At 63.9% G+C, this 55741-nt stretch carries 55 protein-coding genes (1 of these 55 cut by a window edge); 24 read left to right on the top strand and 31 right to left on the bottom strand.

The window, feature by feature from the left end; translation table 11 throughout:
• Together dnaG and A3AU_RS0122040 are read right to left on the bottom strand one after the other, a co-directional pair.
• Positions 1-1514: the 5' portion of a DNA primase gene (gene dnaG, locus A3AU_RS0122045; protein ID WP_027054801.1), read on the bottom strand. The gene continues 421 nt to the left of window position 1, outside the view; only the first 1514 of its 1935 coding nucleotides appear in the window; its start codon is at positions 1512-1514; its stop codon lies off the left edge, out of view.
• Positions 1515-1661: 147 nt separating this feature from the next.
• On the bottom strand, positions 1662-2042 hold the full coding sequence (locus tag A3AU_RS0122040) for an RcnB family protein (RefSeq protein WP_027054800.1): 381 nt from the start codon (positions 2040-2042) through the stop codon (positions 1662-1664).
• 389 nt (positions 2043-2431) lie between these two features.
• On the opposite strand from A3AU_RS0122040, the gene A3AU_RS0122035 reads away from it, so the two are divergent.
• From A3AU_RS0122035 to A3AU_RS0122025, 3 genes are all read left to right on the top strand, one after another.
• Complete coding sequence (locus A3AU_RS0122035; RefSeq protein ID WP_027054799.1) at positions 2432-4096, top strand: Na/Pi cotransporter family protein; 1665 nt, start codon at positions 2432-2434, stop codon at positions 4094-4096.
• 134 nt (positions 4097-4230) lie between these two features.
• Positions 4231-4449: a DUF2061 domain-containing protein gene (locus A3AU_RS0122030; protein ID WP_027054798.1), complete on the top strand. Its 219-nt coding sequence runs from the start codon at positions 4231-4233 to the stop codon at positions 4447-4449.
• A 75-nt stretch (positions 4450-4524) separates the two neighbouring features.
• Positions 4525-5709 carry an MFS transporter gene (locus A3AU_RS0122025; protein WP_027054797.1) on the top strand — a complete coding sequence of 395 codons (1185 nt, stop codon included), beginning with the start codon at positions 4525-4527 and terminating at the stop codon, positions 5707-5709.
• 20 nt (positions 5710-5729) lie between these two features.
• On the opposite strand, the gene A3AU_RS0122020 is transcribed toward A3AU_RS0122025, so the two are convergent.
• The gene (locus A3AU_RS0122020; protein WP_027054796.1) at positions 5730-7976 is read right to left on the bottom strand and encodes a heavy metal translocating P-type ATPase; all 2247 of its coding nucleotides are present in this window, start codon (positions 7974-7976) and stop codon (positions 5730-5732) included.
• Between the two features lie 112 nt (positions 7977-8088).
• Between A3AU_RS0122020 and A3AU_RS0122015 the strand changes: the two genes are divergently transcribed.
• On the top strand, positions 8089-8505 hold the full coding sequence (locus tag A3AU_RS0122015; protein WP_027054795.1) for a MerR family transcriptional regulator: 417 nt from the start codon (positions 8089-8091) through the stop codon (positions 8503-8505).
• A 12-nt stretch (positions 8506-8517) separates the two neighbouring features.
• Here A3AU_RS0122015 and A3AU_RS0122010 read toward each other — a convergent pair whose 3' ends face one another.
• Together A3AU_RS0122010 and A3AU_RS0122005 are read right to left on the bottom strand one after the other, a co-directional pair.
• Positions 8518-9075: a GNAT family N-acetyltransferase gene (locus tag A3AU_RS0122010; protein ID WP_027054794.1), complete on the bottom strand. Its 558-nt coding sequence runs from the start codon at positions 9073-9075 to the stop codon at positions 8518-8520.
• A 31-nt stretch (positions 9076-9106) separates the two neighbouring features.
• Positions 9107-9817 carry a DNA helicase gene (locus A3AU_RS0122005; protein ID WP_027054793.1) on the bottom strand — a complete coding sequence of 237 codons (711 nt, stop codon included), beginning with the start codon at positions 9815-9817 and terminating at the stop codon, positions 9107-9109.
• A gap of 413 nt (positions 9818-10230) precedes the next feature.
• Between A3AU_RS0122005 and A3AU_RS0122000 the strand changes: the two genes are divergently transcribed.
• Positions 10231-11229: a hypothetical protein gene (locus tag A3AU_RS0122000; RefSeq protein WP_027054792.1), complete on the top strand. Its 999-nt coding sequence runs from the start codon at positions 10231-10233 to the stop codon at positions 11227-11229.
• Between the two features lie 195 nt (positions 11230-11424).
• Here A3AU_RS0122000 and A3AU_RS0121995 read toward each other — a convergent pair whose 3' ends face one another.
• Positions 11425-11874 carry a GatB/YqeY domain-containing protein gene (locus A3AU_RS0121995; RefSeq protein WP_027054791.1) on the bottom strand — a complete coding sequence of 150 codons (450 nt, stop codon included), beginning with the start codon at positions 11872-11874 and terminating at the stop codon, positions 11425-11427.
• Between the two features lie 277 nt (positions 11875-12151).
• On the opposite strand from A3AU_RS0121995, the gene carA reads away from it, so the two are divergent.
• Together carA and A3AU_RS0121975 are read left to right on the top strand one after the other, a co-directional pair.
• Positions 12152-13357: a glutamine-hydrolyzing carbamoyl-phosphate synthase small subunit gene (gene carA, locus A3AU_RS0121985; protein WP_027054790.1), complete on the top strand. Its 1206-nt coding sequence runs from the start codon at positions 12152-12154 to the stop codon at positions 13355-13357.
• Positions 13358-13688: 331 nt separating this feature from the next.
• Positions 13689-14072 (top strand): helix-turn-helix domain-containing protein, encoded by a 384-nt coding sequence (locus A3AU_RS0121975; protein ID WP_027054789.1) that lies wholly within the window; start codon positions 13689-13691, stop codon positions 14070-14072.
• 9 nt (positions 14073-14081) lie between these two features.
• Here A3AU_RS0121975 and A3AU_RS0121970 read toward each other — a convergent pair whose 3' ends face one another.
• From A3AU_RS0121970 to ypfJ, 3 genes are all read right to left on the bottom strand, one after another.
• Positions 14082-15002, bottom strand: coding sequence for an aldo/keto reductase (locus A3AU_RS0121970; protein WP_027054788.1), 921 nt, complete (start codon positions 15000-15002; stop codon positions 14082-14084).
• Complete coding sequence (locus A3AU_RS0121965) at positions 14999-16264, bottom strand: TCR/Tet family MFS transporter (RefSeq protein ID WP_027054787.1); 1266 nt, start codon at positions 16262-16264, stop codon at positions 14999-15001. Before A3AU_RS0121965 ends, A3AU_RS0121970 begins: the two co-directional genes overlap by 4 nt.
• Positions 16265-16417: 153 nt before the next feature.
• A complete protein-coding gene (gene ypfJ / locus A3AU_RS0121960) occupies positions 16418-17338 on the bottom strand; it encodes a KPN_02809 family neutral zinc metallopeptidase (protein WP_027054786.1) in 921 nt (306 codons plus the stop codon).
• Positions 17339-17521: 183 nt separating this feature from the next.
• Here ypfJ and A3AU_RS0121955 point away from each other — a divergent pair, with 183 nt between their 5' ends.
• Complete coding sequence (locus tag A3AU_RS0121955; RefSeq protein WP_245235546.1) at positions 17522-19606, top strand: hypothetical protein; 2085 nt, start codon at positions 17522-17524, stop codon at positions 19604-19606.
• Positions 19607-19657: 51 nt separating this feature from the next.
• Here the strand turns inward: A3AU_RS0121955 and A3AU_RS0121950 are convergent, their stop codons facing one another.
• Positions 19658-19846 carry a hypothetical protein gene (locus tag A3AU_RS0121950; RefSeq protein WP_027054784.1) on the bottom strand — a complete coding sequence of 63 codons (189 nt, stop codon included), beginning with the start codon at positions 19844-19846 and terminating at the stop codon, positions 19658-19660.
• An 87-nt stretch (positions 19847-19933) separates the two neighbouring features.
• Positions 19934-20386 carry a manganese-binding transcriptional regulator MntR gene (mntR, locus tag A3AU_RS0121945; protein ID WP_027054783.1) on the bottom strand — a complete coding sequence of 151 codons (453 nt, stop codon included), beginning with the start codon at positions 20384-20386 and terminating at the stop codon, positions 19934-19936.
• 235 nt (positions 20387-20621) lie between these two features.
• Here mntR and A3AU_RS0121940 point away from each other — a divergent pair, with 235 nt between their 5' ends.
• The 3 genes from A3AU_RS0121940 (at position 20622) to A3AU_RS0121925 (ending at position 24325) form a co-directional block, all read left to right on the top strand.
• Positions 20622-21986, top strand: a complete 1365-nt coding sequence (locus A3AU_RS0121940) for an Nramp family divalent metal transporter (protein ID WP_027054782.1) — start codon at positions 20622-20624, stop codon at positions 21984-21986.
• A 740-nt stretch (positions 21987-22726) separates the two neighbouring features.
• Positions 22727-23557 (top strand): protein-L-isoaspartate O-methyltransferase family protein, encoded by an 831-nt coding sequence (locus A3AU_RS0121930; RefSeq protein ID WP_027054780.1) that lies wholly within the window; start codon positions 22727-22729, stop codon positions 23555-23557.
• 117 nt (positions 23558-23674) lie between these two features.
• On the top strand, positions 23675-24325 hold the full coding sequence (locus tag A3AU_RS0121925) for a dihydrofolate reductase family protein (protein WP_027054779.1): 651 nt from the start codon (positions 23675-23677) through the stop codon (positions 24323-24325).
• Positions 24326-24385: 60 nt separating this feature from the next.
• On the opposite strand, the gene A3AU_RS0121920 is transcribed toward A3AU_RS0121925, so the two are convergent.
• Positions 24386-25264, bottom strand: coding sequence for a LysR substrate-binding domain-containing protein (locus A3AU_RS0121920; RefSeq protein WP_032917893.1), 879 nt, complete (start codon positions 25262-25264; stop codon positions 24386-24388).
• A gap of 87 nt (positions 25265-25351) precedes the next feature.
• Between A3AU_RS0121920 and A3AU_RS0121915 the strand changes: the two genes are divergently transcribed.
• A complete protein-coding gene (locus tag A3AU_RS0121915) occupies positions 25352-25951 on the top strand; it encodes a LysE family translocator (RefSeq protein WP_027054777.1) in 600 nt (199 codons plus the stop codon).
• A 60-nt stretch (positions 25952-26011) separates the two neighbouring features.
• Here the strand turns inward: A3AU_RS0121915 and A3AU_RS0121910 are convergent, their stop codons facing one another.
• A complete protein-coding gene (locus A3AU_RS0121910; RefSeq protein WP_027054776.1) occupies positions 26012-26806 on the bottom strand; it encodes an SDR family NAD(P)-dependent oxidoreductase in 795 nt (264 codons plus the stop codon).
• Positions 26807-26989: 183 nt separating this feature from the next.
• On the opposite strand from A3AU_RS0121910, the gene A3AU_RS0121905 reads away from it, so the two are divergent.
• Positions 26990-27454, top strand: coding sequence for a MarR family winged helix-turn-helix transcriptional regulator (locus tag A3AU_RS0121905; RefSeq protein ID WP_027054775.1), 465 nt, complete (start codon positions 26990-26992; stop codon positions 27452-27454).
• Between the two features lie 33 nt (positions 27455-27487).
• On the opposite strand, the gene A3AU_RS0121900 is transcribed toward A3AU_RS0121905, so the two are convergent.
• Positions 27488-28666, bottom strand: a complete 1179-nt coding sequence (locus A3AU_RS0121900) for an MFS transporter (RefSeq protein ID WP_027054774.1) — start codon at positions 28664-28666, stop codon at positions 27488-27490.
• A 207-nt stretch (positions 28667-28873) separates the two neighbouring features.
• Between A3AU_RS0121900 and A3AU_RS0121895 the strand changes: the two genes are divergently transcribed.
• The 4 genes from A3AU_RS0121895 to carB all read left to right on the top strand — a co-directional run bounded on the left by A3AU_RS0121895 (position 28874) and on the right by carB (position 34827).
• Positions 28874-29224 carry an ArsR/SmtB family transcription factor gene (locus tag A3AU_RS0121895; RefSeq protein ID WP_027054773.1) on the top strand — a complete coding sequence of 117 codons (351 nt, stop codon included), beginning with the start codon at positions 28874-28876 and terminating at the stop codon, positions 29222-29224.
• A gap of 117 nt (positions 29225-29341) precedes the next feature.
• Positions 29342-30100, top strand: coding sequence for a metallophosphoesterase family protein (locus tag A3AU_RS0121890; RefSeq protein WP_027054772.1), 759 nt, complete (start codon positions 29342-29344; stop codon positions 30098-30100).
• Positions 30101-30249: 149 nt separating this feature from the next.
• Positions 30250-31104 carry an SH3 domain-containing protein gene (locus tag A3AU_RS0121885; RefSeq protein WP_245235545.1) on the top strand — a complete coding sequence of 285 codons (855 nt, stop codon included), beginning with the start codon at positions 30250-30252 and terminating at the stop codon, positions 31102-31104.
• A gap of 219 nt (positions 31105-31323) precedes the next feature.
• Entirely contained in the window at positions 31324-34827 is a 3504-nt protein-coding gene (gene carB, locus A3AU_RS0121880; RefSeq protein WP_027054770.1) for a carbamoyl-phosphate synthase large subunit, read from the top strand.
• Between the two features lie 114 nt (positions 34828-34941).
• On the opposite strand, the gene A3AU_RS0121875 is transcribed toward carB, so the two are convergent.
• The 8 genes from A3AU_RS0121875 to A3AU_RS0121840 all read right to left on the bottom strand — a co-directional run bounded on the left by A3AU_RS0121875 (position 34942) and on the right by A3AU_RS0121840 (position 40569).
• Positions 34942-35910, bottom strand: coding sequence for a DUF6414 family protein (locus A3AU_RS0121875; RefSeq protein ID WP_154674634.1), 969 nt, complete (start codon positions 35908-35910; stop codon positions 34942-34944).
• 138 nt (positions 35911-36048) lie between these two features.
• Entirely contained in the window at positions 36049-36294 is a 246-nt protein-coding gene (locus A3AU_RS1000000140990) for a transposase (RefSeq protein ID WP_027054768.1), read from the bottom strand.
• 85 nt (positions 36295-36379) lie between these two features.
• Positions 36380-36772, bottom strand: coding sequence for a RidA family protein (locus A3AU_RS0121865; protein ID WP_027054767.1), 393 nt, complete (start codon positions 36770-36772; stop codon positions 36380-36382).
• Positions 36773-36875: 103 nt separating this feature from the next.
• Entirely contained in the window at positions 36876-37268 is a 393-nt protein-coding gene (locus A3AU_RS0121860) for a Rid family hydrolase (RefSeq protein ID WP_027054766.1), read from the bottom strand.
• A gap of 238 nt (positions 37269-37506) precedes the next feature.
• Entirely contained in the window at positions 37507-37971 is a 465-nt protein-coding gene (locus A3AU_RS0121855) for a cupin domain-containing protein (RefSeq protein ID WP_027054765.1), read from the bottom strand.
• A 258-nt stretch (positions 37972-38229) separates the two neighbouring features.
• Positions 38230-38973, bottom strand: a complete 744-nt coding sequence (locus tag A3AU_RS0121850) for a DUF899 family protein (RefSeq protein WP_027054764.1) — start codon at positions 38971-38973, stop codon at positions 38230-38232.
• A gap of 133 nt (positions 38974-39106) precedes the next feature.
• Positions 39107-39595, bottom strand: coding sequence for a GNAT family N-acetyltransferase (locus A3AU_RS0121845; RefSeq protein WP_027054763.1), 489 nt, complete (start codon positions 39593-39595; stop codon positions 39107-39109).
• A 5-nt stretch (positions 39596-39600) separates the two neighbouring features.
• A complete protein-coding gene (locus tag A3AU_RS0121840) occupies positions 39601-40569 on the bottom strand; it encodes a lytic transglycosylase domain-containing protein (protein WP_027054762.1) in 969 nt (322 codons plus the stop codon).
• A 180-nt stretch (positions 40570-40749) separates the two neighbouring features.
• Here A3AU_RS0121840 and A3AU_RS0121835 point away from each other — a divergent pair, with 180 nt between their 5' ends.
• Positions 40750-41319 (top strand): methylated-DNA--[protein]-cysteine S-methyltransferase, encoded by a 570-nt coding sequence (locus tag A3AU_RS0121835; protein WP_027054761.1) that lies wholly within the window; start codon positions 40750-40752, stop codon positions 41317-41319.
• Positions 41320-41348: 29 nt separating this feature from the next.
• Here A3AU_RS0121835 and A3AU_RS0121830 read toward each other — a convergent pair whose 3' ends face one another.
• The 3 genes from A3AU_RS0121830 to A3AU_RS0121820 are packed head-to-tail and all read right to left on the bottom strand — an operon-like array spanning position 41349 to position 43154.
• Entirely contained in the window at positions 41349-41834 is a 486-nt protein-coding gene (locus A3AU_RS0121830; RefSeq protein ID WP_032917891.1) for a nuclear transport factor 2 family protein, read from the bottom strand.
• Between the two features lie 26 nt (positions 41835-41860).
• On the bottom strand, positions 41861-42250 hold the full coding sequence (locus tag A3AU_RS0121825; protein WP_027054759.1) for a nuclear transport factor 2 family protein: 390 nt from the start codon (positions 42248-42250) through the stop codon (positions 41861-41863).
• A 1-nt stretch (position 42251) separates the two neighbouring features.
• A complete protein-coding gene (locus A3AU_RS0121820; RefSeq protein ID WP_027054758.1) occupies positions 42252-43154 on the bottom strand; it encodes an MBL fold metallo-hydrolase in 903 nt (300 codons plus the stop codon).
• A 168-nt stretch (positions 43155-43322) separates the two neighbouring features.
• Between A3AU_RS0121820 and A3AU_RS0121815 the strand changes: the two genes are divergently transcribed.
• Positions 43323-44213, top strand: a complete 891-nt coding sequence (locus A3AU_RS0121815; protein WP_027054757.1) for a LysR family transcriptional regulator — start codon at positions 43323-43325, stop codon at positions 44211-44213.
• Between the two features lie 176 nt (positions 44214-44389).
• Here the strand turns inward: A3AU_RS0121815 and A3AU_RS0121810 are convergent, their stop codons facing one another.
• Positions 44390-44719 carry a hypothetical protein gene (locus tag A3AU_RS0121810; protein WP_027054756.1) on the bottom strand — a complete coding sequence of 110 codons (330 nt, stop codon included), beginning with the start codon at positions 44717-44719 and terminating at the stop codon, positions 44390-44392.
• Between the two features lie 274 nt (positions 44720-44993).
• Here A3AU_RS0121810 and A3AU_RS0121805 point away from each other — a divergent pair, with 274 nt between their 5' ends.
• Entirely contained in the window at positions 44994-45206 is a 213-nt protein-coding gene (locus A3AU_RS0121805) for a cold-shock protein (RefSeq protein WP_010910991.1), read from the top strand.
• A 236-nt stretch (positions 45207-45442) separates the two neighbouring features.
• Here A3AU_RS0121805 and A3AU_RS0121800 read toward each other — a convergent pair whose 3' ends face one another.
• The 3 genes from A3AU_RS0121800 to A3AU_RS0121790 all read right to left on the bottom strand — a co-directional run bounded on the left by A3AU_RS0121800 (position 45443) and on the right by A3AU_RS0121790 (position 47914).
• Complete coding sequence (locus A3AU_RS0121800; RefSeq protein WP_027054755.1) at positions 45443-46051, bottom strand: glutathione S-transferase family protein; 609 nt, start codon at positions 46049-46051, stop codon at positions 45443-45445.
• A 130-nt stretch (positions 46052-46181) separates the two neighbouring features.
• Complete coding sequence (locus tag A3AU_RS0121795; RefSeq protein WP_027054754.1) at positions 46182-47030, bottom strand: EAL domain-containing protein; 849 nt, start codon at positions 47028-47030, stop codon at positions 46182-46184.
• Positions 47027-47914 carry an EAL domain-containing protein gene (locus A3AU_RS0121790; protein ID WP_027054753.1) on the bottom strand — a complete coding sequence of 296 codons (888 nt, stop codon included), beginning with the start codon at positions 47912-47914 and terminating at the stop codon, positions 47027-47029. Before A3AU_RS0121790 ends, A3AU_RS0121795 begins: the two co-directional genes overlap by 4 nt.
• A gap of 219 nt (positions 47915-48133) precedes the next feature.
• On the opposite strand from A3AU_RS0121790, the gene A3AU_RS0121785 reads away from it, so the two are divergent.
• Complete coding sequence (locus A3AU_RS0121785) at positions 48134-49336, top strand: pyridoxal phosphate-dependent aminotransferase (RefSeq protein WP_027054752.1); 1203 nt, start codon at positions 48134-48136, stop codon at positions 49334-49336.
• Between the two features lie 75 nt (positions 49337-49411).
• On the opposite strand, the gene A3AU_RS0121780 is transcribed toward A3AU_RS0121785, so the two are convergent.
• Both A3AU_RS0121780 and A3AU_RS0121775 read right to left on the bottom strand, forming a co-directional pair.
• Entirely contained in the window at positions 49412-50929 is a 1518-nt protein-coding gene (locus A3AU_RS0121780; protein WP_027054751.1) for an MFS transporter, read from the bottom strand.
• Positions 50930-51037: 108 nt separating this feature from the next.
• Positions 51038-51433, bottom strand: coding sequence for a (R)-mandelonitrile lyase (locus A3AU_RS0121775; protein WP_027054750.1), 396 nt, complete (start codon positions 51431-51433; stop codon positions 51038-51040).
• A gap of 235 nt (positions 51434-51668) precedes the next feature.
• Between A3AU_RS0121775 and A3AU_RS0121770 the strand changes: the two genes are divergently transcribed.
• The 3 genes from A3AU_RS0121770 to A3AU_RS1000000138185 form a co-directional block, all read left to right on the top strand.
• Positions 51669-53198, top strand: coding sequence for a putative bifunctional diguanylate cyclase/phosphodiesterase (locus A3AU_RS0121770; protein ID WP_027054749.1), 1530 nt, complete (start codon positions 51669-51671; stop codon positions 53196-53198).
• A gap of 199 nt (positions 53199-53397) precedes the next feature.
• A complete protein-coding gene (locus A3AU_RS0121765; RefSeq protein ID WP_027054748.1) occupies positions 53398-55449 on the top strand; it encodes an elongation factor G in 2052 nt (683 codons plus the stop codon).
• Positions 55450-55562: 113 nt separating this feature from the next.
• A partial coding sequence (locus A3AU_RS1000000138185; protein ID WP_245235549.1) for a transposase family protein occupies positions 55563-55741 on the top strand: 179 nt, incomplete at its 3' end.

The raw sequence follows: 55741 nt of genomic DNA, 5'->3' as shown, positions 1-55741 counted from the left end.
ACATGGGCGAAATTCTCGTCGATCAGCGGCGGATGGTTGACCAGGGCCACGATGATCGTCGCCTCGCGCACCGACATGCCTTCGCCGCCGCGCTTGACCAGCGCCGATTGGCCGAGGCTTTCGGTGATCGCCATGCGGCCGCCACCAGGCTTGGCGAACTGTCCGCCGGGCGCGGCTGCCTTGCCCTGCCCCGGTTTCCAGTCCTGGCGCCCTTGCCGCGTATCGCGCTGTGAGCCGAAGAAGCTCTTCTCCCGCTCACGCATTTCCTGCTGGTAGTGATAGCGCGTGCTTTCGTCGCGGATGCGACTGGTCAATTCCCGCAGCGTCTTTCCCAGTTCCGCCCGCCGCTCCGGCGTGTCGAAGACACCGCCTGCCGTCTCGCGCATCCACAAGAGGTCGACCAGCGGCCGCGCATCGGCAAGCACCGCGCGAAATGCGTCCGGCCCCTCGGCTTTGACCAGGTCGTCGGGATCCTTGCCTTCCGGCAGCAACGCGAAGCGCGCCGAGCGCCCGGCCTGCACCGAGGGCAGCGCTAGATCCGCGGCACGCCATGCCGCCTTCAGTCCAGCCTTGTCGCCGTCGAAGCACAGCATCGGCTCCGGCGCCATGCGCCACAGCAATTCGAGCTGGTTCTCCGTGAGCGCCGTGCCCAGCGGCGCCACGGCATTCTCGAAGCCGGCCTGCGCCAGCGCGATCACATCCATATAGCCTTCCACGGCAATCACCGTGCCGCCTTTTGCCAAGGCCTTGCGTGCTCGGGCGAAATTGTAGAGCACGTTGCCCTTGTGGAAGAGCTCCGTGTCGGGCGAATTCATGTATTTGGCCAGCGCATCGGGCGCCAGCGCCCGACCGCCAAAGGCGATGATCTTGCCGCGCGAATCCGGGATCGGGAACATGATGCGGTCACGGAACCAGTCATAGGAAACCGGAATATCGTCGCCATGGCGCACCAGCCCGCAGGCCTCGATATCGGCTTTCGGCACGCCTTTCGCGGCGAGATGCTCCTTCAGCGCATTGCGGCTGTCTGGCGCGAAGCCAAGCCGGAACGACTGCTGCGTCGCCGGCGTCAGCCCGCGATCCCTCAGATACGCGCGGGCTTTGGCTCCCTCAGGCCCCTGCAGCCGCTCCTGGAAGAAGGTTGTCGCCATCTCCATGACGTCGGTCAGGCTGGCACGTTCCTTCTCGCGCCGCTCTTCCTGAACGTCGCGGACCGGCATCGGCACACCGGCCATGTCGGCGATCTTCTCGACTGCTTCGGGGAAACTCAGTCCTTCGAGCTCGGTGAGGAACTTGAAATGGTCGCCCGATACCGAGCAGCCGAAACAATGGTAGCGGCCTTTCTTGTCCTCGCAGTGGAAGGACGGGCTTTTCTCGCCATGGAACGGGCAGCAGGCCCAGTAGTCGCCACGCGACGCATTGGTCTTCTTGCGATCCCACGCGACGCGCTGGCCGATGACCTGTGAAATCCGCACGCGGTCGCGTATCTCGTCGAGAAAGGCGGGCGGAAAGCGCATTGAGGGAACTCGTTTCCCCACCATATAATCACGCAAGCGAAATCCGACGACCCCCAATACAGGCCATACCCGGTTTCCACAGGGCAAAAAAGGAAAGGCGGCCATTGCGGGCCGCCCTTCCCTTCAACCCGACGCTATGGCGGGGGCTTACTGCGCGGCAATCGCGCCAAAGATGATGCCGGAGAGGATGCTGACCAGCACATAGTCGTTGCCGACGCGGATCCATTCCTGACCGCGGCCGGGACGGTGCAGGCCGTAGCGGCCATAGTCGCGGATCGGCTGGTGCTGCCGCCAGCCCGAATACTTCTGGCCATTGCGCCAGTGGTTGCGCTTCACGATGACCTTCTTCTGAATGACCCGCTTTTTGATGACACGCTTCTTGACGTCCCGGTTGGTGGGCTTCTGCCAGTCGACCTTGGTGTAATTCGACTGCGGCGCGACCGGCGCATTCATCGGCGCGGCCTGGCCGGTCAGCGACGTGGCGGCCAGCATCGAGACAGCGAGGACAGAAAGAACAATGCGTTTCATGAAAAGTCTCCTTGGTTATCGATGCCCCGAGGAATAGCCGCCGACGGATGAACTGAAACTGAACACCAGCATTACAATTGTGTAATGAAATCCTGTGTTTAATTTCAATATTTGAACATCCTTGCAAAGATGCTGCATCAGCCCGTGGCAAGGCCGGCCGTTCTTTTGGCCGGCCAAGGCCCGGCTGTGCAACCATCTGCGCATCCGTCCATTTTCCGACATGGCCTGTCGCGCCGCGACAGCCCCACGAAATCGACAAAATTTTATTATCCGGCTAAAATATTCCGGTTATATTCCACGGCTGTCATGATCATGATTCGTACCCTTGCCCTCTCCCCGGACCGCCGCGCTGCCCGCGTCGCGCGCGCCATTCGCATGCAGGCGCCTCAATGAGCGGTTCCGTCGTCCTTCTGCATCTGGCCGGCGCCGTCGCGCTGATGCTGTTCGCCACCCGCATGGTGAAGACCGGCGTCGAGCGCGCCTATGGCGACGTGCTGCGCCACCGGTTGCGCGCCACCATGCGCAATCCGATCATGGCGGTGCTGGCCGGCACCGGCCTTGCTATCGCGCTGCAAAGCTCGACCGCGGTGACGCTGCTGGTCGGCTCCTTCGCCGGGTCCGGCATCGTCTCCGGTGCGGCCGGCCAGTTGGCCGTGCGCGGCGCCGAGATCGGCTCGGCGCTGGTGGTCAAGCTCTTGACCTTCGATCTCACGCTGCTGGTGCCGCTCTGCCTGATCACCGGCACGGTGATGTTCATGGCCACCGAGAGGCGCGACTGGCGCCAGACCGGCCGCATCCTGGTCGGCATCGGCCTTTTGATCCTGTCGCTGGAAATGATCGGCCACGCCTCCGAGCCGCTGCGCAACAGCCAGCTCCTGCCGGTCATCCTCAACTACTTCTCCGGCGATTCGATCACCGCCTATCTCCTGGCGGCGTTGATCACATGGCTGTTCCAGTCGAGCATCGCGGCGGTCCTTCTGATGGCGACGCTTGCCGGCCGTGGCCTGATCACGCCCGAGCTCGGCGTCGTCCTCATCCTCGGCGTCAATCTTGGCTCCTCGATCATCGCGCCCATGCTGACCCGTTCGTCGCCGCCACAAGTGCGCGTCGTGCCCATCGGCAATCTGTTGATGCGCGGGCTTGGCTCGCTGCTCATGCTTGTCCTGGTGATGATCTTCAGGCCGCACTTCGCCTTCCTCGGCGCAACGGCGGCCGACCAGATCGTCAACGCGCACATCCTGTTCAATGTATTGGTCCTGCTTGCCGGTCTGCCGCTGGCCGGTTTCGTCTATCGCGCCTCGGAAAAGATCGTGGCGCTCGGCACCAAGCCGGCACCGGCCGCCTCGCTCGACGTCATCGAATTGTCGGCGCTCAACGAGAGCGCGCTCGACGTGCCGAGCCAGGCGCTGGCCAACGCCACGCGCGAGGTGGTGCGGGTGTGCGAGACGGTCGAGATCATGCTGAAGCGCATCATCGAGCTTTATGAGAGCGCCGATGCCGACAAGATCAAGGCGTTGGCCGCGCTCGACGACCGCGTCGACCGCAAGCATGCGGCGATAAAGCTCTACCTCGCCAAGGTCACCAAGAACCCGTTGACCGAGGACGAGGCGCTGCGCTGCCAGGAGTTGATCGGCGCCTGCGTCAAGCTCGAACAGGTCGGCGACATCATCGTGCGCAACATGCTGGTGCATGTGAAGAAGAAGTTCGATCGCGGGCTGGAATTCACCGACGAAGGCTGGAGCGAATTGTGCGCCTTCCACGGCTCGGTTCTGGCCAATGCAAGGCTTGCCTTCAACGTGCTGGTGTCGCGCGATCCCGAAACCGCCCGCCAGTTGGTGCTGGAAAAGGACCAGTTGCGCGACCGCGAGAAGGAAACCAGCGCCAGCCACTTCCTGCGGCTGCGTGAAGGCACCGCCAAAAGCGTTGAAACCAGCTCGATCCACCTCGACACCATCCGCGACCTGAAGCAGATCAATTCGCTCTTGGCATCGATGGCCTATCCGGTGCTGGAAGAGCGCGGCCTGCTGACCGGATCGCGGCTGAAGGCGAGCTGAGCATCAGAAGAATTCGCCGCGCCGCCATCGGTCCGTAAGCACGTTTGCGTCATCCGGGCACGAACCACAAAAATTAGTCTTTGCTCATCCTGCCGTCGGTCGGCTAAGCATCCGGCTCCACCGGAGGGAAATCGATGGACACCCATTCGCGCAGTTTCGCCAAGGCACTGTCCTGGCGTATGACCGGCACCATCGACACGCTGATCATTTCCCTGGTCGTGACGGGAAGCGTCAAGCTCGCCGCCACCATCGGCGTGACCGAGGTCTTCACCAAGTCGCTGCTTTATTATTTCCACGAGCGGGCGTGGCTCAAGATTCCCTATGGCCGCAAGACGCCGGTCAAGAAAAGCTAAAGCGGCGACAAAAATTTCTGGATTGCCGGCGGCGCCCATCCGTGGTTTGAGGCCGTTCCAGCCAAGGCTTTCCCCATGTCGCTTCCGCTCTTCGCCCTGTTCATCGCCGCCTTCGCCTTCGGCACCACCGAATTCGTCATTGCCGGCGTTCTACCGGAGGTGGCGCAAGGGCTCGGCGTCTCGGTTCCATCGGCCGGCTATCTCGTCTCCGGCTATGCCTGCGGCATCGCCATTGGCGGCCCGTTGCTGGCCCTCGCCACCAAGCGCTTGCCGCGCAAGACCTTGCTGCTCGGGCTGGCCGTCGCCTTCACCATTGGCCAGGCGGCCTGTGCGCTGGCGCCCGATTTCACCGCCATGCTGCTCTTACGCATTGCCGTCGCGGTCGCGCACGGCGCCTATTTCGGCGTCGCCATGGTGGTCGCCGTTGGCCTCGTTCCCGAGGACAAGCGCGGCATGGCGGTCGCGGTCATCCTTTCCGGCCTCACCGTCTCCAACGTCATCGGCGTGCCGGCCGGCACCGCCATCGGCAACATCTGGGGTTGGCGCGCCACCTTCTGGGTGATGTGCGCGCTGGGCGTGGCGGCGACTTCTGCGATGGCCGTACTTCTGCCGCGCACGACAGGATATCAGGCCAAGCCCGCCGGCTTTGCCCGGGAGGTCCGCGTGCTGGCGCGCCAGCAGGTCTGGACCTCGCTGATCCTGATGCTGATGCTGATGCTCGGCCAGTTCTGCCTGTTCACCTACATCACGCCGACCCTGATGGAAGTCACCGGCCTCGACGAGAGCCTGGTGCCCTGGGTGCTGCTGCTCAACGGTGTCGGCGCCACGCTGGGCGTCTTCATTGGCGGCAAGCTGTCCGACTGGAAGCTGATGCCGTCGTTGATCACCATGCTGGCCTTGCAGGCGGTGACGCTGGCGGTCATCTACGCCGTCAGCCCCTACCCCGTGCCGATGGTCGTGGCGATCGTCATCTGGGGCGGTCTCAGCTTCGCCATCGGCACCCCGATCCAGACCCGCATCCTGGCCTGGACGGCCGACGCCTCCAACCTCGCCTCTTCGCTAATCCCGTCCGGCTTCAATGTCGGCATCGCGCTTGCAGCATCACTGGGTGCCGCCATGCTCAATGCCGGCTATGGCTATCGCAGCCTGCCGGTGGTCGGCGCCTTCGCTATGCTGGTGGCGGTGCTCGTCGCTGTCATCTCCCAGGTCTGGGAAGGGCGCAGCAACGCCACGCCGCCGCTGACGGCGCCCGCCGAGTAGACTACGATCCGGAGAAGCCCTCACCCACGCCAGCGCAAGAGGCGCATGGCGTTGGCGGTGACGAGCACGGTGGCGCCGGTGTCGGCCAGGATCGCCGGCCACAGGCCGGTGATGCCGGCAATGGTCGTCACCAGGAACACCGCCTTCAGCCCCAGTGCCACGGTGATGTTCTGGCCGATATTGGCCATCACCGCCCGCGACAGCAGCACCATGCGGGCAACGTCCGTGACGCGGCCATGCAGGATCGCGGCGTCGGCTGTTTCCAGCGCCACGTCGGTGCCACCACCCATGGCGATGCCGATGTCGGCTGCGGCGAGCGCCGGCGCGTCGTTGATGCCGTCGCCGACCTTGGCCACCGTCAGCCCCTCGCGCTGCAATTCGCCGACGATGCGCTGCTTGTCCTGCGGCAGCAATTGCGCCCGCGCCTCGATGCCGAGCGACGTGGCGATGGCCTCGGCGGTGCGGCTGTTGTCGCCTGTCAGCATCACCGCGCGGATGCCTTCCGCCTTCAGCGCCGCGATGCCTGCCGCCGCATCCGGCCTTGGTTCGTCGCGCATGGCGATCAACCCGGCGATCACGCCATCGGCCACCAGCACCGAGACGGTCTTGCCCTGGCCGTTGAGGCTGTCGATGGCAAGGCGCTGGGCTTGCGTCATGCCAGCCCGCTCGCCGGCCGCGGGGCCGGAGCCGAGGAAGACGGCGACGCCGCCGACGCTGCCCTCGACACCCTTGCCCGAGATCGCCTTGGCCGCCAGCGCCGGCGGCACCGGCGCCTTGTCGGCCTTGGCCCTGTCCAGGATTGCCACCGCCAGCGGATGGCTGGAGCCCTGTTCGAGCGCCGCCGCCAGCGCCAGCACGGTGCGCTCATCGCGGCCATAGGCGACGATGTCGGTCACCACCGGCTTGCCTGCGGTCAGCGTGCCGGTCTTGTCGAAGGCGACCGCGGTGATCCGGCGGAAACCTTCCAGCACCGCGCCGCCCTTCATCAACAGCCCGCGCCGCGCACCGGCCGCCAGGCCGGCGGCGATCGCGGCGGGCGTCGAAATGACCAGCGCGCAGGGGCAACCGATCAGCAGGATCGCCAGGCCCTTGTAGATCCATTCGTTCCAGTCGCCGCCGGCGGCCAGCGGCGGCAGCAGCGCCACCAGCGCACCGACCACCAGCACGCCGGGCGTATAGTATCGTGAGAAGCGGTCGATGAAGCGCTCGGTCGGCGCCTTGGCTTCCTGCGCCTCCTCCACCAGCCGCACGACGCGGGCGATGGTGTTGTCGGAAGCGGCCGCCGTCACCCGCACTTTCAGCACGCCATCGTTGTTGATCGTACCGGCAAAGATTGTGTCGGCGATACCCTTGCGCTTCGGCGTGCTTTCGCCGGTTACCGGCGCCTCGTCGATATCGCTCGACCCCTCTGTTATCTCGCCATCGGCCGGGATGCGGTCGCCAGGCCGCACCACGATGATGTCGCCAACGGCAAGCTGGTCGGCGGGAACTTCAATCGTGCCGCCTCCCCGCTCGACCAGCGCCGTCTTCGGCACCAGGTCGGCCAGTCCCTGGATGCTGGCCCGCGCGCGGCCAGCGGCAACACCTTCCAGAAGTTCGCCGATCAGGAACAGCACCACCACGGCCGCGGCTTCCTCCGTGGCGTTGATCATCACGGCGCCGACAGCGGCGATGGTCATCAGCATCTCGATCGAGAATGGCGTGCCGGCGAACGCCGCCATCAGCGCGCGCCGCGCGATCGGCACCAGGCCGACCAGCAACGCCGACAGGAAGACCCAGCGCTCGGCCGCCGGAACCAGATGGCCGATGCCGTAGGCGGCCACAAGGGCGGCCGCGCAAGCCAGCGTCAGCGCCGCGCGACGGGAGCGCCACCACGGCTGCCCCGGCTCGGCATCGCCGTGGAGATGGGTGGACGCAGCTGCCTGCCCGGCGACTTCTCCGCCGGCATGGTCATGGTCGTGGCCCGAATGGTCTTGGTCTTCGTGGTCGTGGCCTTCATGGTCATGATCGGCATGGTCATGTGGTGCCGGCTCGTCGGTCCTGGTTCCCGCCTTGACGATGCCATAGCCCAGCCGCGCCACCTGCCGCAGCACTTTGTCGTCATTGAGCGGCCCGCCATGGCTGACGGTCATCGAGGCGCCGGTCACCGAAACCGAGACGTCGGCGACGCCGTCGAGGCGGCGCACCGCCGTATCGATCTTGGCCGCGCAGGAGGCGCAATCCATGCCGCCGATCTTGAACCGCGTCTGCTTCAAAGGAGCCGTCATTCCATCACCTGCCTGTTTCTTCATCCGCGCGGCGTGCCGCCGCATGGGTCTTGAACCTTGATGTCAGCCACTGTAATTGCTCTAGTCACTAGAGCTTCAAGAGGCAAAATGCATGTTTTCGATCGGTGATCTCTCCCGCCGCACCGGGGTCAAGGTGCCGACCATCCGTTATTATGAGCAGATGGGACTGGTCGCGGCACCCGAGCGCTCGGAAGGCAACCAGCGCCGCTACTCAAGGCAGGAGCTGGAACGGCTGGCCTTCATCCGCCACGCCCGCGACCTCGGCTTCGCCGTCGAGGACATCCGCGCCCTGATCGAACTCAGCTTCCATCCCGAGCAGCCTTGCGGCCATGCCGACAAGATCGCGCAGGAGCAGCTGATTTCGGTGCGCGAAAAGATCGCCCAGCTGAAGCGGCTGGAAACCGAACTGGAGCGCATCGCCTCCTGCTGCGACGGCAAGACGGTCGGCGACTGCTACGTCATCCGCGCCCTGTCCGACCACGCACTGTGCGCCGACGAGCATGGGTGAGGATGGGGCGCTTCAAAGCTCGATCCGGAACCGTAAACTCTCCACCCCGCCATAGGCGGCGTCCTCGAAGAAGCGCTCGACCAGTCTGCCGCCATTGGCCAGGATCACCTTGTGCGAGGCCGGATTGCCCGGCTTGGCGGTGATCTCGACATAGGGCAGGCCGACCGCCCTCGCCTCGTCGAGCATCAGCCGCAGCGCCTGCGTGGCATAGCCTCGCCGCCGCTTCCATGGCACCACCGCATAACCGATATGGCCAAGCACATGCGACGGCAGTTCCGCCGTGCCGTTCTGCCAGCGAAAGCCGATCGAGCCGGATGCCTCACCATCCCAGATCCAGCGGCGGAACCCCGGCAGGCGCGGCACCAGCGTGCCGTCGGGCAAGGTGATCGGATCCCCCTTGGCCTCGGGGTCGTCGAGGCTGGCCAGGAAGGCCAGGGGATCCTGCTCAATCGCCGCGAGTTGCTCGCGCGTCGCGTCCATGAGCCGGACATTGTCCGACGACCAGCCGCGCTCGAGCGCGGCTTTGTAGGACGGCAGATATTCAAGTGCGGGTTTGACGATCTCGACCATGTTTCAGGCATAGCCGTGGCAGGGAGCAGGCTCAAGCCGCCTCGAAGCGGATCTCGCCCCTGTTGAGGAAACACGTCTTGCTGAACAGCGACAGATCCAGCGGGTTGGGCAACCTGATGTCGCTGATATCCGGGACCGGCTTCTTCGCCGGGTCGTAGGACCGATCGATCTGCGAGATGAAGACCAGGACCACGCCGGTGTCGCGCGCGAAAGCCTTCAGCGTGCGGACCTGGTCCATCAGGCTAGGGTTCTCCCGCTTCTGGTCGAGCAGTTGCAGATAGTCGATGACCGCCAGCGTGCCGCGCGGCGCCGATCCCAACCGGGCAACGATGTGGTCGGCGCTGATGCCATCGGACGTGTCGAACTCGAACAGCCGGTCGAACCGGGCCGGCTCGACGCCGATGGCGCGAAACCGATCCAGCACATCCCGTGGCGTATATTCCAGCGTGAAGAACACGCTGCGATGGCCTGACTTCATCGCTTCGACCGCGAGTTCGAGGCTCATCAAGGTCTTGCCGTGACCCGGCCGCGCACCGAGCAGAACGAGGTCACCCGGCACTAGCCTCGCGAACAATCGGCTGGCGGGCGCCGTCTCGGACAGCTTGGCGGCAAGCAGGCTCCAGCCGGCAAAACCCTGCCGGGCCGCGATACGGTCAAGCGCCTGGTGAAGCGGGATTTTTGCCTCGCGCGACAACAGCCTGGCTTGACGTTTCAGATGATAGACCGGCGCGGACAGCTTCATCGCAAAACCTCCTGGTGCGAGCCGTTTTGCAACCCCTCCTTATGCCTGGCGCTCGAACAGTCGGTTCGGTGATTGGAGTGCGCCCCGCATGAACGAATGCTTTCCCGGCGGAGGGAGGAGGCGTGGGCCACGCCAGAATCAGATCATAGCGCAATCCCGAGGACTCGAAAATCCGCGGATCGAAAATGGCGCATGTTCGCAAACGCGAGAACGGCTGCCGCAAGCCTCGAGCCAGCGTCCTAGCTCCAGCGCCCAGCCTATGGACATTGCGCCCGTGAGGCGCGGCCTCGCGCACACTTGCCGGCGCGCTAAACAAGATGTGTCTCGCCGATAGGCGCGCGGCATTTTATGATCAGTCCCGATGACAGCAGCGCGAGGATTCGCAAGATGGCTTCGGCAGGAGAATTGAACCGGTGCGGTTGAGATCTGTCCCCTTGGGTATTGTCGTTACCCTCAGCCTTCTCGTCATCGTCATTGCCCTGACCGCGGCGGGCCGGTCCATTGCCGCGCCGTCGGCCATTCCGGCCTGGCTGCAGGCGCATGTCGGCGACAGTGACGGCCAGATCTCCCAGGTGGTGCTGGAGCGGGCCCGCGCGCTCTACCTGAAAAAGGTCGCGCAGGGCGCGGTCAGCAACCCCTGTTATTTCGCCATGGACGCCACCCGTCCTGGCGACCTCGGCAATGGCGTGCTGGGCCGCCGGTATTATGTCGTCTGCGAGGCCAGCCAGTCGTTTCGCGCCATCTCGTCGGGTCATGGCGGTGGCAAGAACCTGAAAGGCACCGCCGATTTTTCAAACGGCAGGCGGTGCGCCAAGAACTTCGGCAATGCCATGGATTCGGAATTGACCGCCGGCGGCGCCTATATGACTGGCGAAGCCAAGACCTCGTTCAAGGGCTTCTATCGGACCGCCGCCAAACAGGACGCGGCCTTCGTGCGAACCTTCATCCAGTTCGACGGCGAGGGCGAAGCCGCCAATGCCAGGCAACGCGTGATCGGCGGCCACGCGGCGCAGGTGCTGCGCACCATGTGCATGCGCAAAAGCCCGACCAATTCCTACGCCGACCATGATGGCATGGTGCCGTTCGGCAAGCTGGTGGAATATGCCGGCGGCCGCAGCAATGGCTGCACCAGCTGGTCGCCGACCGATGCGCAGCAGCTCATCTCCATGGTCAAGGGCAACCCGACCACCCTCTACATCTACCCGGAATCACGCGACATCGCCGCCGTCGCGCAGGCGGCAAAAAACCATTCGCCGTCCGGCGAGGCACCCTATTGGAATGCGTCCTGCCTTAAGGAAATCGGCGCGCCGAAATTCTGGCCGCAAAAAGTCCTCGAGCCAATCATCGCCCAGTACAAGAAGGATCATCCGGCACCGCCCGCGCAGCCGCTGCCGATCTGCAACGGGCCGTGAGGCGGCCCGACCACTGGTCGATCCATGGAATCTAGCGCCGGCTTAGCGCAGGAACTCGAAGCAAGGCTGCCATGCGTTGCGCATCGCCGGTATCGTCGTCGCAGGGATAGGCGAAAGCCGGCTGGATCAAGGCGGCGACAAGTGACGGTGGCAATCTCCGGCCGGCGGCAGGCAGCCCGGCGATAGGCACTGTGCCTACTGCAGCAGACCCTTGACGATGCCGCTCGCCTTGCCGAAATCCATCTGGCCGGCATATTTCTGCTTCAGCGCGGCGATCACCTTGCCCATGTCTTTCTGGCTGGCGGCACCCGTCGCCGCGATCGCTTCGCGCGCCGCGGCCGTAACCGCCGCATCGTCGAGTTGCGTCGGCAGGAAGCCGCGGATGATCTCCATCTCGCCGCGCTCCTGCGCCGCCAGTTCCGGCCGCTTGCCGTCTTCGAAGGCCTTGGCCGATTCCTCGCGCTGCTTCACCATCTTGGCCAGGATCTGCAGGATCTCCTCGTCGCTGGCCGGCTCCTTACCCGCGCCGCGATTGGCGATGTCGCGATCATGAATGGCGGCCTGGATCAGCCGCAATGTGGGCAGCCGGTGCTTGTCCTGCGCCTTCATCGCGCTCTTCAGGGATTCGGCGATTTTCGCGCGCATCATGCTTTCTCCTTCGATCGGCGCGGACAATAGCGCCGGCGCCAAGCCAACGCAAACCCTGATATGGCGGGGCAAGCCCATGATATTGCTTGATGAAATAAATCGCGGCCGCGTTTCGCATGATCATTGACCGCCCTGCCCCCTTCCCCTATGTACTGGGCCTTGCATGAACTGAAGCTTGACTGCGTGGAAGCCGCGAATGCGCCGCTTCGCGCCGTTTGCCGCGCAGATCGCCCGCCGGGTCGGTTGCTACGCGCGGCCCGATAGGAGTGCCGCCATGGCCGAGATGACCGCCCCTTGGGCAACCGAAAAGCCAACCGCCCTGCTGGTACTGGCCGACGGGACTGTCATAGAAGGTCGCGGCCTCGGCGCCACCGGCTCAGCCGTCGCCGAAGTCTGCTTCAACACCGCGCTCACCGGCTACCAGGAAATCCTCACCGATCCCTCCTATGCCGGCCAGATCGTCACCTTCACCTTCCCGCATATCGGCAATATCGGCACCAATGGCGAGGACATCGAGGACCTCAATCCCGCCGCGCGCGCCGGTGCCGTCGGCGCCGTGTTCAAGGCCGATGTGACCAACCCGTCCAACTACCGCGCCGCCGGCGACCTCGACCAGTGGCTGAAGAAGCGCGGCATCGTTGCGCTCTCCGGCATCGACACCCGGGCGCTCACCGCGCTGATCCGCGAAAAAGGCATGCCCAACGCCGTCATCGCCCATGCACCGGACGGCGTCTTCGACCTCGACGATTTGAAGAGCCGCGCCGCTGCGTGGTCGGGCCTGATCGGGCTCGACCTTGCCAAGGAAGTCACCTCGGGCCAGTCCTCGGTCTGGCGCGAAACGCCGTGGGTCTGGAACGAAGGCTTTGGCGAACAGGCCGAGCCTTCCATGCACGTCGTCGCCATCGACTACGGCGTCAAGCGCAACATTTTGCGCCTGCTTGCCGGTCTCGGCGCCAAGGTGACGGTGGTTCCGGCCAACACCGGCTCGGAAGAAATCCTCGCCATGCAGCCGGACGGCATCTTCCTGTCCAATGGCCCCGGCGACCCGGAGGCCACCGGCGACTATGCCGTACCGGTCATCCAGGATCTGCTGAAGACCGACATCCCGGTGTTCGGCATCTGCCTCGGCCACCAGATGCTGGCGCTGGCGCTGGGCGGCAGGACCGCCAAGATGCACCAGGGCCATCACGGCGCCAACCATCCGGTCAAGGACCACACCACCGGCAAGGTCGAGATCGTCTCGATGAACCACGGCTTTGCCGTCGATGCCGACTCGCTGCCCGAAGGCGTCGAGGAAACCCACGTCTCGCTGTTCGACGGCTCGAACTGCGGCATCGCGCTCACCGGCCGTCCGGTGTTCTCGGTCCAGCATCACCCTGAGGCCTCGCCCGGCCCGCAGGATTCGCACTATCTGTTCCGCCGCTTCGTCAACCTGATTCGTGAAAAGCGCGGCGAGGAATTGCTGGCCGAGCGGGCCTGATCCTACAAAATGGACGACCGGCGATAATATCGCTTAACTCGAAGCGATAAATTTGCGATATTGCCCTTCGTGAAGACAATCATCCTTTCGGTATCGGCGGCTCGCGATCTCGACAACCTGCCCGCTGATATCCGCGAGCAGGTCTCCGAAGGTTTGATCGCTTACGCTGTCACCGGCCTGGAGATGTAAAGCGTCTTTCCGGCAGGGACGGCTACAGGCTGCGGATCGGCCGCTACCGCGTCATATTCGATGAAGATCGCGCCACCATCCTTGCGATCTACATCGGCAAGCGTGAGACGACGACTTACAGTCGGCCATAGGACAGAGCATCATGAACGCCCCTCAAATCATAAAGACCTCAACCGGCGAAGAACTGGTCGTCATCCCAAAGGCTGACTACGAGGCATTGCTGCATGCGGCCGAAGAAGCCCTCGAAGACGCGGCGGATGTTGCGATTTACGACGAGCGCAAGGCCGAATTCAAAGCCGAAAAGGCCCTGCCCGCTGACGTAACCATGGATATTTTGCAGGGTTCCAGCCGGCTCAAGGCGCTGCGCAACTGGCGCAAGCTGACACAAGCAGAATTGGCCGGTGCCATTGGGGTAAGCCAGGGCTTCCTGTCGGACCTCGAATCCAATCGCCGCAAGCCATCGGCACAGACCAGCGCGATGCTAGCAAAGGCGTTGGATGTCCCCGCCGAGTGGATTGAATCCTAAGCCCCACCCTCACGCCACCGGCCGGCCTTCGCTGGCCTCCAATATGGCGAACCATTGCTGGCGGTCGAGGCTGATCTCCAGCGCCTTGACCATGGCTGCCAGCCGTTCCGGCTTCATCGACCCGAGCACCGGCACCAGTCGGGCCGGATGGCGCAGCAGCCAGGCGATGGCGACGGTGGCGAGATCGCCGGCACCGATTTCGGCGGCGACAGCCGCCAGCGCTGCCCGCACCCGCGCTTCCCGCGCCTCCATGCCCGTGAACAGCGAGCCGCCGCCGAGCGGCGACCAGATCATCGGCGCATAGCCAAGGCGCTGCGCATGATCGAGGCTGCCGTCGGTCAGAACGGATGTCTTGAGCACCGACATCTCGATCTGGTTGGTGGCAAGCGCAAACGGCATGCGCGAGGCGAGCAGATCGAATTGCGACGGGGTGAAATTGGAACCGCCGACAGCCCTGACCTTGCCCGCCTTGACCAGCCCAGCCAATGCCGCCGCCGTCTCGTCGGCATCCATCAGCGGGTCCGGCCGGTGCAGCAGAAACACGTCGAGATAGTCGGTGCCGAGATTGCCAAGCGAACGGTCGACCGAAGCGGCTATGTGGGCGGCGCTGGTGTCGTAGTGCTTCAGCCGGTTTTGCGGCCGGTTGGCCGAGGCCAGCAGGATGTCGCATTTCGAGATCAGCTCGATCTCCTCGCGCTTGCCCGCCCAGCGCGACAGCCCGGCGCCGAACGCCGCCTCCACTTCGTAATTCCCATAGATGTCGGCATGGTCGAAACTGGTCAGGCCTAGATCGACGGCGCTGCCGATCAGCCGGGCGACCTGATCGGCATCCGGGCGCGCACCGCCGTCGAGCAGGCGCCACGCGCCGAAGACCAGCCGCGACAGAGACACCCCGTCCCGGGTCAGTGCGATCCGGCTGTCATGGCTCATATCCGCGCTCCATCTCCCGCAACGTCGGTGCCGACATTCCTGGCCATGGCCGGTCTCGCCACCTTGGTGACGAAGACGATGACCGCCAGCACCAGGAAGCATGCGCCGACCAGATAGGGCGCGCCGCCGAAGGTCACCGGCGCGCTTGGCCCGGTGAACCAGGAAAAGATCGCCGTATAAAGCAGCGGCGTGATGATCGAGGTGATCGAGAAGATCGAGGTCATCGCGCCCTGCAGCTCGCCTTGCGCCGACGGCGGAACCTTGGCGGCGGCGAGGCTCCTCAGCGGCGGATCGGCCAGCGCTTCCAGGCAACCGACGACGATCACCGCATAGATCATCCATCCCTGCGAGGCGAAGGCGTAGCCGAAGGCGCTGGCCGCCGTGAAGGTCAGGCCGATAACCGCCGTCCGCCACTCGCCGAGCCTGGGGATGACGCGCGGCAGCACCGTGCCCATGACGATCGCGCCGCACAGGCCGAAGGCGCCGAGCGAGAAACCGATCTGCTGCTCGCTCCAGCCATAGCGGTAGTTGGAGACGAACGACCACACCGCCGGATACATCATATGGCCGAGCGTCATCAGGAAGAAAACCAGCCCGATCCAGCCAATGCCCTGGTACTGGCGCATTTGCAAAAGCGTGCCGACGGGGTTGGCGCGTTTCCACTCGAACCGGCGGCGATGCTTTTCATCGAGCGTTTCGGGCAGGAAAAACATCGCAATCAGGAAATTGACGAAGGCGAGCCCGGCGGCGAAAAAGAACGGCACGCGCGGTCCGAACGTGCCGAGCAAGCCGCCCAGCACCGGCCCGATGACGAAGCCGACGCCGAAGGCTATGCCGAGCAGGCCGAAATTCTTGGCCCGGTTCTCGTCGTTGGAGATGTCGGCGATGAAGGCCGATGTCGTCGAATAGCTGGCGCCCGAAATGCCGGCCAGCACCCGCCCGATGAACAGCATCGGATAGGACCAGGCAATGGCGCAGATCAGGTTGTCGATGGAGAAGGTCAGCACCGAGGCGAGCAGGATCGGTCGCCGCCCGAAGCGGTCGCTCAGGCCGCCCATGATCGGCGCGAAGAAGAACCGCATGGCCGCATAGACGAAGAACAGCCAGCCGCCCTCGATGGCCGCACCGCTGATGCCGACGCCGGTCAATTCCCTGAGATAGGCCGGCAGCACCGGCATGATCATGCCGAAGCCGATGATATCGAGCAGCAGTGTGGTGAAAACCAGCGCGAGGCCCCGCCTGGCGGTTTTGGGGTCGATCATGATGGTCAGGCTCCTCAGGCTGCCCGGGCGCAGGCGGACGCACCTTATAGGCCAGCGCGCCAAAAGGAACAATGCAAGAACAGCCAGGAATCGTCGATCCTGACTCTCCCTGACGGTGTCTTCACCGTCGGGGCAATGCCGTGAAACAAGTGCTTACAGCGGGCCGCTCATCGTGTTGCAATCCGACAGCTTGCCGCTCTTGTAGCCGCGCGCCAGCCAGGTCTGCCGCTGCTGCGAGGTGCCGTGGTTGAAGCTTTCCGGCACGACATAGCCCTGCGTCTTCTTCTGCAGAGTGTCGTCGCCGATCTGCTTGGCGGCGTTCAGCGCGCTTTCGATGTCGCCCTGTTCCAATATGCCCTTCTGCGCGGTGTAATGCGCCCACACGCCGGCAAAGCAGTCCGCCTGCAGCTCGATGCGCACCGACAGCTGGTTGGCGTCGGCTTCGCTCATGCCTTGCCGCATCTGGTTGAACTTGCCCATGATGCCGGTAAGGTTCTGTACGTGGTGGCCGACTTCATGCGCGATGACATAGGCGCGGGCGAATTCACCGGAAGCGCCGAACTGCTGGTCGAGCTGCTGGAAGAAGGTCATGTCGAGATAGACCTTGTGGTCGCCAGGGCAATAGAACGGCCCGGCCGCGGCGGAAGCAAAGCCGCAAGCCGAACGGACCTGGCCGGAAAACAGCACCAGCTTCGGGTCTTCATAGGTCAGCCCTTGCGACTTGAAGATGCCGGTCCAGGTGTCCTCGGTCTCGGCGAGCACTGTCGCGACGAACTGCTTCATCTCGTCATTGGCGGGCGCCGTGCCGCTGTCCTGGCCGCCGCCGTTGTCGGTGATCTGGCCACCGCCGCCCGGCAGCAGGCCGCCATCGCCGCCGCCCAGGATCGCCGAGGGATCGAAGCCGAAATACCAGCCGGCGATCACCACCAGGATGACCAGGAGGATGCTGCCGCCGCCGGTACGGCCGCCGATCGGGAGTTGGAAGCCGCCGCCGCCGCCACCGATACCGCCACCACCGCCGTCGCTGCGGTCGTCCTCGATATTGTCACTCTGACGACGGCCTCTCCAGAGCATGGCAACTCCCCGTGACAAACTTCCTCGTTGCTCCGGCAAGCCGGCTCAACCCAACAAACAATTATCGCAATGGTTGCGCCAAGTCACAGCATTTTTCGCGGCCGCCACGGTTGCGAAGTGGCAGCTTTCCGATCCTCGGGAAGGCCTGTAGCATCAGGCATAGCGGAAGAATGCGAGGGGCGCTTGCGGATCATCGGCCAATTCCTGCTTTTGCTGATGGCGTTGACTTGCCTCGGCATCTGGCCGGCTGGCGCCGTGACGCTCGATTCCAGCGTCGCCGTCACCGACCCTGCTACCTTGCAGGCATTGGAGCGCGGCGGCCTGTCGATCAGCCGGCTGCTCGGACCCGCACTCGGCCTCACCCGCGACGTCGACAATCGCGGCCTGTTTTCCGTGCCGGCGCTGGCCACGGTGCGCGACACGGTCAAGCAGGAGATATCGGACGAGCCGAAGACCAGCCCGGACCCCTATGTCGCCGCCATGGCCAAATCCAGTGACACCAGCCAGAAATTCAACCCGAAATACATCGATGACGACGGCTCGACGCTCGACCTGACCGGCGTCGTCAACCGCATGGATCGCGGCTATCTCGGCCACACCGAATGCGGCGAGATCAGGCTGATCTATCGTTTCCACTATTCGGTTGCCGAAAAGCCGGCCAAGGGCAAGCCAATCGGGGGGAAGACTGGGCAGCGCATCTCTTCGCGCCTGCCGCTGACCATGAGCCTGGTGTTCAATGCCAAGCCTGGACGGGCGCAGGCGCGCGCCGCGAAGGATTTGCCCAGCGCCACCGACGTGTCATGCGCCGAGGTCGCCAAGCGCTGGCTTGCCGCCGGCCAAAAGGACCTGCCGCCCGAGCAGTTGGCCGCCTGGCTGCGGTCCGACGAAGGGCCGCTGTCGGGCGCCATGCTCAATTCCTCGCAGATCATGCGGCTCGAGCTCAACATGCAGGTGCTCAGGCTGTCGGCCTCGACGCGGCGCGATTTCGGCGGCCATGCCGAATATCTTCTGAAGATCTTCAAATGGGATCCGGGGACCTCGGGTTTTTATGAATCCAGGATGGAGAACCAGATCGACCGCGCCACCGTGCTGGCCGACAAGCCTTCCTTCGCCAAATGGCTGCTCACCGACCGCAACATCTACGATCTGGACCACGGCCGGCTGGTCATCGACGAAAAATTCCTGGCCAAGAGCGCCGTTTCCGTCGCGCCCGGCGGCTTGAGCCGTTCGCAGAACAACATCGTCTACGGGCTGGTCGACGATGCCGACATCGACAAGGCGCTGAAGGATTACGTCGCCAGGGGCAACACGCTCGCCACCATCAAGTCGGTGGCCGGCTTCGATTTGCGGCTGAACGAGATGAGCTGCACAGGCTGCCATCAGACGCATGGCATTGCCGGCTTCCACTACACCGGTGCCGACCCGGCCAGCGAGCCGCGCCGCAACGCCGTCTTCGTGCCGGGCTCGGCGGTGTTCTTTGCCGACCTGCCGCGCCGCCGCGCCATCGTCGAAGAATTCGCCGCCGGCGACCATCCCGATTTCACCAGAGGTTTCGCCGCCCGCCCGGACCGGAAATACGCCGAGGCACTGAAAGGCACCGACCTTTACAATGGCTGGGGATCGATCTGTTATCGTGGTGATGACGCAAGCTTCAAGGACTGGACCTGCGGCGTCGGCCTGCGCTGCGCCGGCGTCCACGAAAGCGCCATCCATCCGGGGTTTGGCACCTGCGTCAGCGAGAAGGGCACCGATGTCGGCGATCCCGTCGAGTTCGGCGAGATCAAAATGTCGACATGGGGCAACGACCAGTATTGCCGCCTGTCGCCGGCCACCGCCAAGGCCTGCGCCATAGACCCGGCGCGTGACAAGAAGCCGGTGGTCAAGATCGCTGGTTACGGCGCGGCGCGCCAGCGCTACGACAACCCCGAACAGAAGACCGGCGGCTTTCCCGGCGGCATGCTGCGCAAGGCGACCTGCGACAAGCTTCCCGACGAAGCGACCTGCGGCCGGCTAGCCAAGACCGGTTTCAACGACTGCATCGCGTCCGGCAAGGACCACAAATTCTGCACAAGGGAATTCACCAAGACCGCCGGCCTGCGCGCCTGCGACAAGGCGCATCCCTGCCGCGAGGATTATATCTGCACCGCCGGCTACGATGATCTGCCCGAAGCCAAACCTGGCGAAGGCACCTGCATTCCGCCCTATTTTATCTTCCAGTTCCGCGTCGACGGCCACCCCAGAAGCTGGGTCCAGGATGTCCGCGAGTGAGTGCTGATTGATGCATCCGGGCGCATTCCGGCAGCAGCCCTCGGCTCGGCCCTAATCTTTCTGCTTGGCGCCCGCGCTCTTGCCGTCGGAGCTTTTCGAGCGCTCCTCGAACCGCGCGGCACCCTTCTTCAGGGGATGACCGGTCTCTGCCTCGGTCTTGCGCTCGTCCTTCGCCGCGGCTTGCCGCAATCCCTTGGCTGCCTGCTTGCCTTTCGCGGTCGGTGCCTGTTCGACGCCCATTGCTTCCTCCCTTGGCGCTAAATCAGCGCGATGTCAGGAGCAACGTGCTTGGGGTCGAGCGGTTCCGGCCGTCTTTGCGGAAGCGCCTCAGCGCGGCGCGGTCATCGCCTTGCGGAACGCGTCCAGCGTCTCGGCGCTGACATGGTGCTCTATGCCTTCGGCATCGATGCGCGCCGTTTCGGCGCTGACGCCGAGCGAGCGCAGAAAAGCTTCCACCGTCTGGTGGCGGATTCGGCTTTCCTCCGCCACCTTGCGGCCGGCTTCGGTCAGGAACACGCCGCGATAGGGCTTTCTCGAGACCAGCCCGTCGGCGCACAGGCGCGTCAGCATCTTGGCCACTGTCGGCTGGGCGACGCCGAGGCGGGCCGCGATGTCGACCTGGCGCGCCTCGTTGCCATCCTCGATCAAATCGGCGATCAGCTCGACATAATCCTCGACCAGCGCGCTGCGGCGCGCCTGGCGCTGCTGCCGGAACCCTTCCGAATGGACATCGGCGTCGGGCAATGGCTCACGCGGAACCGGTCTGTTCTTCAGCGCCAATGCGCGCTCCTCCTCGGGCGTTCAACCATCGCTGCTTTTATAGCACAGGCTCTGATTCTTCAGGCCGTTTATTTGCATTCCCCCACAGGCGCGACCGCAGTTTCCCGCTAGCCGCTTCGCGAAGCCGAATGAGCGCTCGATAAAAAGCACAAACAATGAAATATAGCCTATTGCATAATGTTGAGCCATGGCATAGCTTGTGGGCACCCTCCCAGGACGTCGCGGAAAGTCTTCCATGTCAGAAACAGAAGCCACAGCTCCCCGCTCCTCATGGCGGTTCGCCAGGCGGGACGAGGACGACCAGCCCAGCCTGCGCGAAGTCAATTCCACCATAGCGGTGCCGAGTTCGGGCGTGTGGTTTCGCCGGCTGTTCGCCTTCATGGGGCCGGGCTACATGGTTTCGGTCGGCTATATGGACCCCGGCAACTGGGCGACCGACCTCGCCGGCGGCGCCCAGTTCGGCTACACGCTGTTGTTCATCATAATGCTGTCCAACCTGATGGCGATCCTGCTGCAGGCGCTGTCCGCCCGGCTTGGCATCGCCACTGGCCGCGACCTCGCCCAGGCCTGCCGCGCCTATTATCCGCGCCCTGTCAATTTCGTGCTGTGGATCGCCTGCGAACTCGCCATCATCGCCTGCGATCTCGCCGAAGTCATCGGCACCGCGATCGCATTGCAGCTTCTGTTCGGCATCCCGCTGGTCGGCGGCGCCCTGCTGACGGCGCTCGACGCCTTCCTCGTGCTGCTCCTGATGAACAAGGGGTTCCGCTATCTCGAAGCCTTCGTCATCGCGCTCTTGATCATCATTTTCAGCTGTTTTGCCATCCAGATCTTCGTCGCCGCGCCGCCGGCCGGCACGATCCTGCATTCGATGTTCGTGCCGTCGGCAGAGATCGTCACCAACCCGGCGATGCTCTACATCGCCATCGGCATCATCGGCGCCACGGTCATGCCGCACAATCTCTATCTGCACTCCTCGATCGTGCAGACCCGCGCCTATGAGCGCACCGAAAAGGGCAAGCGCGACGCCATCAAATGGGCGACGATGGACTCCACCATCGCCCTGATGCTGGCCTTGTTCGTCAACGCCGCCATCCTGATCGTCTCGGCCGTCGCCTTCCACAACACCGGCCACAAGGACGTCGCCGAGATCGACCAGGCCTTCAAGCTTCTGTCACCGCTGCTCGGCCTCGGCATCGCCTCGATCCTGTTCGCCGTGGCGCTGCTGGCGTCGGGCCTCAACTCGACGGTGACCGCGACGCTCGCCGGCCAGATCATCATGGAAGGCTTCCTGCGCCTGCGCATCCCCAACTGGGCCCGCCGGCTTTTGACGCGCGGGCTCGCCATCATCCCGGTGGTCGTCGTCACCGCGCTCTACGGCGAGAAGGGCACCGGCCAGCTGCTGGTGTTCAGCCAGGTCATCCTGTCTATGCAACTGCCCTTCGCGGTGGTGCCGCTGGTACAGTTCGTCTCGGACAAGAAGAAGATGGGCAGCCTCGCCATTCCGCGCGGCGTCGCAGCCCTTGCCTGGGTGGTCGCGGCGATCATCCTCCTGCTCAACTTCAAGCTGCTCTATGACACGCTTTTCGGGGTCGGTTGAGGTTCGTGGAGATACCTCACCTGAAGCAGCAGGCCACGGCAATACTGGATACCATGAGTGCACACATCAAGCGCCCAGCCATGCCGAACTCTTACGGAACTCGTGACCATTCCGTGAATTTCCCACAGTCAAAAACGGCCCATGCTGCGCTGAATATCTGCCCAACCACAGTATCGACTTCGCGAGACCAATCACTGTAAAGCGAATCGGGAGTTGCCTTTTTGTCGTCTGCTAAATGGTCCGTGTTAAGCAGCTCGCCAGTGATCTGGCTTCTTCTTGTCATTCAGGTGCCTGACGCGAGCGACAAGAGGGGCATGACCCTTGCTTTTCGCCCAATCGATGGCCTCTCGCTGTGTCTTAGCTGTAGCAAGAACATGGTCGGCATGATCTTCTACGACATAATCGTCAATGCGTGTCCCCTCAGGGCGCCCTTTAGGCCGCGCCTCAACGTAAACGTTCGCCATGCCTTCTCTCCCCTATTATTTTTTATTGATGGATACGATATTACATAAATTAAAATCCCATACTAGTCTGTAGATAAAATATTAATTCACCCCACAATTGCCAAAGTGATAGTTGTTGATCAGAATGGAAAAGTTATGGGCTTGACCTAAACTCCAGACTTGACCGCCAGGGTTGTGGCGAGCTCGCCAACAAGGCTTAAGGCGGCCGCTCGCTGGCGGTCCAGCAGTCACGTCATCGGCGACAAACCGGCGATCCGCGCTATGTTCTCTCACGTCATGAGCAACATCGAAACCATCAGGAGATTCTACGCCCGGCTTATGGCGGCCAACGCCGCCTCATCGGATCCGCGTCTGGAGGAGGTTTTCGCCGAAGTACCGCGCGAAGCGTTTCTTGGTCCCGGGCCGTGGGCGATCATCGCCGGCGGTGGCAAGATCATCACGCCGAGCGCCGATGCCGCTCACATCTACCAGAACGTGCTGGTGGCGCTGGACGCCGACAAGGGCATCAACAATGGCGAGCCGTTCCTGCATGCCATGTGGATCGGAAAACTGGCCCCGAAACCCGGCGAGGCCGTCTCTCATATTGGCGCCGGCACCGGCTACTACACCGCCCTGCTGGCCAGGCTGGTGTCTCCCGGCGGCACCGTCACCGCCTTCGAACTCGACGGCAGGCTGGCCGAGCTGGCGCGCAAGAATCTCGAAGCCTATGGCAATGCGACTGTCGTCCATGGCGATGCTGTGACGATGCCCTTGCCGCCATCCGACATCGTCTATGTCAACGCCGGCGTCGTCGCCCCGCCGGCCGCATGGCTGAAGGCGCTGCGGCCCGGCGGCCGCATGATCTTTCCCTGGCGCCCGGCCGAGCGCGTCCCTCTGGCCGTTCTGGTGACCCGCAGCGAAAAGGGCTTTGCCTGCGATCCGTTCATGCGCGCCTGGTTCATCCCATGCTTCGGTGCCTCGGCTGCGGATCTTACAGCGAAGATCCCGACACGCGAGCTAGCCACGCGCAGCCGCTCGATCTGGCTGACGAACGACAGGCCGCCGGACCGCACCGCCACCGCCATCTTCGGCGAAGTCTGGTTCTCGTCGAAATATCTCCGCAACTGACGGATTGGTGGGCAGGCTAGTTTAAAATTTGGCGACCCCTGTCGGGATGGTCGCGGGCCGTCCGTCCTTGGGCCATGATCCGGCCGCGACGGCGTGGATGGAACAAGGGAGAGTACAATGAGAAAGATCATCGCCGCCACCTTCGTCAGCCTCGATGGCGTCATGCAGGCACCGGGCGGACCGGAAGAGGATCCGGTCGGCGGTTTCAAGTTCGGCGGCTGGACCTTCCATTACTTCGACGAGGTGGGCGGCGCGGCAATGGAGGAGCTGTTCTCCAAGCCCTTCGCCCTGCTGCTCGGCCGCAGGACCTACGACATCTTCGCCGCCTACTGGCCGTATCAGAAAGATCCGATCGGCGATGCCTTCAACCCGGCGACCAAATATGTGGCGACGCACCGGCCTGACACCCTCGCCTGGCAGAACACGCAATGGCTTGGCGAAGACATCGTCGCGGCGGTGCGCCGCCTCAGGCAGGAGGATGGACCCGACCTTTTGATCCAGGGATCGGGCAATCTGATCCAGACCTTGCTCGCCAACGGGCTGATCGACGAGATCCGGCTGATGATCTTCCCGCTGTTGCTGGGCAAGGGCAAGCGCCTGTTCGGCGATAGCGCGATGCCGGCCGCCTTCAAGCTTATCAAGTCGCAGACCTCGAGCACCGGCGTCATCATCGCGACCTACCAGCGCGCGGGCGAAATCAAGGTCGGCTCCTTTGTCACGGGCGAGCCATCTGGCGCCGAGCTCGAGCGGCGGAAGAACTGGAAGTAACAGAACTTGGGTCCCTCCCCCGCCATGGCGGGGGTGAGGAGCCCAGGTTTTGACAATCCCTCAAGCCGCAGCCGGCCGCCGCGCCAGCCCATCCCGGATAAACCTTGCGAATTCCTGCGCCGCCGGGCCGACGCCGTGCCTTGGCAAATGCAGATTGATGGCAAAATTCGGCAGCGGCGGCAGGCCGACATCGAACGGCAATATGTCGAGGTCGGCCGGCACCGTGGAAGCGAGCCAGGTGGTGACGGCAAGGTCGGAGCGCACCGTCGCCGTCGTCGCGTCGATGTTGCCGTTCTCGAACACGGTCCGCCATGCCAACCCATGCTCGTTGAGCGCCGAGAGCACCGCCGGGCGGAAGGCGCAGGTTTCGGCGACGATCGAAACGGGCAGCGGCCGCTTGGCGCGGGCCACGCCGCCCCGGGCGCCGACCCAGACCAGCCGGTCGATGGCCAGGCACTCGCCAGATGTCGGGCCGACCCGTTCCTCGATCACCGCAAGGTCGATGGTGCCGGCCGCCAGCGCTGACGACAGTTCCGGCGACGAGGCGCAGACCAGCGAAATCTCGACCTGTGGATAGGCCTCGGCATAGGCCTTCAAAACCGGCACCAGCAAGGTGCCCACCAGATCGTAGGGCACGCCGAGCCGCACCTGGCCTGCAACCGCGCTGCCTGCCATCTCGGCCCAGATCTCGTCGTTGAGGCTGAGCAGGCGCCTGGCCTTGTCGAACAGCCGCTCGCCCGCACGCGTCAGGCGCAGGCCGCGCCGGTCGCGCTCGAACAGGCTGCGGCCGAGCGTTTCCTCCAGCCTTTTGACCTGCTGGCTGACGGCGCCCTGGGTGAGGTGCAGCGCATTGGCGGCCGCCGTCATGCTCGCCTTGTCGGCGACGGTGACGAAGGTGCGCACCAATGCGGTATCGAGGTTACGGATCATGTCAGGCATTATAGATGCTAATGCACGATATCACAAACATTGCATTTACTGATGCCAGCTCAAGCCTACCATGGAGCTTCCGACAAAGGACGTCCCATGCTCCAGCCCATCCTGCCGCTCATCCTGTTTGCGTTCGTCGCCACCGCCACGCCCGGCATCGCCACGACCCTGTCCACCGCCTCTGGCGCGCAATTCGGCTTTCGCCGTTCGGTGCCACTGATGATCGGCAGCGCCGCCGGCCTCGCGACGGTGACGGGTGCGGCCGCCGCTGGGCTCGCCGGGCTGCTGCTTGCGGTGCCTTCGCTGCAACTGGCCATGAAGATCGCCGGCTCGCTCTATCTTCTGTGGCTGGCGGTCAAGATCGGCCGCGCCGGGCCGCCCAATCTCGATGTGACGATGGCCAGGCCGAACAGTTTTCTCGGCGGCGCCGGCATCCAGTGGATGAACCCCAAGGGCTGGGCGATGGGATTGGGCGCGGCGGCTTCGTTCGCGGCGCTCGCCGACGGACCGGGACAACTCGCTCTGCTGCTCGGCTCGACCTTCGGCCTCACCGCCGCCATCTCGTTGTCCATCTGGTGCGTCGCCGGCATGGTGCTGGCCCGTCTGCTCAAGACCGAATGGCAATGGCGTGCGCTCAACATCGTGCTGGCGCTGGTGCTGGCGGCGTCGATCATTCCGATGTGGCGTGGGGCTTAGAACAGACCTGGTTCCTCTCCCCCACATCGGTTGGGGGCGAGGAACTCCAGCCTTGCTAGGTCAAGCCGCGTAGCGGGCGGCCGGCTTGTCGGCGTGCAGGCTGCCGTAGAAGGCCTGGCGCGCACCAAGGAATGTATCCAGCTTGCCTGCATCGACAAGCGCCGGCACGGTGACGGCTTCGCCCTTGGCGAGACCGACAAGGGCGGCATCGACCATATCGTCGGCGGTCATGATGATCTCCTTCGGAAGCTGGTCGATATCGCCACCGGAAAGCTCCCAGAATTCGGTCCGGGTAGCACCCGGCAGCACCGCCTGCACCTTCACACCGGTGCCCGCGACCTCGCGATGCAGAGCTTCGGTGAAGTTGACGACATAGGCCTTGGTACCGCTGTAGATGCCGCCGAACGACGTGTCATAGGCGAGCACCGAGGCGATGTTGACGATGGCGCCGCGGTTGCGCGCCAGAAGCCCCGGCAGCACTGCACGGGTCAGGCGGGTGAGCGCCACGACATTGACTTTGATCATCCGCTCAGCCGCGTCGGCATCGGCCGTCGCCACCACCGGCTGGCCGCCAAGGCCGGCATTGTTGACCAGTAGCGTCACACTGTCGTCGGCTGAAATCACCCGTTCGACACGACGCACATCGTTGTCGTCGGACAGATCGGCGGCGATGAAGCTGACCTTGCGGCCGTAGGCATGGCGCAGTTTCTCGGCCAATTCCTCGAGCCGGTCGGCGCGCCGTGCCACCAGTACCAGGTCATAGCCCTGCCCTGCCAACCGGTCCGCATAGACCGCGCCTATGCCCGATGAAGCGCCGGTGACGACCGCCGTGCCCTTGTTTTCCTGTCCACTCATTGTCCTGTTCCTTCTGTTGCTGCCCGGCGAGACAGGCCGATCTTCCTCGTCCCGCCGCCTGATTTCCAATTAGTGGCATATGCCACTTTCGTGGAAGTAGGTATATGCCACTATCTTGTCAACGGAGGCGACAGAAACTATTTCTGCGGCAGGCCGGCAGCGCTTCGCCGGCGAGGAACCGTGATGACCAAGACTGCGATGCCGGGATTTAGCCCCTGCAACAATGCAACGTTGCGGCGTGCCGCGCGCAAGCTCGGCCGTTTCTATGACGATGTGATCTCGCCTTCGGGGCTGAAGGGCACGCAATACGGCCTGCTATACCAGATTTACGTCAGCAACGAGCCGGCGATGGGCACCATAGCCGAGGCGATGGTCATGGACCTGTCGGCGCTCGGCCACACGCTGAAGCCGCTGATCCGCGACGGCTATGTCGAAGCCTTCGCCGACAAGGACGATCGCCGCGTCAAGCGGGTGCGGCTGACACGCCAGGGCCTCGCCAAGCTCGACGAGGCAACGAAATTGTGGAGCATTGCCCAGCAGCGCTTCGAGGCCATGGTCGGCAAGCAACGGGCTGCCGATCTGCGCGCCATGCTGGATGAAGTCGCCGCGCTGGACTATGAGGCACCGGCGGCCGCTCTTCCAGGCTGAAGGGGCGGCCGCCAGTCCGATCCGCGAAACGTTCTATTCGGCCGGCATCGCCACCGGCCGCGCCAGCATCCGCCCAGCCAGCACGATGCCAAGCCCGACGATCGGGAAGGCAGCCGCGATCAGCCCGAGATCGGCCGGCGCGCCGTAGCGCAGCACCCCGCCGCCGACCACGGCACCCAGCGCCACGCCGAGGTAAAGTGCCGAACCGTTGAGCGACAGAACGATCGGCGCGGCATCCGGCGCTATTTTGATGATGCGGCTGGCCTGCGCCGGCGGGAACGCCCAGCCGACAATGCCCCACGGCACCATCATCGCCATCAGCGCCGGCCCGGCAATGTGCGGCGGCAGGAAGGTCGGCACGACCGACAGCATCACCAGCATCGCCGCGCTCAGCGCCAGCGACCAGCCGACGGTGCGGGTGGCGCCGAACCGGTCCGCCGCCTGGCCGCCGGCAATGTTGCCGATAACGGCGCCGACGCCGAAGGCGAGCAGCATGCCGGGCAACGCGATCTGGCTGAGCCCGGCGCCCTCGATGGCAAGCGGCGCGACATAGGCAAAGACGGTGAAGGCGCCGGTCAGCGCCAGCAACGTGGTCAACAGGATGGGCATGACGCCGGGACGCATGGCCGCGGCAAGCCGGCGCTTCAGCGGCAGCCGGGTGCCGACGATGCCGCGCGGCAGCCGGTACCACAGGATCGCGCCGGCGAGCGCGCCGAGCCCGGCAATGGCATAGAAGGTGCCGCGCCAGCCGGCGAAGGCCGCGACCAGCGCGCCAAGCGGCGCCCCGACGGCGACGGCAACCGTGGTGCCGCCGACCACGACGGCGATGGCACGCGCCCGGTGATGGTCATCGACCAGCGCCACCGCCGTGCCCTGCGCGGTCGCGGCGAACAGGCCCGACGACAGCGCCATGATGATGCGCGCGATCAACAGCACTTCGAAGGACGAGCTGAGCGCGGCGGCAATGTTGCCGACAACGAAGAACACCAGCGTCCACAGGATGACGCGGCGCCGGTCCCATTCGCCGGTCAGCGTCGCCAGGATCGGCGTGCCGATCGCATAGGCGAGCGCGAAAGCCGTGATCAGCGATCCGGCGAGAGGAATGGAAATGCCGGCATCCCTGGCGATGTCGGGCAGAAGGCTGGAGATGACGAAGCCTTCGGTCGAGATCGCGAACGATCCGAGCGCAAGCCAGAATATCCGCTTGTCCATGGCAGCTGTCCTTAGTTCAAAAGTTATTGAACAATTGGACATAACATGGCATGATGTCAATGAAGCCAGGGGAAAATAGCTGAACCTTCCTGACAGCCCTGTGTCAGCACGGTCGTTCGCTACGGATCGAAATGGGAGGAACAGCGTGTACGGGCAGGCGAGGACGGATGCGTTGAAATCGGCGCGAACTGTGCTTAGGTTCCAGCCATGACGCTACCTCATCCCAATACGGACCAGATCAGCCTGCCGATCGTGCTCGGCGTGCTTGGCGACCCGACGCGGCTCGCCATCGTCCGCTACCTTGCCAGCAAGGAAGGCGTGCCGCTGAACTGCAGCCAGTTCCTCGATCTCGGCTCCAAGACCAATCTCAGCTATCACCTTGCCAAACTGCGCGAGGCCGGTGTCACCCGCGCCGAAGTGGTCGGCACCAATCGCATGATCACGCTGCGCCGCGCCGACCTCGACGCTCGCTTCCCCGGCCTGCTCGACAGCGTCATCGCGGCGGCGGTGGAAGACCTGCCGGCGGTCGGCGGCCATGACATCGAAGTATCGGCCTGAGTCACACCTGGCGTTAACCGGCCAAGGCAAGGAAGCTCCCATTGCGGCCGCTTCGCCACCACCTCCCCCTGCTCCGCGAAGGACAGGAAACGCCGCCTCACCACCGGAGCCTCGACCATGCGTATTGCCGTCCTCGCCGATATCCACGGCAACGTCCTGGCCCTTGACGCCGTGCTCGACGACCTGGCGCGGCGCGGCGGCGCTGAGCTGACAGTCAATCTCGGCGACAGCGTTTCCGGCCCGCTCTGGCCGCGCGAGACGTTTGCGCGGCTTGAAGCGCTGAACCTGCCGACGGTGCGCGGCAATCATGACCGCCGCGTCGCCGCCGATCCGGCCGACGAGACCATGTGGGCGTCCGACGTCTATGCGCAGGAGCGGCTGACCGAAGCGCAGCGCGCGGTGCTTTTCGCACAGCCGCTTACCCTGGAGATCGCGCCAGGTATCGTCGCTTTCCACGCCCGCCCCGACCATGACGAGAAATATCTCACCGACGCGGTGGTCGACGGCCAGCTGGTGCGCGCGCCGCTGGCGGCGGTCCGGCGGCGGCTGAAGGCGCTCGGCCCGGCCTGCCGCATCGCGCTGTGCGGCCACAGCCACCGCGCGGAACTGGTTCGCGTTCCCGATGGTCCCGTCATCTTCAACCCGGGCAGCATCGGCTGCCCCGCCTATGATGACGACACGCCGCCGGCGCATATCTCCGAGCAGGGCTCGCCGCATGCCCGCTACGGCATTGTCACCTTGGATGGCGAAGGCCGGCCCGACCGTTTCGAGACGATTGCCGTCGACTACGACCACGAGGCGGCGGCGCGGCAGGCCGAACAGGCGGGACGCCCGGAATGGGCCCACGCGCTCAGGACTGGTTTCATGCCAGGCTGAATGCACTTGCATTCATGCCAAGCTGAGCGTCCCGAATTCGGACGCAAAGCCGCGAGAACATCTCGCTTGTAGACATGGCGGCGCACCGTCACTTATAAAACCGGCTTCGCGTGCGGCAGCGTTTTCGGGTTCTGGCGGTGCCTTTGGTAATGCAATTGATCGCCGACAGCCAAGTGATGAGGCGCCGGATTACGCTGCGGACAACGCTCTTCGCGCTGATGGCCGCCACACCCTCGCTGCTGACAGTGCTTGCGACCGCTGTTCCGGCTTACGCCGAAGACACGCCGTTCATCTCCATCGTCACCGGGCTGGCCCCCGACGATCTCCTCAACATCCGTGCCAAGCCATCGCCGATCGGCAAGACCGAGACCCGTCTGGCCGCCGGTGCAAGCGTCAGGAACCTCGGTTGCAACGACATTAACGGGCACCCCTGGTGCAAGGTCGAGTCGGACAACCCCAAGGCCACCGGCTGGGCGCCCGCGCGCTACCTCGTTCCCGTCAATCCGGCTGTTGTGACGGACGCGGGCACCGAAACATCAGGCGATGACGCGGCCGCACTGCCCGACCTGACCAAGCGCCTGGGCGAGGCGGATCAGGCGGTCGATGCCGAAGCCGGGCCGAAATCCACCGATGCAATCGCCAGGACGGCCATCGAGGATGCCTACCGCCTGGCATTCGCGGCCAATGACAATCCCGACTCGGCATCCGCCCCCGACGCTGCCGGCGGCATTCCCTGCGCGCGCGATGTCGGCCAGCCGATGACCCGCTGCGCGGTCAGCGTCGCGCACAAAGACAGTGACAGCACAGTGACCGTGACCTGGCCGGATGGCGGCACGCGCGTCATCACCTTCCATGGCGGCAAGCCGGCGGGCTCGGACTCATCGGACGAGTTCCGCTTCACCCGCGAAGGCACGCTCAACCTGATCCGTGTCGGGGTTTCCGAACGCTTCGAGATCACGGACACGGTAGCGTTTGGAGATCAGGCAGTGGGCAGTAGGCAGTAGGGAATGGGCAACAGGGGAGATCATGCTCGTTGTTCCCCTATGTTCTCCTAATCCCTACTGCCTAATCGCTACTGCCTACCCTCATTTTCGGGGTTACATCTGCCAAAACTCTTCCCTATAAGGCCCTCCTAGCCTGATACCAGAATCGCGAGCACAACCGGCCGGGTCTTCCCGTCCCGGTTTTTTGTGCAAGCCGCCCGCCGAAACGGAATTTTCGCCATGCCAAGACGCACTGACATCAAGTCGATCCTGATCATCGGGGCCGGCCCCATCGTCATCGGCCAGGCCTGCGAATTCGACTATTCCGGCACCCAGGCCTGCAAGGCGCTGAAGGAAGAGGGTTTTCGCGTCATCCTGGTCAATTCCAACCCGGCCACCATCATGACCGACCCGGAACTGGCCGACGCCACCTATATCGAGCCGATCACGCCTGAGGTGGTCGCCAAGATCATCGCAAAGGAGCGGCCCGACGCGCTGCTGCCGACCATGGGCGGCCAGACCGCGCTCAACACCGCGCTGTCGCTGCGCCGCATGGGCGTTCTGGAGCGCTATAATGTCGAGATGATCGGCGCCGACGCGCATGCCATCGACAAGGCCGAGGACCGCGCGCTGTTCCGCGAGGCGATGAGCAAGATCGGGCTGGAAACGCCGAAGTCGATGCTGGCCAACGCCACCGACGTCAAGAACGCCGATCGCAAGACGCACGAAGCCGAGCGCGCGGCGCTGAAGGCCGAAAAGCCCGAGAATCTCGACGCCGAGCTGGATGCGCTGGAAACCCGCTGGAACCTCGGCGAAGGCGACCGCAAGCAGCGCTACATCAGCCACGGTATGGCGATCGCCGCCCAGGCGCTCGACCATGTCGGCCTGCCCGCCATCATCCGCCCCTCCTTCACCATGGGCGGCACCGGCGGCGGCATCGCCTACAACCGGGCCGAATTCTACGACATCGTCCAGTCCGGCCTCGATGCCTCGCCGACCACCGAAGTGCTGATCGAGGAAAGCGTGCTCGGCTGGAAGGAATACGAGATGGAGGTCGTCCGCGACAAGGCGGACAATTGCATCATCGTCTGCTCGATCGAGAACATCGACCCGATGGGCGTGCACACCGGCGATTCCATCACCGTCGCCCCGGCGCTGACCCTCACCGACAAAGAATACCAGATGATGCGCAACGCCTCGCTGGCGGTGCTGCGCGAGATTGGCGTCGAGACCGGCGGCTCCAACGTGCAGTTCGCGGTCAACCCGGCCGATGGCCGCCTCGTCGTCATCGAGATGAACCCGCGCGTCTCGCGCTCGTCGGCGCTGGCCTCGAAGGCCACCGGCTTCCCGATCGCCAAGATCGCGGCCAAGCTTGCCGTCGGCTACACGCTGGACGAGCTGGAGAACGACATCACCGGCGGCGCCACGCCCGCCTCGTTCGAGCCGTCGATCGACTACGTCGTGACAAAAATCCCGCGCTTTGCCTTCGAGAAATTCCCCGGCGCCGAGCCGGTGCTGACCACCGCCATGAAGTCGGTCGGCGAAGTCATGGCCATCGGCCGCACCTTCCAGGAGTCCTTGCAGAAGGCGCTGCGCGGTCTCGAAACCGGTCTCACCGGCCTCGACGAGATCGAGATCCCCGGCCTCGGCCATGGGGCGACAGTTGCCAACCATGCCGACGACCGCAACGCCATCCGCGCCGCGCTCGGCACGCCGACGCCCGACCGGCTGCGCATGGTGGCGCAGGCGATCCGCATGGGCACGTCGCTGGAAGATGTGCACGCCATGTGCAAGATCGACCCGTGGTTCCTCGAGCAGATATCAGGCATCCTCGCCATGGAAGCCCGCATCCGCGAGCACGGCATTCCGCAGGACGCCGTCAATCTGCGCATGCTGAAGGCGATGGGTTTCTCCGACGCCCGCCTCGCCTCGTTGACGAAGACCGACGCCGAAGTGATTCAGAAGATTCGCGAAAAGCTCGACGTTCATCCAGTTTATAAGCGCATCGACACTTGCGCCGCCGAGTTCGCCTCGCCGACCGCCTACATGTACTCGACTTATGAAGTGCCGTTCGCAGGCGCGCTCGCCAACGAGGCGCAGGTCTCGTCGCGCAAGAAGGTCGTCATCCTCGGCGGCGGCCCGAACCGCATCGGCCAGGGCATCGAGTTCGACTATTGCTGCTGCCATGCCGCCTTCGCGCTGCGCGACGCCGGCTATGAAGCGATCATGATCAACTGCAACCCGGAGACGGTCTCGACCGACTACGACACTTCGGACCGGCTCTATTTCGATCCGCTGACGGCGGAGGACGTGCTGGAGATCCTGCGCGCCGAGCAGGCGTCCGGCGAACTGGTCGGCGTCATCGTCCAGTTCGGCGGCCAGACGCCGCTGAAGCTGGCGGACGCGCTGGAGAAGGCCGGCATCCCGATCCTCGGCACCTCGCCCGACATGATCGACCTCGCCGAGGATCGCGACCGCTTCCAGAAGCTCTTGCACAAGCTCAACCTCAGCCAGCCGAAGAACGGCATCGCCTATTCGGTCGAGCAGGCCCGCACCGTCGCCGGCGAGCTCGGCTTCCCGCTGGTGGTGCGCCCGTCCTATGTGCTGGGCGGCCGCGCCATGCAGATCATCCATGACGAGAGCATGCTGCAGAGCTACCTGCTCGACACCGTGCCCGGCCTTGTGCCGGAGGACATCAAGCAGAAATACCCCAACGACAAGACCGGCCAGATCAACACGCTGCTCGGCAAGAACCCGCTGCTGTTCGACACCTACCTCAGTGGCGCCATCGAGGTCGACGTCGACTGCCTCTGCGACGGCAAGGCGACCTTCGTCTCGGGCATTCTCGAACACATCGAGGAAGCCGGCATCCATTCGGGCGACTCGGCCTGCTCGCTGCCGGTGCACTCGCTGCCTTCGGAACTGGTCGATGAGCTCGAACGCCAGACATCGGCCCTTGCCCGCGCGCTCAATGTCGGCGGCCTGATGAACGTGCAGTATGCGATCAAGGACGGCACGGTCTATGTGCTGGAGGTCAACCCGCGCGCGTCCCGCACCGTGCCTTTCGTCGCCAAGACTGTCGGCCGCCCCATCGCCAAGATCGCCGCCCGCATCATGGCCGGCGAGACGCTGGAAGACGCCTTCGCCCATTACGGCGCCATGCCCGACCCCAGAAACCCCGGCCATATCGCCGTCAAGGAAGCCGTCTTCCCCTTCGCCCGCTTCCCCGGCGTCGACATATTGCTCGGCCCGGAAATGCGCTCGACCGGCGAGGTCATGGGCCTCGACCGCGATTTCGCCCTGGCCTTCGCGAAGAGCCAGCTCGGCGCGGGCGTTGACCTGCCCCGCTCCGGCACCCTGTTCGTCTCGGTGCGCGACGAGGACAAGAAAGGCATCCTGCCGGCGGTGAAGCGCCTGGCCGGCCTCGGCTTCAAGGTACTGGCAACCTCCGGCACCGCCCGCTTCCTCGCCGAAAACGGCGTCGACGCCCAGAAGATCAACAAGGTGCTCGAAGGCCGCCCCCACATCGAAGACGCCATCCGCAACCGGCAGGTTCAGATCGTGTTCAATACGACCGATGGACAGAAGGCGGTGTCGGATTCGAAGTCGCTACGCAGGGCGACGCTGATGCAGAAGGTGCCGTATTACACGACGCTGTCGGGTGCGGCGGCTGTGGCGGAAGCGATCGCGGCGCTGAAGGCGGGGAGCCTGGAGGTCAGGCCTCTGCAGGAGTATTTTGCTTAGGGTGATTGGCTTTCTTCTCCCCGTTCAACGGGGAGAAGGTGCCGGCAGGCGGATGAGGGGCAGCGCCCGCTCATAAGAGGAACCACCTCGTTGTGGGACCTATATGGGTATGACCTAGCGGGCGATTTCGCGGAATAGAAGTAGGGGCGTAACGCCGAACGAATCGGTAGGACGTCCAAGCAAGGTTCTGACTGCAGGGACCAACCCTCCCGCCATACTTTGAGTGAGAAAACTGAGTTTTGTTCCCGCAAGCATTTGTTCGATTGCAGCCATACCCGGAATCGTTTCTTGATCCGGCATCGCATCCAATACCCCGACGATATTCCATGTTCCTGCTATGGTAAGGCCGTGCTTCAAAAACAGGTTGGTGGCCGATATCGTCATATTCTTCTCGGCGAGATTAAACCACACGGACAAATTGCCATCACTTGAGCTGACAGCGGCCTGTGTAGTGTGAGGCAAAACAGTCAGCATTTCGATTGCAAGCTCTGCCTCGGACGGCGCGCTTTGTTGTTTCGCAATCTTAGCGGCTTCGGCGGCCCGCTTCCCGTGGCGATTCAGCGATGCATTGCTCGGCTCTAAGGCCGGAGCACTAGCCCCCTTCAGAATTGCCTTCTTGACGGTAGGCAAATCCCACATGCCGCGCAAAACCCCTAGATCAAAGACGGCAAGGTTGCCGGACGAAAGGACGATTTGCCCAATCCGAGCAGTTTTGATGTCTCGATGGAGCAAGTTACGCTCATTAAGATAGTCGAGAAAATCGCGCGCGTTGGCCCAAAGAGGATCATAAACTAGGTCGCTGCTCTCAGAACCAATCTCACTAGGTCCTCGCTCAAAGCTAACCTCGCCTGTGCCGCCGGTTCCAGCATAGGAAGCCCCGCCGCCAAGCTTGACGGAAAAACCCCGCTTGGTGCCCTTTGCGACGCTCTCGTGCTGGGTGACTTCCTGTAGATGACCGGAGGGGTCGAACTGCGCTAGAAATGAGCCTACGCGCTGGGTATCGAAATAGAGAAAATCATAGACTGAATCGTCCTTTTGACCGTCTCGCCCCCCGTCGGATGCTTTCTCGTCGTTCTTCGACATAGCGTTTTGTCTCCCCCTCTTCACGCTTTGTCTTTTCAATCTCGGATTCTATTTCTTTCGGGTCAACTCCGAATAATCGTTCAAGCACTTTCCCGAAGGGCACGCCTTCGAGGCCAGTTGATCGTTTCAGCTTCTTGCTCATGCAATTAGCTCCCTGTACATGAGACGGCCTTGGCTCTGACCAAGCAGCGCGTTCATGCGCGTTCCGTTCCCAATTTCGCAATGATTGTAGCGCCACGTCATCTCGGAAAGATAGTTGCCTAGATGCTTGTGTGAAATCCGGTGATCGACACGGTAAATCTGACCCTTGATATGCGACCAGGCGCCCTCGATTGAGTTGGTGTGGAAATAGTCGGCGAATGCGGAAGGCGCAGAACTCACCATTGCGCTCCAATGCGCCGAACACTAATTCTTTCCCGACCGCGCCACGAAGGCCTTCTGTCGCTTGCTTTCGTGCGGCGGTGGCAAATCACCCCACCGCCACGCACTCAATCTCGATGTCGAACTCCATCGGCCAGGACGCCACCGGCACGAACGTCCGCGATGGTGCGTTTTCGGGGAAATACCTGGCATAGACCCGGTTGATCGCGCCGTAGAAGCCGGAATTGACGGCGTAGATGCGCACCATCACCACATTGTCCAGCGAAGTGCCGGCGGCTTCCAGGCAATGTCGCAGCGCCTTCAGCGACGCTTCGGTCTGCGCCTCGATGTCGCCCTTGACCAGTCTGCCGGTCGCAATATCGAGCGGCGGCGTGCCGGAGACGAAGACCAGCCCGGCAGCCTTGGTCACCAGCGATAACGGCACGCCGAGCGCGCGCACCGCAGCCGACAACACCGGCACTTCGACGATTTCCTTGTTCATGACGATCTCCCATGGTCTGCAGGGAGATTATCGCGCTACCGGACGAACGCCAGCGCCGTCTTTCCCTTCTCCCCCTTGTGGAAGAGGTGGAGCCAAACCCTCCTCACGCCACCGCCACGCATTCGATCTCGATGTCAAACTCCATCGGCCACGACGCCACCGGCACGAAACTCCTCGCCGGCGGGTTCGTGCTGAAATACCGCGCATAGACCCGGTTGATGGCGTTGTAGAACCCCGAATTGACGGCGTAGATGCGCACCATCACCACGTTTTCCAGCGAGGTGCCGGCCGCTTCCAGGCAATGCTTCAGCGCCTTCAGTGACGCCTCGGTCTGCGTTTCGATGTCGCCGCGCACCATCTCGCCGGTCACCATGTCGACCGGCGGCGTCGCCGAGATGAAGACGAAACCGTTGGCCTTCACCGCCGTCGAACAGGGCAGGCCGAGCGCCCGCACCTTGGCCGACATGACGGGCACTTCGATGACTTCTTTTTTCACGGTGACGCTCCCTTTTTGGCAAGGTTAGCGCCAGGCCCCCTCACCCAGCCTCCGCTTCGCTCGGCTGACCTCTCCCCGAGGGGAGAGGAGACTGCGAGCGCCAGCGCTTCCCTCTTCTCCCCTCGGGGAGAAGGTGGCCGCGAAGCAGTCGGATGAGGGGGCCTTGGCGCCAACCTTTGATTGCCGGGAGCTTATCCCGACGCTGGCAGAACGCCAGCGCCGACGCATGGTCCAGCCCTCACCCCTGCCCCGGATAAGGCGTGCCGCCCTTGTGCAAAAACCGCCCATCCGAACTGGGGCTCATCAGGTCGATGTCGGAGCAGGTGATGACATCGTCCATGTTGCGCGAGCCGACTTCGAGGTAGCGGGCTGTAACCGACGACCGATTGATCATGTGGTGACCGTTGCCGCTGTTCTTGGCAAAGGTCGCGCAGTCCCCGGCCTTGAGCAGCGTCTCGCCGCCATCCTCGACCAGCGTCAACTCGCCTTCCAGCACATAGACGAATTCGTCCTCATGGCTGTGCCAGTGGCGCTGGCTCGACCAGCCACCGGGCGGGAGTGTCATCAGATTGACGCCGAAATCGGTGAGCCCGCCGGCGTCCCCCAGGCGACGGCGCGTGCGGGCGGCGCAAGGGGCGTCGAAAGGCGCGGGATAGCCGGAGCCTCGGCGCGCGGGGACGGATAGCAGGTCGATCTTGGGCATGGGGTGCTTCCCTGGATGGATCGTTGCACTGTAGCAGAGGTGTTCGTGCTCTACGGCGCCCCCCTCTATCCTGCCGGACATCTCCCCCACAGGTGGGGAGATTAGCAGTTTTCGCGCCGGCTCCTTTCTTGCAAAGTTGAAAATTGGCGATGGCGAAAATAACGGCCTATCTCCCCCCTAGTGGGGGAGATGTCCGGCAGGACAGAGGGGGGCGCCGTAGAGCGCAAAAAGCGATAAGGTAGCGTCTTGCCTTCCCCCTCAACGGCAACACCCTTCCCCATATTGCAGCTGTTCGTACCAGTCCGGCCGGCCCTGCGGCGTGAAATCCATGAGGTTCCACAGGGTCTCGCAGGTGCCGATGGCGCGCGGGTCCTGGCCTGGGTCGGTTGGCGCGAAGCCAAGCTCGGACGACCAGAAATGCCTGATCCCGTCGCCATCGCGATGGAACACCGACAGCAGCGGCAACTGGGCGCCGGCGGCGTCCTCGGAATTATAGTCGCGCTTGAAACTGTTGGCGGCGGACGACACCAGCCGCATGTTCTTCCAGCCACGGTCGCGGCCGAGCGTCACCAGGTTCTCCAGCGCGGTTTTCGCCACCACGGCGAAATTGAAGCCGGCCGCCTGGAGATGGCCGACGGCGCCGTCGAACTGGTCGAGCAGCGCCGTGCAGGACGGGCATGGCTGGTCTGGCCGGGCGAGCTTCGCCGTGCCGCCGCTCGCCGCCACGTCGCGCGTTTCCTGCGGATGGCGCGGGAACATCATCTGGTAGAGGATCAGGCTGTCCTTGCCGGGCGCGAACAGCTCCGACAGTTTTGTCTTCGCCGGCTTGCCGTCGGCATCAAGCGCATCGAAGACGTAGTCCTGGCGGATCAACCCGCCCGGCGGCAGGGCGCGACGCGCTTCGGCCACCGCTTCCATGGCGCGGCGCAGTTCGATTTCCTTCTTCAGCAGTTTTTCGCGTGCGGTGCGGTATCTGGCGGATTCGTTGGGAAAGGTGATCATGGTCGGCTCCCATGGGTCGGCGCCGGCGTCCCGGCGCGGTTGCTCTGCGACCCAAGGACGGCCCGGCACGATCGGTTCCGACATTTTTGCGAACAGCGCCGGGCGATTGCTTGCCAACGCGCCGGATATCTGATCAGCCCGCCCAGTCCACCTCGAACATGCCGAGCCGTTGGTAGAGCCTGACGGCGGCGGGATTCCCGACGGTATTGGTCTTCAGGTCGACACGGTCAGCGCCCCGTTCACGAAAACAGGCGAAAGCGTGCCACATCAGCGCTTCGCCGACGCCTTGGCCGCGCGCCTCGGGATGAACGGCGAGATCCTTGACGAAGGCCGAATTCCAGCACAGCGCCGCCGCCGCCAGCCGGCCCTTGGCGTCGATGACCAGGAAGCACAGCGCCGGGTCGAACTCCGGATCGCCTGATATGCGCGGCCACCATTGGTCGAACGGACCGTCGGTGCCGTCGTCGAACACCTCGCTCAGCAGCGCATGCAGAGGCGCTGCATCGCCGGGTTCGAAAGTGCGCATGGCAAAACCGTCCGGCCAGTGCGGTGCAATCAGCGTCTCATCGAGGATCTTGCGCAGCCGGATGTCGTTCGGGGCCGGCGGGCGCGGTTGCGGCATCGCGCTCAGGCGTCGGGCTGCAGGCGGTGCCGCTTGCGGTCGACGCCGAGGCCGGTCGCCTCCAGCAGGCCCTTGCGCTTGGCGTCGAAATAATAGCCGGTCTGGTAGAGCCAGTCGGCCTTCTTGGCGTTGCCGTCGGCCACCAGCCAGGCGCCACGCAGATATTTGACCGCGTATTTGAGGTTGGTCTCGGCGTCGAACAGGCCCTTGGCCGGCCCGTCATAGCCCATGCCGCGCGCCGTCGCGTGCTTGATCTGCATCAGCCCCCAATGGCCATTGTTGTAGGCCTTGGGATTGAAGGTGCTCTCGCGGTTGACGACATGGCGCACTAGGTCGACAGGCACCTGGTAGAGGGCAGCGTATTTGACGATCAGCTTGTCGACATCGCCCCGCACGCCCGTGTGCTCTTCCGTGGCGGCCGGATCAATCGGCGCCGACGGGAACTGCACCAGTGCCGCCGGGTTCTGCGGCACGACATAGGCCACTTGCTGCACGCCAGGCAATTTCTGGCCAGCCTTGGCGACCGCCGGCGCGATGAGCCCGGCGGTCTTATAGGTTTCGGCCGACTGGATCACCGGCAGGCCTGCCTTGACCGGCTGGGCCGCCTTGGCCGGCGGCGGCGCCTGCCAGGCACTGGGGCTAGCGATCATGATGGCGGGTGCGGCCGGCGCCGTAGGCGTTGCGCCGGCAAAGGCCGCGGTCGCGGCGGCAGGCTGCGCGGCGGCATCCAGCGTCGGCGGGGTTGTCGCTCCAGGCGTCAACTCGGCGGTCTGGACCGGCGCAATGCCGGAAGATTGCGGCAGCACCGAAACCGTCTCCGGCAGCGGAATGGTGAAGCCGGCATCGCTGCCGGCAACGGTCGCTGTTTCGGTCAGGGACGGCGCGGCTTTCATCTGCGAGGTCGAGGTGCAGCCGCTCATTGCTGCTGCCGCCACGATCACGCCGATCGCGATAAGGGTTTGTTTTGCTGGCAAGCCGCGCTCGGGTCCGGTTCGTCTGGTGTTAAGAAATCCCTTACACCAGCGATTCAGGGCGGGCAATCGGGGCCGTCTGGTGGTTTTCGGGTGGCGAGACTCGGGCCGAACTGCCATATTGTTCCTGATATGTACCGGCAGGAATCCCGGATTTCGCCGCTTTGCGGAAGGGAGCGCATCATGGAAACGACAACTTCGATCACAGCTGGCCACGCAGTGTTAGAAACAGTGATCGGTTTCATGGGCATCGCCTGGAGCGAAAAGGGCCTGATCCGGCTCTGCCTGCCCGAACGCAGCCGCGAAGCCGTGGAGCGGCGGCTAATGCGCCATGCCGGCGTTTCCGCCTCCACCAAGCAACCGCCATGGGTGGTCGAGCTGGTCGCCTCGATCAAGGCTTACGCCGCGGGCGAGGATGTCGATTTCACCAATGTGCCGGTCGATCTCGACGGCATCGACGATTTCCGCCTCGCCATCTACGACGCGGCGCGCAAACTCAGCTATGGGCAAACCACCACCTATGGCGAACTCGCCAAGCGCGCCGGCCATGCCGGCCTGCCGCGCGAAACCGGTGCCGCCCTTGGCGCCAATCCGGTACCGCTGGTCATCCCGTGCCACCGCATCCTTGCCGCCGGCGGCAAGATCGGCGGCTTCTCGGCGCCCGGCGGCTCCGTCACCAAGGAAAAGATGCTGGCCATGGAAGGCGTGCGCGTCGGCCCGCCGCCGCCGGCGCAGGTCTCGTTCGGATTCTGACCCCTGCCGGCGCGGCCAAACGGCCCGGCTCAGTACATGGGTCGCTTATTGGTTGGGTTGGCTGGCACGGGCTGCATCACGTCCCAATGCTCGGCGATCTTGCCATTTTCAACGCGGAAGATATCCACGATGACGGTTTCCGGCGATTGGCCCTGCTTCGGCTGAACGACCTCGGTCATGACGAGGTCGCCTTCGGCTATCACCCGCTTGAAGTCGACCTTCTGTTTTGGCCAATGAGCGACACCCAGGCTTTCGAGCAGCTGTTTGACCGAGTCGCGACCGTCCGTCATCGTCGGATTGTGCTGGATATAGTTTTGCGCCCAGTAACGATCGAGCGCGGTAAGGTCGTGATCGCCGAACAGCGCCTGATAGGCCTTCAGGACGAGCGCCTTGTTATTTTGCGTCAGCTCATGCTGTTGCACCGCCTCCTTGGCTGGCTTGGCGGTTCCCGCATGTGCGACCGTGGTGAGGGCCACGGCGGCGAAAGCGGCCGCCGCGAAGGATTTGAGTAACATCGATTTCTCCTTGGATTGTGGATTAGTCAGGTCAGGGCGCGCGCGACCAGGACCGTATCGACATATTGCCGCATGCGGACGATCTTGCCGTCCCGCAGTTCATAGAGATGAGCGAACGGTGCCGTCATCGACTTTCCCGTCGCCCTGTAGATGCCGGAATACACGCCAAAGGCCGCTACCCGGTCCCCATCGGCCATGAAGGTGTGCACGTCGGCGTGGTATCCGGTCCATTCCGATCCGAGCCGCGTGAAGACGCCCTGCATCAGGGCCTCGACGCCGACATAGGTGCCGGCGTAGGGGAATCCTTCCGCCTCCGTCCATTCGACATCGGGGGAAAGAACAGCCAGAAGATTGCGGCCGTTCTCCTCGGAGGTCCCCTCGTAGGTGCTCCGGATCAAGTCGAGGTTCGTCGCCATGTCAGCCCCACTTCATCTCGCCCTTGGCGACCTTGGACCCGATATCGAGGGCGACACCCATGCCGAGACCGGGGAAGCGGGCCTCCATGGCGGCCTTTAGAGCGGCGCTGTCGGCCGCCTTGCTCAGCTCTTCCTCGAAGGCGAGAAGATAGGACTTGGTGAAATCCACGGCCGAGGGACCAGTAGCGGCATCGGGGGCCATATGGCCCGGCACCACGACGGCGGGCTTGCGGGCGGCAATCGCCTCCAGCGTCTTGACCCAAGCGGCGCGGCTTTCCTTGGTCTGCGTGTCGGCGGTCCAGACGTGAACACCCCCGAAGATCATAACCCCGCCGAATACGGCATTGAGCGAGGGCACGAACAGGTAGCGGCGGTTGGCAAGTCCTTGTTCCGCATCGACGATCTCGATCGCCTCGCCATCGACGGTGAGTGTGGGGCCGTCGAATGCCACGGGAAGAACGATGTCGGACAGAGCCTGGGGACCGTTTTCCTTCAACTGCGGGCCCCAAACGGCAAGCTTCTTCTCCACATTGCCCTTGATGGCTTCCAGCGTGGCGGAGGCAGCAATCACCTTTGCCTCGGGAAAGGCTTCCCGCACCGGTTTCAGGCTGAAGTAGTAGTCGGGATCGGACTGGCTGACATAGATGGTGGTCAGCTTCTTGCCGGTGGCCTTGATGGCCTCGGCCAGCGCCTTGCCGTCCGGATAGGTGAAGCCGCCGTCGATCAACAGGGCTTCGCTAGGTCCGGAAAGCAGCACTGGCGCCCGGAAGAAGCCGTTCGGACCTGCCGGAAAGTGTTTCCAGCCAAGCTTGCTGCCAGCAGCTTGGCCGCCGTCGACAGGGGCGAATACGGCGGTTGCGCCTAGGGCCAATGACGTCTTCATGATCTGTCTCCTCGTGAACATGGAATAACTCCGTTGAATTGGACGGGATCAGCCCGTGATCGCTATCCGCATGTGCGTGTTTTCATCGATAGAACCCGCGCGGATGGTAAGCCCGCCGGATTAATCGATAAATTACCTATAATGATACAAACTGTGTGCTAAAACATTACAATTAACTCAAGGCATCCCATGGAACCCATCAACCTCAACCGCCTCGCCTATTTTGCCACGGTGGTCGACGCAGGTTCTTTTACCCGCGCAGCCGAGCGACTTGGCATTACGAAAACCGTCGTCAGCCAACAGGTCGCCCGTCTTGAAGCCGAACTGCAGGCCACGCTTCTCGTACGCACGACGCGAAGGCTCGAGCCGACGGAAGCGGGTCGCCGTCTCCATGCACGGTGCGTTCTAATCCTGCGGGATGTCGAAGAGGCGGTTGCCGAGATTGGGGAGGCCAACACTGAGGTGGCCGGCGTACTGCGCGTTTCCGCGCCCAATGATTATGGGACGATCGTGGTTGCCCCGATCGCCGCGCGCTTTCGGCAGAAATTTGCGGCTTGCGGCGTCGAGCTCTCTATTTCCGATGCTAAAATTGATTTGATCGGTAACAAGATAGACCTGTCCATCCGGGTCGGCTGGCTGGAAGACTCCAGCCAGCAGGCGCGTCGCATCGGCACCTTCCGGCAGATACTGGTCGCCTCGCGGGATTTCGCTGCCAAGGTCACGGTCGGCGAACCAGAAGATCTTTCTCTCTTGCCGCTCGTTGCCAATGCCGTGCTTCGCAAGCCCTTCACCTGGACCTTTGCCCGCGGCGATGTCGAGCGACGGACCATCACAATGCGCGAAGCGTTCTCCATAAATTCGACCCCGGCCGTACTGGAGGCGACGCTCGCCGGCGGCGGACTGGCAATCCTGCCGGACTACCTGGTCATCGATCATCTATCGAAGGGCCGCCTCGTCCATATGCTCCCGAACTGGTCGCTGCCTTCCGGCGGCATTCACGTGGTCTATCCGGCGGCGCGCTTTCGCCCGCAGAAAGTAACGCGATTCGTGTCCATGCTCATGCAGCACATCCAAGATTGAAAGTACTGTTGCTCCAGGCAGCGCGGTTATCGGGTCAGCAAAGGATTCCGGCCCGTTGATGAGCCGCGCTCCGCTAAAGCGCGTCGCGTTGGAAGGGATTCAGGCGACGCGCCTGAGTCTTTGTTTCGATGCATGTCGTTGTCCCGGAACCGCTGCACACTTCTGGGCGACATGCATTAGTTGTTGTGGAAGAAGCGCCGGCGGAAATGCCGATCGTTGTCCGGCCGCTTGCAGTTGTAGACCGGGCAGGATTTGGCGTCGGCGCTCGGCACATAGGCGCGCGTTCTCACCTCGCCCATGGTGCAGAATTGCTGGCTCTGCACGTAGCGGTCGTAGAGCGGCAGCCCCGGCACACGTTTCGACTGGTAGCGCAGGATGACCGCGCCCTGCCGCGCTATCGTCGACTGCACCTTGCCACAGCTCATATGCGTCGGGTCGTAGCGCGAAATCGCCTGCGCCTCGGCGGCCACCAGCGTCAGGCAGGCGGCAAGCACAATGGTTTTCATGGTCTCCTCCCCTGATCCGCGGCCAGACAGCGCAATCTTCCGCAACGATTTCACCACATTGGGGCGGGCGTTGGGCAGTGCCGCGATCACGGTTTTTTCACGCAGTCTTGTTTTTGGAACGAAAGCAGACTATATCAGCCCCATTGATATTTCGGCCGATCGATCCGGGCCTCGCGATCTTCGCGTTTGCTGACGTCTATCTCCAAAATCTCGATGCACACCGGCTGGACGTTGGTCTGGTCAAACTAAAGCAAATGTTGAAGGACTATCTAAAATGGCAACTGGAACGGTCAAGTGGTTCAACGCCACCAAGGGCTTCGGCTTCATCCAGCCTGACGCGGGCGGCGCGGACGTTTTCGTCCACATCTCCGCTGTCGAGCGCGCTGGTCTGTCGACCCTGGTCGAAGGCCAGAAGATCAACTTCGAGATCGAGCAGGACCGCCGCACCGGCAAGTCGTCCGCTGGTTCTCTGAGCAAGGCAGCCTGATTTTGAAAATGGCGCGCGCCGGGCGAGAGCTCGGGGCGCGCGGCAAGTCACGGATGTACTGACGGTCGCGCGAGAAGCGCGCCCGGAGCGGAAAGACCGAAACGCTGGAACAGCAGATAGCTGCCAGCCCGGACCGGACGCTCCCGATCAGGCTACCGAAATGGGAAGGCGGGATTTATCCCGCCTTTTTGTTTGTCTGGAGTTAGGCGAAGCCGGCGAAGCTTTGCTGGGACTGCTTATCCCACCCACCCGATCGGAACATGCCCCGGATCCGCCTCCACGCGGCCGAGCCAGGCCACGACAGCCGGATAAGCGTCGAGCTGGAAGCCGCCCTGCTCGGCCGTATGCGTGTAGGCATAGAGCGCGATGTCGGCGACGCTGAAGGCGCTGCCGGCGAAGAAGGCGTTGTTCTCCAGACATTTGTTCATCACGCCGAGCGCCTTGTTGCCGCGCTCCAGCGTCACCGCCAGCCGCTCGGGCGTCGCATCGCTGGCGCGCTCGGGAAAGGTCAGCAGCGCCTTGCGCACGGCGATGTAGGGTTCGTGGCTGTACTGCTCGAAGAAAAGCCACTGATAGGCAAGCCCCCGCTCATACTTGTCCCGCGGCAGGAAGCGCGTGCCTTCGGCGAGGTAGAGCAGGATGGCGTTGGACTCGGCCAGCCGGCGGCCGTCGTCGAGCTCGAGCAGCGGCACCATGGCGTTCGGGTTCTTGGCGACGAAGTCGGCCTTTCGCGTGTCGCCGGTGTGCGAACTCACTTCGATGGTGGTGAAGGCGAGGCCAAGCTTGGCCATCAGCAGGCGCGGCTTGTAGCAATTGCCGCTGTCGATCATGCTGTAGAGTATCATGGACGGTCCCCGGAGCGCTGCCTTGTACAGGCGAGTATCGCAGCGGCGGCGTCCTCTACCAATGATTTGTTTTGGTCGGACAATCAGCGGCGGTGATGAGAGCAACGGCTTTCGCCAATTGCCGACGTGTCTAGCCGAACAACGGCACGACATTGTTCTCCCTGCCCAGCAGCGCATCGATGGCGATCGGCTCTTCGTCGAAGATGGTGCCGGCAAGCGCCGGCCGGGCGAGCAGAAACCCCTGCAGCAGGTCGACACCGCCATCGAGCGCGACGCGCAAATGAACCGGTTGCTCGATGCCTTCGACCAGCACCTTGGCGCCGCGGTCGTGCAGGCTGGAGACCAGCGGGCGGAAAAATCGTTCGGCGGCGGCGTGGCGGCAGAACTCCGCGAACCAGCCGCCGTCGATCTTGACGATATCGGGCTGAAGCAGGCTCACCCGCTCCTCCGTCGAGTGGCCGGTGCCGAAATCGTCGATGGCGATGCGGATGCCGTCGCGCCGCATCTCGCGCACCAGCCGGGCCAGCAGTACGTCGTCCGCCGCCTGTTCGGTGATTTCACAGACCAGCATGCCCGGGGCAAGGCCGAGCTCGCCGAGATGCCGGCTCATCAGCCGGATCTCCGCCAGCGCTCGCCCGGGTTGGTCGTTGATCATCGGATTGTAGTTGAAGAACAGATCAAGCCCGTCGACGCCGATGTTGTGGAAATTCCTTAAATGCAGCACCCGGCACATGGTCTCGACATCAAGCCGGTCCGGCGCGGCGACGCTATCGAAGAATGCCCGCGGCGACCCTGCCCGCCCGGCACGATGCGGCTCGATCAGCCCTTCGACCGCCACCGCGTGCAGCGAACGCCCGAGCGGCGCGAAGATCGGCTGGTAGGCGCTGCGCAAGCGGAAGCCGCCATGGATCCCGTATTCGATGCCGATCTCGTCGGCGAAGATCGCGTTGCCGACATTGCGCCGCCGCTCGAGCCTCATGGCGCGCCCCGGCGCCCGAAGGCTCTTGCCGGCCGTGGCGTCTGCGGTGAGGCTGGCACCGGTGCGGCAGACGCTACGACGGTCTCTGGCGCGGCTTTGTCGAGAACGCGAAAACTCGTCGGTGCCAGCTCCGGCCGCGCCAGCACGAAGCCTTGAACCATCGAAGCCCCGGACTTCTCGGCCAGTTCCAGTTGCCACCCCTCCTCGATGCCCTCGAACACCGTGCGTATGCCTTGGTCCTCGAAGCTTTTCACCATGGTGGTCAACAGCGCGAATCCGGCGCCGGACTCCATGAGCTGCGTGATCCAGGTGGCATCGAATTTGACGATGTCGGGCCTCAATTCCTTGACGCGGTTGATGTCGGAATCGTCGGCGCCATAGTCGTCGACGGCGATGCGAAAGCCATTGCCCCGCAGCGCCGCGACGAAGCTGTGCAAGGTCTCCTGCGACGCCGGCCGCTGCTCGGTCACCTCGCACACGACGCGGCCGGGATCGATGCCGGCCTCGTGCAGCACCAGCCGCATTTCGCGCAAGGCATTGTCGGCGATCGATCGCTCGGTGAACACCGAGGGGTCGAAATTCACGAAGATCGACGCCTCCTGCGGCAGGCAGGCGCCGGCATTGAGCAAGTGCAGCGTCCTGGTCAGCGCTTCTACATGCAGGCGGTCGGCGGCCGGACAGGTCGAGAAGAAGGTCATCGGCGATTGCGGCTCACCGTCGCGGAACGGGCGGATCAGCCCTTCAAAGGCCGCAACCGCCAGCTTGCCGTCCTTGAAGGTGAAGATCGGCTGGAAGGCACTTTGCAGCGTGTAGATACCCCAGACACCGGACGAGGTGCCGTCATCATGACGGATGATGTGGGCAAGCCCGATGCTGCGCGACACGGTTCCTCGCTCCGCAACCTGGCGGAATTGGATTTACGATCCTGTCATGCAAGCCTCTACCGCGCGTTAATGAATTTAGTGTTGCCGATCACGCCGCATTGACCGTGCCGCCCCACCTGGCCCAGCCGAGAAAGCTTGCGCAAAGGGGAATGATGCGACATGAGAAGCGCCGCGGCCGCTCCTGGCCGCGCCGATCTTCTCAAGGAGAGATATCTGGTCATGGCCTTTCTTGCCGACACCCTTTCCCGCGTAAAGCCTTCCGCCACCATCGCGGTGACGCAGAAAGCGCGCGAGCTGAAAAATGCCGGCCGTGACATTATCGGCCTCGGCGCCGGCGAGCCGGATTTCGACACGCCCGACAACATCAAGAATGCAGCGATCGAGGCGATCCGCCGTGGCGAGACCAAGTATCCGCCGGTCTCGGGCATCGTGCCGCTGCGCGAGGCGATCGCAAAGAAGTTCAAGCGCGAGAACAATCTCGACTACAAGCCCGAGCAGACCATTGTCGGCACCGGCGGCAAGCAGATCCTGTTCAACGCGTTCATGGCGACGCTCAACCCCGGCGACGAGGTCATCATCCCCCGCCCCTACTGGGTCAGCTATCCCGAGATGGTGGCGATCTGCGGCGGCACCTCGGTCTATGCCGACACCTCGATCGACAATGGATTCAAATTGACGGCCGCGGTGCTGGAGAAGGCGATCACGCCGAAGACCAAGTGGCTCTTGATGAACTCGCCGTCCAACCCGTCGGGCGCGGCCTATACGCAAGCCGAACTGCGCGCGCTGGCCGATGTGCTGCTCAAGCATCCGCATGTCTGGACGCTGACCGACGACATGTACGAACACCTGACCTATGGCGACTTCGTCTTCAAGACCATCGCCGAGGTCGAGCCGAAGCTCTACGAGCGCACGCTGACCATGAACGGCGTCTCGAAGGCCTATGCCATGACCGGCTGGCGCATCGGCTATGCCGCCGGCCCGGTCCAGCTGATCAAGGCAATGGACATGATCCAGGGCCAGCAGACCTCGGGCGCCTGCACCATCGCGCAATGGGCCTCCGTCGAGGCGCTCAACGGCCCGCAGGACTTCATCACCAAGAACAAGGCGATCTTCCAGGGGCGCCGCGACCTCGTGGTATCGATGCTCAACCAGGCGCGCGGCATTACCTGCCCGTCGCCGGAAGGCGCCTTCTACGTCTATCCGTCCTGCGCCCAGCTGATCGGCAAGAAGACCAAGGCCGGCAAGGTGATCGACACCGACGAAGCCTTCTGCTCGGAACTGCTCGAGGCCGAGGGGGTGGCCGTGGTGTTCGGCTCGGCTTTCGGCCTCGGCCCCAACTTCCGCATCTCCTACGCCACCTCGGATGCGTTGCTGGAGGAAGCCTGCACCCGCATCCAGCGGTTCACGGCATCGCTGACCTGATCGGTTTCGTTTGAAAAATGGAAAAGCCCGGCGTCAGTTCACGACGCCGGGTTTTTTTGTTGGCTGTGAAGCAGTTCACGCCCGCTGCTTGGCCTCCTTGGCCGAGCGCGCCTCGGCCGGCGCCAGCACAGTGATCAACAGCGCGGCGGTGAGGAACGCGCCAATCGCCGCAGTCAGCATCGCCGCATGGAAGCCGCCGGCATAGGCTGTCGCGAACAGCTCGTGCACGCCGCTCTCGCCGATCGCCGCGTCTGTCGCGAAATCATGCCGTGAGATGGCCGCACGAGCCACTGCTTCGGCATTGGCGATACCAGCGTCGTGGAGAGAGCTTGTGAGCAGGCTGGTCGCCCGCATGCTCATCAGGGCGCCGAGCAGCGCGATGCCGATGGCCAGCCCGCTCTGGCGGGTGGCATTGACGACCGCCGACACCATGCCGGATCGCTCGCGCGGCGCGTAGGACATGGCGGCCGCGCTGCCGGTCGGAATCGCCAGCGAGTTGCCGAGACCGTTGATGGCAAACAAAGCGCACAGCACCGTGTATGGCGTCGACGGTCCGGCCCAGCACATGCCGAGCAAGGAGAGGCCGATCAGCACATAGCCCGAAATCATCAAGACCGAATGCCCGTAGCGGGCGCTCAGCCGGCCGATCCATGGCGACACCACGATCTGGACGATGAAGGCCGGCGCCATGCGCAGGCCGGTCTGCGTCGGCGACCAGCCCTGCACCTGCTGCAGGAACATCGAGAAGAAGAAGACGCTGGTGTAGGAGGTGAAGCCAAGCGCGAACGAGGCGATATTGGCGACCGCAAAGCGCACGTCGCGGAACAGGCCGAGCGGCAGCATGGGTCGCGGGGTGCGCGCCTCGTAGCCAAGAAACACCGCCAGGCCAACCACACCGGCAATGATGGCCGTGATGGTCCCGGGATCGCTCCAGCCCGCTTCGCCGGCCGAGATCAGCCCGAAGGTCAGCGCGCCGAGCCACAGGACCGAGAGCGCCAGGCCGATCAGGTCGAGATGGGCATGTTCGGGATGCGCCGTCTCCTCGATCGAGGCGGCACCGAGCGCAATGGTGAAAAGGCCGAGCGGCAGGTTGATCAGGAAGATGCTCTGCCAGCCGACACTCTGGACAAGGATGCCGCCGAGCACCGGGCCGACGACCAGTGAAATGGCGGCGAACGAGGCCCAGCCGCCGATGACGCCGGCCCGCTCGCGCGGATCCGGAAAGGCCTGCGTCAAGATCGACAGCGCGCCTGGAATAAGCAGCGAGCCGGCTATGCCCTGCACCACCCGGCCGGCCAGCAGCGCCGGCAAATTGGGCGCGACGGCACAGATCAGCGAACCGGCGACGAAGATGCCGACGCCGGCCAGCCACGAGCGCTTGCGGCCATAGCGGTCACCGATCAGGCCCGACGACAGCATGAAGGCCGACAGGCAAAGCGTGTAGGCGTCTACCACCCATTGCAGGCCGCCGAAATCGGTGTGCAGCGCCTGCTGGATGGTCGGCAGCGCGACATTGACGATGCTGACGTCGAGCAGGGCGACGAACGAGCCGAGATAGACGGCGGCAACGAGCGGCAGGCGGTTCTTCGGCATGGTCTGTCCAGACAGTCAGATTTCGCAGCCATCTACAACGGCAGCGAACTCGCCGAAACCCTCTCGGCGTTGTTCCTCAGGATGTTGCGGCCCGAATAGACCGGGCACTCAGCCGCCATATTGCTCGGCGGTCACTGCTTCCAGCCACTCGGCATGGACGCCGTCGAGCGCCTCCTGCATGGCGATATGCGTCATTGCCGTCTTCGGCCCGGCACCATGCCAATGCTTCTCGCCCGGCGCGAACGAGATCACGTCGCCGGCCCTGATCACCTGGACCGGCCCGCCCCATGTCTGGGCGAGCCCGGCGCCCGAGGTGACATAGAGCGTCTGGCCGAGCGGATGCGTGTGCCAATGGGTGCGCGCACCGGGCTCGAAGGATACCAGCACTGCCCTCAGCCGCGCCGGCGCCTCCGCCTCGATGATCGGCGTCTGCAGAACCCGGCCGGTGAAGTATTTCTCCGGTGCCATGATGGTCGGCACGCTGCCGCAAGCAATAATCTTCATCGTCCGACCCCAAAAGCGAAGCGACCGGCGGCAAGCGCCGCCTCTCATCGAGGCATTCTCGGCCGATATCATGTCGGGCGCAACCGACGGTTTGCGGTCCGCAGCGCGAAGAAGCAGTTCTTTCTCCTTAACCATGAAGCTCTCCGCTTGGCGACGCGGCGCCAAACAACGGCGAACTCAATGTCTTCTTAACGGCTCGGCACTAGCCGTGAGCCGGTACTGCGGGGGCTGGCGGATGAGCATACTGGCGACGATCAAGGACCATAGCGGCCGGATCTATCGCGGCATCCAGGCCCTGCTTGTGCTCAGCATCGGCGCGTCCGCACTCGGTGCTTTCGACATCTCGCGGAACCTGTCCTCGGCCAGCGCTTTCACCGTCTCGATTCTGGCGACCGGCCTCGCCTTGCTGGCGCTGATGTATATGCGCAGCAGCGTCGTCCATCGCTTGCGCTCGGCAGCCGCCGCCGAGGTGGAAAAGCATCATTTCCTGACCAGGGACGCCATGACCGGGGCGACGACCAGGCGCTATTTCCTCGAAGCGTTGCGCGACAGCCTGGGCACCATGCGCGACCGGCGCGAGGCGACTTTGCTGTTGATCGACGTCGATCACTTCAAGCAGCTCAACGACACCTTCGGGCATCAGTTCGGCGACCTCGCTCTGGCACACCTGGTCAAGACGTCGGAGCGCATCTTTGCCGGCGGCATGGTCGGACGGCTCGGCGGCGACGAATTCGGCGTCATCATTCCGCATGGCGACCTCGTCGCCATCAGCAAGGATATCAGGCAATTGCTCGATGTGATGCGGGCCGGGAAGTCGTATGAAGGCAAGACCATTCCGCTCTCCGTCTCCGTCGGCGTGGCGCTGGCGCCGGCGCATGCTTCGAACACGACGGAACTGATGCTGGTTGCCGACCTCGCGCTTTATGAAAGCAAGGCGGCGGGCCGTGGCCGCGTCACCGTGTTCGACGAGGAAATGCTGTCCGACAAGCGTTACCGCCGCTTGGTCGAGCGGGAATTGCGCGCGGCGGTCTATCTCGGCGAGCTCGAACTGCACTACCAGCCGATCGTCAATCCAGACGGGTCCACTTATGCCTTCGAAGGCCTGATCCGCTGGCGCCATCCGGTGCGCGGGTTGATCTCGCCGGCCGAGTTCATCCCCATCGCCGAACGCTCGACCCTGATCGACATGCTCGGCGAATGGGTGTTCAAGCGGGCTTGTGCCGATATCAGCCATTTCCCCGGGCGCCGCATCTCGATCAACGTCTCCGGCGAACAGCTGAAGCGCGACGAGATCGTCACCATGTGCGACCGTGTGCTGAAGGAAACCGGCCGTTCCGCGGCACAGTTCATCATCGAGATCACCGAGACGGTGGCGACCGCCGCCACGCCCGAAATCCTGCGCCGCCTCGAAGCCTTGCGCGGCCTCGGCTTCCACATCGCGCTCGACGATTTCGGCACCGGCCATTGCGGCTTCAACTATCTGAAGACCCTGCCCATCGACAGCATCAAGATCGACCGCTCCTATATCAGCAGCCTTGCCCACGACCAGGTGGCGCAGATTTTCGTTTCGGCGCTGGCACAGATCGCCCGTATCCAGGACGTCACCATCGTTGCCGAAGGCATCGAGACCCAGGAAGAGTTCGCGCTGGCCAAGGCCGCCGGCTGCAACCGCTTCCAGGGCTATTTCCTCGGCAGGCCGGCACCGCGCGACCAGGTGGCCTCCCCGCGCGCCATCGATACTGAACCCATGGCGTTGAGCGCCTGAGGACGCTGAACGGTAGCGGATTTCTATTTTCCTTGCCCTGCCGGCAAACAAGTGGGACGATGCTTTTGGGCAGGTGGCCATCGAAAAGACCCCCGCCCGCGACGGTCGAACAGGCCGGCCGCCGCTCAGGACCGATTGACCACGCCTGAACCATGCATGTCAGTCGGTCCCTAGGGAAACGCCTGAGTGGAGGTCAGCCATGGGTACTCGCGCCGGAGGACGACGCACGGGACCGAAATGCATTGCCATAGTCGGTCCCTTTGCAAGCGGTAAGACGACACTTCTCGAAGCCATATTGGCCCGTACGGGCGCCATTCCCCGCCAGAACCCGGTTTCCTCGGGCAGCACAGTCTCAGATCATTCGCCGGAGGCGCGCGCCCACGCCATGAGCGTCGAGGCGACGATCGCCACCACCGAATTCATGGGTGAGCAGATCACCTTCGTCGATTGTCCCGGCTCGATTGAATTCTCCTTCGAGGCCGAGCCGGTGCTGGCCGCCTGCGACCTCGCGGTGGTCGTTGCCGAGGCCGATGAAAAGAAGATCCCTGCCCTGCAGCTCATCATGCGCAAGCTCGACGATCTCGGCGTGCCGCGCATCCTGTTCCTCAACAAGGTCGACAAGGCGATCGCGGGCGTGCGCGACACGCTGAAGATGCTGCAGCCGGCAAGCTCGGTGCCGCTCCTGCTGCGCCAGATTCCGCTGCGCAAGGACGGCGTCGTCATCGGCTCGATCGATCTGGCGCTGGAGCGCGCCTACATCTACCGCGAATATGCCGAGAGCGAGGTGGCTCAGATACCTGGCGACGACAAGGCTCGCGAACTGGAAGCACGCTTTTCCATGCTGGAGACGCTGGCCGACCATGACGACCAGTTGATGGAACAACTGCTCGAGGAGATCGAGCCGCCGAAGGACGCGATCTTCGACGACCTCGCCGCCGATCTGCGCGATGGCGCCGTGACGCCGGTGCTGATCGGCACCGCCGAGAAAGGCAATGGCGTGCTGCGCCTGCTGAAGGCGATCCGCCACGACGCGCCCGACATCGAGGCCACCCGCAAGCGGCTCGGCGCCCCGGATGGCAGTGCGACCGTCGTCCAGGTGATGAAGACCATCCACACGCCGCATGGCGGCAAGCTGTCGGTGTCGCGCATCCTGTCCGGCCAGGTTGCCGACGGCTTGGAACTGTGGCTGCCCGGCGGCGACACCGCCAAGGTTTCCGGCATCTACAAGATGCTCGGCAAGGACCAGTTCAAGCTCACCGCAGCCAAGGCCGGCGACACCGTTGCGCTGGGCAAGCTGGACGAGGTCAAGACCGGCCAGACGCTGACTTCGGCCAAGGGCGGCACCAAGCAGTTGTTCGCTTTCGAGCCGCCGCAACCGGTCTTCGCCTTCGCGCTCCGGCCGAAGGAACGCAAGGACGAGGTCAAGATGTCGGCGGCCATCCAGCGGCTGGCCGAGGAGGATCCCTCGCTCAGCCTGCGCCACAACCAGGACTCGGCCGAGACGGTGTTGTCGGGGCATGGCGAGATGCATCTGCGCGTCGTGCGCGAGCGGCTGGAGGGCAAGAACCAGATCCCGGTCGAAGGCCATGCCCCGGCCGTGCCCTATCGCGAGACGATCCGCAAACCGGCGCAGCAGCGCGGCCGCCACAAGAAGCAGTCGGGCGGTCATGGCCAGTTCGGCGATGTGGTGATCGAGATCAAGCCGCTGCCGCGCGGCTCCGGCTTCCAGTTCACCGACACCATCACCGGCGGCGTGGTGCCCAAGACCTACATCCAGTCGGTGGAGACCGGCATACGCGATTATCTGAAAACAGGCCCGCTCGGCTTCCCCGTCGTCGATGTCGCCGTCAACCTATCGGACGGCTCCTACCATGCGGTCGATTCTTCCGACATGGCCTTCCAGATGGCGGCGAAGCTGGCGATGAAGGAAGGTATGGCGGCCTGCTCGCCGGTGCTGCTGGAGCCGGTGATGAAAGTGGTGATCGTCACGCCGTCGGACGCGACATCGAAGATCATCGCGCTCATCCCGCAGCGGCGCGGCCAGATCCTCGGCTATGATGCGCGGCCCGACTGGCCGGGCTGGGATGTCGTCGAGGCGACCATGCCGCAGGCCGAGATCGGCGACCTGATCATCGAGCTGCGCTCGGCGACAGCGGGCGTTGCCAGCTATCGCGCCGAATTCGACCATATGGCCGAACTCACCGGCCGCCTCGCCGACGAAGCGATGAACGCCAACGGCAAGGCTGCCTGATTTCGTTACCGTCAGCCGCTCTCCCCCCTCAAAGGCAGGGGAATCGCATATGGCGATTTTGCGCTTGAAGTTGGTGTGAGAAGGGATTCTTTGGGAAGGCAGTCCACTGAGGAGTGACTGCCATTTCCAGCCTTGAGAGCTATTTCGGCTCGGTTCCTGATCCGCGTGCTGCCAACGCCACGCACCGGCTCGGTGATCTGATCGTGATGATGATCGCGGCGAGCCTGTGCGGCGCGACCAATGCGACGGAGTTCTCGCTGTTCGCGCAAGAGCGCAAGCAAGCGCTGTCGCG

Origin of the sequence: Mesorhizobium erdmanii USDA 3471 (assembly GCF_000472705.1) — a bacterium.
In the GTDB taxonomy this organism is placed as follows: domain Bacteria; phylum Pseudomonadota; class Alphaproteobacteria; order Rhizobiales; family Rhizobiaceae; genus Mesorhizobium; species Mesorhizobium erdmanii.
The sequence above is the reverse complement of the archived record's forward strand: the minus strand, read 5'-3'. Positions and strand labels throughout refer to the sequence as shown.

Excerpts from the sequence above, each read along its gene's own strand:
- ypfJ (WP_027054786.1), bottom strand. The coding sequence starts at position 17,338 with ATGCTCTGGAGAGGCCGTCGTCAGAGTGACAATATCGAGGACGACCGC.
- A3AU_RS0121785 (WP_027054752.1), top strand. The coding sequence starts at position 48,134 with ATGGCCTTTCTTGCCGACACCCTTTCCCGCGTAAAGCCTTCCGCCACC.
- A3AU_RS0121930 (WP_027054780.1), top strand. The coding sequence starts at position 22,727 with ATGAGCAACATCGAAACCATCAGGAGATTCTACGCCCGGCTTATGGCG.
- A3AU_RS0121875 (WP_154674634.1), bottom strand. The coding sequence starts at position 35,910 with ATGTCGAAGAACGACGAGAAAGCATCCGACGGGGGGCGAGACGGTCAA.
- A3AU_RS0121940 (WP_027054782.1), top strand. The coding sequence starts at position 20,622 with ATGTCAGAAACAGAAGCCACAGCTCCCCGCTCCTCATGGCGGTTCGCC.
- A3AU_RS0121845 (WP_027054763.1), bottom strand. The coding sequence starts at position 39,595 with ATGCCGCAACCGCGCCCGCCGGCCCCGAACGACATCCGGCTGCGCAAG.
- A3AU_RS0121835 (WP_027054761.1), top strand. The coding sequence starts at position 40,750 with ATGGAAACGACAACTTCGATCACAGCTGGCCACGCAGTGTTAGAAACA.
- A3AU_RS0121800 (WP_027054755.1), bottom strand. The coding sequence starts at position 46,051 with ATGATACTCTACAGCATGATCGACAGCGGCAATTGCTACAAGCCGCGC.
- A3AU_RS0121995 (WP_027054791.1), bottom strand. The coding sequence starts at position 11,874 with ATGCGCGCGAAAATCGCCGAATCCCTGAAGAGCGCGATGAAGGCGCAG.
- A3AU_RS0121780 (WP_027054751.1), bottom strand. The coding sequence starts at position 50,929 with ATGCCGAAGAACCGCCTGCCGCTCGTTGCCGCCGTCTATCTCGGCTCG.
- A3AU_RS0122010 (WP_027054794.1), bottom strand. The coding sequence starts at position 9,075 with ATGGTCGAGATCGTCAAACCCGCACTTGAATATCTGCCGTCCTACAAA.
- A3AU_RS0121830 (WP_032917891.1), bottom strand. The coding sequence starts at position 41,834 with ATGTTACTCAAATCCTTCGCGGCGGCCGCTTTCGCCGCCGTGGCCCTC.
- A3AU_RS0121865 (WP_027054767.1), bottom strand. The coding sequence starts at position 36,772 with ATGAACAAGGAAATCGTCGAAGTGCCGGTGTTGTCGGCTGCGGTGCGC.
- A3AU_RS0122030 (WP_027054798.1), top strand. The coding sequence starts at position 4,231 with ATGGACACCCATTCGCGCAGTTTCGCCAAGGCACTGTCCTGGCGTATG.
- carB (WP_027054770.1), top strand. The coding sequence starts at position 31,324 with ATGCCAAGACGCACTGACATCAAGTCGATCCTGATCATCGGGGCCGGC.
- A3AU_RS0121920 (WP_032917893.1), bottom strand. The coding sequence starts at position 25,264 with ATGCCTGACATGATCCGTAACCTCGATACCGCATTGGTGCGCACCTTC.
- A3AU_RS0121910 (WP_027054776.1), bottom strand. The coding sequence starts at position 26,806 with ATGAGTGGACAGGAAAACAAGGGCACGGCGGTCGTCACCGGCGCTTCA.
- A3AU_RS0122025 (WP_027054797.1), top strand. The coding sequence starts at position 4,525 with ATGTCGCTTCCGCTCTTCGCCCTGTTCATCGCCGCCTTCGCCTTCGGC.
- A3AU_RS0121900 (WP_027054774.1), bottom strand. The coding sequence starts at position 28,666 with ATGGACAAGCGGATATTCTGGCTTGCGCTCGGATCGTTCGCGATCTCG.
- A3AU_RS0121770 (WP_027054749.1), top strand. The coding sequence starts at position 51,669 with ATGAGCATACTGGCGACGATCAAGGACCATAGCGGCCGGATCTATCGC.
- A3AU_RS0121915 (WP_027054777.1), top strand. The coding sequence starts at position 25,352 with ATGCTCCAGCCCATCCTGCCGCTCATCCTGTTTGCGTTCGTCGCCACC.
- A3AU_RS0121895 (WP_027054773.1), top strand. The coding sequence starts at position 28,874 with ATGACGCTACCTCATCCCAATACGGACCAGATCAGCCTGCCGATCGTG.
- A3AU_RS1000000140990 (WP_027054768.1), bottom strand. The coding sequence starts at position 36,294 with ATGGTGAGTTCTGCGCCTTCCGCATTCGCCGACTATTTCCACACCAAC.
- A3AU_RS0121815 (WP_027054757.1), top strand. The coding sequence starts at position 43,323 with ATGGAACCCATCAACCTCAACCGCCTCGCCTATTTTGCCACGGTGGTC.
- A3AU_RS0121765 (WP_027054748.1), top strand. The coding sequence starts at position 53,398 with ATGGGTACTCGCGCCGGAGGACGACGCACGGGACCGAAATGCATTGCC.
- A3AU_RS0121820 (WP_027054758.1), bottom strand. The coding sequence starts at position 43,154 with ATGTTCACGAGGAGACAGATCATGAAGACGTCATTGGCCCTAGGCGCA.
- A3AU_RS0122020 (WP_027054796.1), bottom strand. The coding sequence starts at position 7,976 with ATGACGGCTCCTTTGAAGCAGACGCGGTTCAAGATCGGCGGCATGGAT.
- A3AU_RS0122005 (WP_027054793.1), bottom strand. The coding sequence starts at position 9,817 with ATGAAGCTGTCCGCGCCGGTCTATCATCTGAAACGTCAAGCCAGGCTG.
- A3AU_RS0121775 (WP_027054750.1), bottom strand. The coding sequence starts at position 51,433 with ATGAAGATTATTGCTTGCGGCAGCGTGCCGACCATCATGGCACCGGAG.
- carA (WP_027054790.1), top strand. The coding sequence starts at position 12,152 with ATGGCCGAGATGACCGCCCCTTGGGCAACCGAAAAGCCAACCGCCCTG.
- A3AU_RS0122040 (WP_027054800.1), bottom strand. The coding sequence starts at position 2,042 with ATGAAACGCATTGTTCTTTCTGTCCTCGCTGTCTCGATGCTGGCCGCC.
- A3AU_RS0121890 (WP_027054772.1), top strand. The coding sequence starts at position 29,342 with ATGCGTATTGCCGTCCTCGCCGATATCCACGGCAACGTCCTGGCCCTT.
- A3AU_RS0121810 (WP_027054756.1), bottom strand. The coding sequence starts at position 44,719 with ATGAAAACCATTGTGCTTGCCGCCTGCCTGACGCTGGTGGCCGCCGAG.
- A3AU_RS0122035 (WP_027054799.1), top strand. The coding sequence starts at position 2,432 with ATGAGCGGTTCCGTCGTCCTTCTGCATCTGGCCGGCGCCGTCGCGCTG.
- A3AU_RS0121805 (WP_010910991.1), top strand. The coding sequence starts at position 44,994 with ATGGCAACTGGAACGGTCAAGTGGTTCAACGCCACCAAGGGCTTCGGC.
- A3AU_RS0121970 (WP_027054788.1), bottom strand. The coding sequence starts at position 15,002 with ATGAGCCATGACAGCCGGATCGCACTGACCCGGGACGGGGTGTCTCTG.
- A3AU_RS0121855 (WP_027054765.1), bottom strand. The coding sequence starts at position 37,971 with ATGCCCAAGATCGACCTGCTATCCGTCCCCGCGCGCCGAGGCTCCGGC.
- A3AU_RS0122015 (WP_027054795.1), top strand. The coding sequence starts at position 8,089 with ATGTTTTCGATCGGTGATCTCTCCCGCCGCACCGGGGTCAAGGTGCCG.
- A3AU_RS0121795 (WP_027054754.1), bottom strand. The coding sequence starts at position 47,030 with ATGAGGCTCGAGCGGCGGCGCAATGTCGGCAACGCGATCTTCGCCGAC.
- A3AU_RS0121885 (WP_245235545.1), top strand. The coding sequence starts at position 30,250 with ATGCAATTGATCGCCGACAGCCAAGTGATGAGGCGCCGGATTACGCTG.
- A3AU_RS0121905 (WP_027054775.1), top strand. The coding sequence starts at position 26,990 with ATGACCAAGACTGCGATGCCGGGATTTAGCCCCTGCAACAATGCAACG.
- A3AU_RS0121825 (WP_027054759.1), bottom strand. The coding sequence starts at position 42,250 with ATGGCGACGAACCTCGACTTGATCCGGAGCACCTACGAGGGGACCTCC.
- A3AU_RS0121965 (WP_027054787.1), bottom strand. The coding sequence starts at position 16,264 with ATGATCGACCCCAAAACCGCCAGGCGGGGCCTCGCGCTGGTTTTCACC.
- A3AU_RS0121850 (WP_027054764.1), bottom strand. The coding sequence starts at position 38,973 with ATGATCACCTTTCCCAACGAATCCGCCAGATACCGCACCGCACGCGAA.
- A3AU_RS0121950 (WP_027054784.1), bottom strand. The coding sequence starts at position 19,846 with ATGGGCGTCGAACAGGCACCGACCGCGAAAGGCAAGCAGGCAGCCAAG.
- A3AU_RS0121975 (WP_027054789.1), top strand. The coding sequence starts at position 13,689 with ATGAACGCCCCTCAAATCATAAAGACCTCAACCGGCGAAGAACTGGTC.
- A3AU_RS0121925 (WP_027054779.1), top strand. The coding sequence starts at position 23,675 with ATGAGAAAGATCATCGCCGCCACCTTCGTCAGCCTCGATGGCGTCATG.